This window comes from Robertmurraya beringensis (assembly GCF_042433785.1).
GTDB lineage: Bacteria > Bacillota > Bacilli > Bacillales > Cytobacillaceae > Robertmurraya_A > Robertmurraya_A beringensis.
This window is the reverse complement of record NZ_JBHLUU010000126.1, coordinates 56,078-113,748: the sequence shown is the minus strand read 5'-3', so window position 1 is coordinate 113,748 and position 57,671 is coordinate 56,078. Positions and strand designations below refer to the sequence as shown.

Sequence of the window (57,671 nt, the reverse complement as noted above, 5' to 3'; positions counted from 1 at the left end):
CTTAAAAACCCTTGCTAGAAGAGAACTCGAGCCATTTATGGATGATTTTCTAAAAATTCAAGGTGATAAGATAAGCAGGAAGACTTCAAAATGGGAAGAAGAGTTAAAAGTCATAAAAGATTTAGATCATACATGGTCAGAGTTAAAAACGATAACGGATAGTCAAGAAAAGTCCAAATATAAAATGGAACAAATTTTAACTGAAAATATCATGAGTGATGAAATAAAGGATCGTGAGATAGAAAAACTTCTTACTGTAAATGAAGAATTTGAGATCATGTCATCATCTACAGAAAAAGTAGCTGTAAAATCAACGAAAAAAGTAGAAAAGACTATAGAAACACCTATAGAAACACCAACACATGTAGGACTTCAAGTGAAGGATGTAGTAAAAAAGCTAAAGACAGCAGCGAACTTGTTAAACGCTGTACCGGGTTTTAAAACGTCTTCAGAAGAACTGACATTAACATCAGAAAGACTGAGTAATAGGGGGTTTACAATCGCACTATTCGGTGCTTTTAGTGCAGGCAAATCGTCCTTTGCAAATGCATTAATAGGGCAGAAGCTTCTACCGGTTTCTCCTAACCCAACTACGGCAGCGATAAATAAAATCATGCCTGTTACAGAAGAGAATAAGCATGGTTTAGTGAAAGTGAAATTTAAAAGTGAAGAGAATTTACTTGAGGAAGTAAAAAGATCCTTACATTTGTTCGAGCTTTCAGCGGAGTCATTAGACCATGCGGTTCATGTGATCGAATCAATAGATCCTAATGATTCGTTGTTTGATGTCCAAGGAAAAGTTCATTATTCTTTTTTAACGGCATTTTTACGGGGCTACGAGTTTGCGAAAAATCACTTCGGAGATATTCTTCAAACAAAGTTAGAAGAATTTGCTGATTACGTTGCGAAGGAAGAAAAATCGTGCTTTGTAGAGAGTATTGAGTTGTATTATGATTGTGAACTAACTCGTCATGGAATCACGCTTGTCGATACACCAGGGGCCGATTCTATTAATGCACGACATACAGGTGTTGCTTTTGACTATATTAAAAATTCTGATGCGATACTCTTTGTGACCTATTATAATCACGCCTTTTCTAAAGCGGACCGCGAGTTTTTAATACAGCTTGGTCGCGTAAAGGACACCTTTTCAATGGATAAGATGTTCTTTCTTGTAAATGCAATTGACTTGGCTCGTGATGAAGAAGAGGTACAAGAAGTTCTTGGTTATGTAACAGAGCAATTAATTCTGTATGGAATCCGTATGCCTCATGTTTATCCCGTTTCAAGCCTGTTAGGTTTAAAAGAAAAAGAAGAAGAGATAAAAGAAGGCTCTCGATTGGAACAATTCGAAGAAAGATTCTACTCGTTTATTGAAAACGACTTAACTGAGATTGCTCTAACCTCTGCTATGTCAGAACTAAACCGAGTGAATCATGTACTAAAAGCTTTTATCCACCATGCGAAGCAGAATCAAGAAAGAAAGGATTCATACTTACTAACTATACAGGATCAAGAGGAAGCTATTGGAAATCTGCTTCGTAAAGAGGATCAAGAAAAAAATCTTCAAAAAAGATTAAATTTAGAAACCGATGAGTTAGCCTTTTATATTAAGCAAAGAGTGTTTTATCGATTTAATGATTTCTTTAAAGAGGCCTTTAATCCGTCTCTATTAAAGGATGATGGAAGAAGTATGAAACAGGCGTTACAAAGAGGACTTGAAGAATTTTTAACAAGTATTGGATATGATTTTGCTCAAGAATTAAGAGCGACTTCACTTAGGATTGAGTCATTCATAGAAAAGTTACTGTTAGAAGTTGAACAGCTACTTGAAGGCTCAATTGCAGATATCAATAAAGATATATCCTTTCATTCGTATGAGAAACGTGCGTGGAAAAGTATAGAGTTTGCAAATGCCTTCGAGAATTTAGAGGCTCACTTATTTAAAAAAGCATTGGGCTATTTTAAAAATCCAAAATCGTTTTTTGAACGAAATGAAAAACGACTTATGATGGAGGAGCTAGAAGTCATTTTATCCCCACTAGCGAACAGTTATGTGGAGGAAGGAAGTCAACGATTAAAAGAGCATTATCAAGAAGTGATGAATGCTGAGATTCAGACATTGAAAGAACAAATGGCAAGAGAGTGCCTAGACTATTATGAAGGGTTACGGGCTGCTCTCAGTGATGAAACCTCTATCAGTAATCTTGAGGAAACAGAACTGAAGCTAGAGGAACTATTAAGTAAATAATTCTTTCTATAAATCCCTTTGAAAAGGGATTTATTTTTTTTTGCCGAATCGTTAACAGAATAATGAGTAGCGGAACACTGACACTTACTTTTTCAAACGATAAAAGCTATACCTTATTGTTAAATGAAAATGTAAGGAAAGCAAAAATGGCTATGTACTATGAATTAGAAAAGCAGGGAATTGAAGTTAAGAGAACGCAATAAAGAAAACAATACCATCTTTGATCATTAATTTTCATGTTATAATGGGAATTATGCTCTAAGAGGAGGACCATGAATGACAAACGAATCTAAAGATCGTTCCCTATTACTTGTTGATGGGATGGCACTGTTATTTCGTGCGTTTTTTGCAACAAGTGTATCGGGTCAATTTATGATAAATTCTAAAGGAATACCAACAAATGGTGTTCATGGTTTTGTGAAACATTTTTTAACGGCGATATCAACCTTTAAGCCAAGCCACGTAGCTGTTTGCTGGGATATGGGAAGCAAAACATTCCGAAATGAAATGTTTACAGAATATAAAGCTAATCGTTCAGATGCACCCGTTGAATTGATTCCACAGTTTGATTTAGTCAAGGAAGTAGTTAGTGCATTTGATATTCCTAATATTGGGTTAGAAGGGTATGAGGCAGACGATTGTATTGGTACGATAGCCAAGGCTTCTATGAACGATTTTGAGGTTAGCATATTAACGGGAGACCGTGATATTCTTCAATTGTTAGATGAACGAATTAAGGTCATATTACTTCAAAAAGGGTTTGGAAATTATGCTGTTCATACCCCTGATTCTTTCTATACAGACAAGGGGATTCTCCCAAGGCAAATTATTGATGTAAAAGCGTTAATGGGAGATCCTAGTGATAATTATCCAGGTGTAAAAGGAATTGGAGAAAAAACAGCTCTTAAATTGGTTCAACAATTTGAGCATGTGGAAGGCATTATTTCGAATTTACAATTGCTTACTAAAGCGCAAAAAACAAAAATAGAGCAAGATTTGGACATGCTTTATTTAAGCAGAAAGCTTGCTGAAATCAAATGTGATGTTCCGATATCCTTCTCACACGAAGAATCAGTATTCCAATTCAACCAGGAGAAAGTTCTCACAAAGTTTAAAGAGGTTGAGTTTAGAGGGCTGGATCGTTTATTGCCAGACCAGCAAATACTAGCGTAATCGAAAGCTGCCCCATAAATTAGGGCAGCTTCTTTCTAATTAAATTTTAGTATTGCTTTTCTTAGCTCTATCTTCTAATTTACTTTTCGGATTCGGTGTAAATTCAGCATCCTGTCCATATCCTTGAGGATTCACACCAGGAGCTTTTGTACCACGGTTTGTATGTGAGTTTTTTCCTCCCATTTTCATTCCTCCTAATATAAGGTTGTTACTGCCTTAACGATAATATTATTACCTAATTGCATAATCTCACTCTTCTTTCTTCACAATAAAAAGGAGGTGAGAGATTGTGAATAAAGGTGTCTATATAGCACTTTCAAGTATAGCTTTAGCACAGGGATTGAAAATCCCTATTCATTATTGGAAGAAAAAGGAGTTTAGACCAGATTTATTTTTTCAAACGGGTGGGATGCCTAGCTCTCATTCCGCTGGTGTCGCATCTTTAACCACATATATTGCCTTAAATCGTGGTTTACCGACCATAGATTTTGCTCTGTCTCTTGTTTATGGATTAATTGTTATGTATGATGCGCAGGGGATAAGAAGGCAAACGGGTGAGCTTACATTAAAAGTGAATGACTTGGATGATTTACTTGATAAAGTGAATCATGAAAAACCCGTACATTTTGAAGAAAAGGCCCCAGATAAATTGAAGGAAATGCTTGGTCATAAGCCAGAAGAAGTAGTGGGTGGAGCGCTTCTTGGGGTGTTAACTGGGACTTTAGGCTATTTAATGGATAGAAAAAGATAGAAAAATGTCGATTGATGAGATAAAATCAAGAAGATGTGAAGCGATCATAGGGAGTGTAGAGAACCTTGAGTACGGAAGAGTACGTAAGTCATTTATTAGACAAAGGATTCCTTCTAAAGGATGATGCGATTGGCTTTATTTATTTTGGGAAAAATTATACCGGTGCTTCTGATGAACTAGCAAATGTAGCAATTGAAGTCACACTAAAGGCTCAAAAAAGCTTTGATGGTAGCTTTTATGTGTCTCTTCTTGAATGGCTATTGTCTAATCAAATTAAAACGAAAAAAGAGGCTTATCAATTTATAAGAGAAGCCGAGCTGCTGACGATATAGAAAAAGCGTGTGAGGTTCACACGCTTTTTTTATATCGCTTGCTTTTTTTCGGTATATAAGGAATGCTTTTTTTTCACTGGCAGTTCAGCAAAGATCATCCCGGCAAATATACATATACAGCCAAGTAACGCATGGGATGTTAGTCTTTCATCGGCCCAAACATAAGCAGTAATCGCAGCGAACACAGGCTCCATGGCAAAAATTAAGGCAACTCTTGTTGGAGTCGTATATTTTTGAAAGCTTGTTTGAGCAAAAAAGGCTATAGCTGTTGCGAATATAGAAGTAATAAGTAATGCAATGAGTACATCTTGTTGTCCGAGAATATCTAGACGAAAGGCTAAAGAATATTCTTCAGTAAATAACGCTAGCAAACCTGACAAAACAGATACTGTTAAGATTTGAATAACTGTCAGCAACAAAGTCGGGAATTTTTCACTGTACCTACCTGTAAAGATAATATGCATGGCAAAACCAACGGCACAAGCGAGGACAAATGCATCTCCTCGATTTAAGGCTGTTATATCTGTTAAAGTTAGAAGATATAATCCGATCGTTGCAATTCCTACTCCGATCAAAGCATTTCTTGTGGGTCTTTGTTTTAGTAAAAATAGAGAAAATAGCGGAACGAGTACAACGCTTAGTCCGGTGATGAAACCAGCTTTAGAGGATGACGTATAAAGTAATCCGACAGTTTGAAAAGCATATCCAGCAAATAGCCATCCTCCGAGTAAAATGCCAGACGTAAGAATGGATCGATTGAGTTGTACTAGCTGTTTTCGTTCAAATATCAATAGCCAACCTCCAAGAATTAGTGCAGCGATAAAAAAACGAATGGAGTTAAACGCGTTTGGTGGCAAGGATGCAATTGCATTTTGAACGAGCACAAAAGTTGAACCCCACACAAGGGCAACCAGAAGTAAACTAATGTCTGCAAATAATGACTTTTTCATTTGTCCTCGTTCTCCTTGATCTCTTCATTTTTTCGAATAGCCGCTCGGGCAAGTTCATCTGCTGATTTATTTTCTGAGCCGGGTATCCATTTCATAAAGAATAAATCAAATTCTTTAGAAAGGGTTAAAGCTTCTTCAAGTAAAGGAGCAAATTGCTTGTTTTTCACAAATTCCTTTTCAACTGCTCGATTTACCAGTGCGGAATCGGTCCGAAAGGAGACTACTTGATATCCATTCTTTCTACATATTTTTAATGCTTCAATAAAAGCATAATATTCAGCTTCATGGTTGCTCATTACACCTAAGGGAATAGAATAGCGTTCAACTTTGCCATTCGCTTTAATAAAAATACCAGCTCCACTAGGTCCTGGATTGCCAGCACTAGCACCATCAATGTATACTTCAATCATTGATTTCCTCCAATAAAAGACATTTTTACATAGTATAAGCTAGTTTAACATATTTTTTGATTAAGCGTATGAATGGTCAGAAAAAAGCTCTTGATTCAAAATACCAATCTTTTGTAATTTTTTTATTAAAAAGGAAAAGATAAAAACATCGTAAAAAGCAGCTATTCATAATGAAAGGATGAAATGTATGAAATATAAATTAGAGTATAAATATAAAATAAAAAATATTGATCCGGTGGCTTTAACTTCTAATAATTTTTTGTCAGCTGAGGATGCAATAATTGCTGGTGAAGAGCTTGAGAAAACTGGAAAAGTACTGGATTTAGAATTTCATGATGAAATGGGCTCCACGTGGACCCTTAAGGAATTGAAAAAGCTATCGGAAGAAATTGAGGAGGAACCACATGATGTTCTTGTCTATTTTGACGGTGGACATGACATTAACAACAATCGGGCAGGTATAGGTGCGGTTATTTATTATAAACAAGGTAAAAAGAAATTTCGTCTTCGTGCAAATGAAGTAATTGATGAAATGGAGACAAACAATGAAGCGGAATATGCAGCTTTGTACTTTGCTCTTGATCTGCTAGAAGAGCTTGGGGTAACTAAGCTTCCTTGTGATATTAAGGGAGATTCACAGGTGGTTCTGAAACAATTAGAAGGAGAATGGCCGTGTTATGAGGAAAATTTAAATCGCTGGCTTGACCGGATAGAAGAAAAAATAAAAAAATTAGGCTTATTTCCTCGTTATGAAGCGATCTCTAGAAAAGATAATAAAGAAAGTGATAAGTTGGCGACGCAAGCTCTAGAAGGCAAGTCTATTCATAGTAAAATGCAGGTGATTTAATAAAAGGTGGGGATTATGCTGAGTAGGCAACAAATATTACGAGAAGTAGAAGAATTAATGGGACGTTATTGTAAGGAATGTTTCCTACATAAGCATCACAAAGATGAAAAGGGGAGAAGATACGCACATCGATTTTGTATTACTAATTGTACGGTTGGGGAGAAAATAAAAGAGATGGGAAAAAGACTTACATGAATAATAAAGGCTCTTTTCTTAAACTTTTTTGCTTTTTAGAACATGATTTTAATGATTGTGCTAAGTTTAAGCAGAAAATCGCTTTAATTTTAGAAAAGAGCTTGCAAACTAAATTATCAAGCGTAAAATAACTATTTCCACGTTAAAATCGGCTTTAAGATTTTAACAACATTCTTTACGAAAACAGCCATAATAAATAAAGGCTGGCAAGATGCCAGCCTACTAGTAATATATTGGATTATAGCTTAACTACGTTAGAAGCTTGTGGTCCACGGTTTCCTTCAACGATTTCAAAAGAAACTTCTTGACCTTCTTCTAATGACTTAAAGCCTTCACCTTGGATTGCTGAGAAGTGTACGAATACATCGTCTCCACCTTCAACTTCGATGAATCCAAAGCCTTTTTCATTGTTAAACCATTTTACTTTTCCATTTTGCATATAAACTTTTCCTCCTAAGCCTTTCAAGACACATAAGGTCCCCAAGTATATATTACCATCAAGCCGAACATATTTAACTGTATATAACAAGTAAGGAAATATATTCTGATTAATGATGCTTCTAATATACACGAAATATATGTGAATAGTCAATAAGTTATCGCTAGAATTTCACTCAATTTGAAAGACTTTCCACCTATGAAAATCATCTTTTGAAATGGAAAAAATACCTATTCTACTAAAAAGGAATTTGGTATGATTTAAATAGAATCATATCCTTAATAGAAGAAGAGGGATAGCAATGAAGAAAGAGCATTTAACAGTTCAAGAGATTGATGATATTCTTGAAAAATTAGGAAATGAAGATAGTGGTCAAATAAAATATGGCTATTCAAATAAAAAGGCAATAAAAAACATTACCGCAAAAATTAATCAAGCAGCAAGGCAAGTACAATTGATTTTTTCTGATTTAATGCTGGGTGAAGAACTCAATATCAATATGTTAGAGAAAGAAATCCTTCCTGTAATATTTCAAGCTTCAGAAATCCCTCATATCTATCACTTATTTTATGAATTAAACAAAACCGAAGAATATACATACAAGCATCCCATTGGTGTAGGAATAATCTCCTTGATGATTGGTAAGTGGTTAAAGCTCTCAGAAGGAGAACTGAGAGAATTAGCAATCGGAGCGACTTTGCATGATATTGGTAAAACAAGGATTAATCCATTTATTTTAAATAAAAAAGGAAAGCTTACAAAGGAAGAATACGAGGAAGTGCAGCTTCATACTAGCTATGGATATGAAATTCTTCGTAAGATTGATCAGTTAAGTGACCGAGTGGCTCTTGTGGCTCTTCATCATCATGAACGGGAGGACGGAAGGGGATATCCTAAGGGGCTTGAAGGCAATCAAATTGATGTGTATTCCAAAATTGTCGCGATAGCTGATATGTTTCATGCGATGTTATCTAGACGTGCTTATCAAGAGCCGCTGCCATATTATACGGCATTAAGACAGCTTCAAGATCATGCATTCGGAAAATTGGATGCTAATATTACACTGTTGTTTCTGTATAAATTAATGGACAGTATTATCGGTCGATCCGTTATGCTAAGTGACGGAAGGATTGGGAAAATCCTAATGGTTGACCAATACGATCCTCTCAGGATTCTTTTGCAAGTAAATGATCAAATCATCGACCTCAAAATGAATCGTGAGTTAAATATTGAGAAAGTCGTAAACGATGAATAAGGTGTAAGCTCTAGCATATATTTTTATAAGGAAAATTTGAAATGATAAGGGTGAGGACATGTACCGATTTTCCATTGACAAAGAGGATTGGATTTTACGATTCTCTCCCAATATCCAAGTTCCGAAAGACGTTCAGTTAACAATAGTGAATTGGATTATTCAGCTAGGAAATCTTCTCCCATCTTATGCGCATGGCCAGTCCTTTCTTATTAAAAGTGAAGAAGAAGGAATCATTGTTTTTAATGTTGAGAAAGTACCATCACTTATCCTTACCGTATCTAATATTATACCTAAAGAAAAATGTTTTCATCAAAAGGGAAAACTTATTAATCACTGGAAATGGTAAACGGCCACATATGGCCGTTTTTTTCATTTAATTAGATTCCTTAGTTAATTGGTTATTTTGACTAAAAGTGAGTTGAAATTTAGTTAAAGTGCCAATGACTTGTTAGAATAATCAAACTATAATAAAAGGAGATGTGATGAAAGCTGACATGGAAAGGTGCATTTTGAAGGGGGAAAGAGAAATGGATGACAAATGGAATGCTTTTATGAACGACCACCTAAATATCCAACAAACGGAGTCGGGACCATTAAAAGGGCTTTCCTTCGGTGTAAAGGATGTATTTGAGATAAAGGATTATCGAAGCAGTGCGGGAAATCCAGATTGGTTTCAGTCTCATCAAGCTTCTAAGCGACACGCACCTGTTATTAATCAACTGTTAGAGAGAGGCGCTTGTCTGAAAGGTACGACCCATACGGATGAATTAATGTATAGTTTGAATGGTGAAAACTTTCATTATGGGACACCGGTTAATCCTAGGGCATCAGACCGTATACCTGGTGGATCTTCAAGTGGGTCAGCTGTGGCGGTTTCTGCTGGGGTAGTGGATTTTGCACTTGGGACTGATACAGGAGGATCGATTCGTGTTCCTTCATCCTATTGTGGGATATATGGGTTTAGACCTACACATGGACTAGTTGATAGTACGGGTGTAATCCCACTTGCTAAAAGCTTTGATACGGTTGGTTGGATGACAAGAGATCCGAACTTATTGCTTGCAGTGGGCGAGGTTCTTATAGATAAAGGGCCGAATGATATGGAAGGGTTTTCCACGTTGTTTTTTGAAAATGAAGCTTGGTCATATTTAGATAACCAAACAAAAGGTAGTTATTTAAGAAAGATTGAAGTGTTAAAAGAAAACTATAGTGCTCAATATGTGAACATCGCAAAGGGTGGACTTTCAAAGTGGGCAGAATTATTCAGGAATAATCAAGGCATTGAGATTTGGGATGAACATGGAGATTGGATAAAACGTGTGAATCCTGCCTTTGGTCCAGGCATTGCTGAACGATTTCAATGGGCAAGTACGTTAAATAGAGAGCACTTAAGTGAATATGAGGAGGAAAGGGAGCTAATAAAGGATCAACTATCTGAATTATTAAATAAAAATGGTCTGTTAGTATTACCTACTACCCCAGGGGAAGCACCAAAGCGAAATTTATCAGTAGAAAAAATGGAACAATATCGTTCGAAGACGATGAAGCTGACTTGTATAGCGGGCCTTTCGGGGTTTCCGCAAGTGACAATTCCTTTAATAAAAGAGAATGGAATTCCGATTGGATTATCTTTCATCGCCAATCATCATTCCGATTTAAAATTATTGCAATGGGTACAGCGATTAACAAATCAATTAGTGAAAATAGGTGATACTCCATGAAATTAGCAACAATAAAATATAGGAATCAAGAAGAAGCTGCCATTATACATGGTGAAGACGCGATATTAATAAAAGAATTAAATAAAATTGACGGGGCGAACTGGGAAACTTCTATATTTGATTTGTTACAAACGAACCAGCTGGAAGAGTTGAAAACTTGGTATCAAAATAAAGATGCTAACGGGCTGTGTTTTTATCCGAAAATTAAAACACAAGACTTTATATATACGGCCCTATATACAAAACCAAAGAAAATACTTGGAGTGGGGATGAACTACCTTGAAAAGGCAAAAGAGATGTCTTTTACACCAATTGAAACAGAACCAGTAAGTTTTATGAAACCAGATTCCAGCCTCATTGGCCCGATGGAAATGATAAGATTACCTGCTTACTCTCATACAGTGACAGCGGAAGGGGAGCTAGGAATTATTATTGGTAAGATGTGTCGAAATATAGAGGAAGATGAGGTGCCAGGTGTTGTGGCAGGATTCGCGGCAACTTTAGATATGACTGCAAAAGATCTTCATGGACGTAATCCTCGATTTCTGCAAATTTCAAAAATATTTGATACTTTTTTTAGCTTAGGTCCACAACTGGTTACTATAGATGAGGTTACTAATATAAACGAAATAACCGTACAAACAGTTTTAAATGGAGAGATATATCACTCGGGTGAGGTCGCAAATATGCTAATTAGTCCCTGGTCTATCGTTTCTTTTTTTTCGAAAATTGTCACTTTATCTCCAGGAGATATTATCATGACGGGGACACCTGGATCTGTTGTTTTAAAAGAAAATGATATGGTTGAATGTCGAATAAATGAATTTGCACCATTGCGAAATCCTGTTAAATCAGAAGGGGCAACAAAAATTTATTAGTATTCTAGTAAATAATAATTTTATGGAGGGACTATCTAATGTATCGATCCTTACATTCTTCCTATCGACCTACCACTATGGCGACGAATGGTATGATTACCACTCCTCACTATTTAGCTTCACAAGCAGGTATGAAAGTACTGCAGGAAGGAGGAAATGCAGTAGAAGCTGCCATTGCAGCTGCTTCCACCATTGGTGTTGTATATCCGCATATGAATGGAACAGGTGGTGACAATTTTTGGTTAATATATAATTCCTATAACAAGGAACTGAGAGCGTTAAATAGCAGTGGTCGGTCTGGTGAACTTGCAACGATTGATTTTTACAAGAAGCAAGGATTAGAAAAAATTCCACCCAGGGGGGCTCTAGCTGCCAATACGATTCCGGGTGCAATTGCAGGCTGGGAAAAGGCTTTTCGATATTCCGCGGAAAATATGAGGGGCTATTTTCGATGGGAAGAGTTGCTTCAATCTGCTATTGGCTACGCAAAAGACGGGTATCCGGTTACTCCTAGTCAGGAATATTGGACCCGTGTGAATCTGGACGAAACCGACAATCAGTTTAGGTGTTTGCAGAAATACTCTGAGTTTAAAAAAATATTTACAACATCAAGTGGCCTTTCTTATTCCGTGGGTGAATTAATGAAACAACCTGATTTAGCAATTACATTAGAGGGAATAGCTGAAGAAGGCAGCGACTTGTTTTATAAAGGGATGTTGGCGAAGAGTATTACGGAAGATCTTAATGCATATGGGGGAATATTAACTGCCGAGGACTTTGCTTCTCATCATTCCGATTGGGTTGAACCAATTTCGGTGGATTATCGCGGACACACGGTGTATAATCTGCCTCCTAATACACAAGGTTTTGCTTCGTTGTCCATATTAAATATATTGAATCAATTTGACGTGCCATCTTTGACAGAAGGTTCCGCCGATTATTATCACTTGCTAATTGAAGCTACTAAACTAGCTTTTGAGGATCGTGATCGTTATCTAACAGATCCTGACTTTTCCTATATCCCGCTAGAGAAGCTTCTTTCCTCGAAACGAGGAGAAGAGTTGGCTCGTAAAATTAAATTTAATAAAAGTAACCAATTAGAGAAGAGGTTGGATCCAAAGGGAGATACAGTTTGGCTTGGTGTGGTTGACCGGTACGGAAATTCTGTGTCACTTATACAAAGCATTTATCATGAGTACGGTTCTGGTTTTATCCCTAAAAATACAGGGATAGTCCTACAAAATCGAGGCAGCTTCTTTTCTTTAAATGAGAATGATGTCAATTGCCTTCAACCAAAAAAGCGAACCTATCATACTCTCAATCCTGCGATGCTGTTTAAAGGAGGGGAGCCCTACTTGGTATATGGGACGATGGGAGGAGAAGGACAACCACAAACCCAAGCTGCCTTAGTAACAAGAATCATTGATTATCACTATTCCGTTCAAGCTGCGATTGAAGCACCAAGATGGTTATACGGACGTACGTGGGGAGCTGAATCCAACAGCGTAAAAGTAGAAGGAAGAATCTCTAGTGATATCTGTAGAGAGCTAAAAGAAATAGGTCATGAGATTGAGAGGGTATCAGATTTTAGTGATATTATGGGTCATGCAGGTGCGATATTAATTAACCCGGATAGCAAGATCAAGTATGGTGGAGCGGATCCGCGTGGAGACGGTGCGGCACTTGGTTACTAGCGTAAAAATATGGACCAAATATAGAAAGTGGGTGTTCTTTTAGATGAGACTGCAATGGGATATTTTTGTCGCATTTTTTAGGTCCGGAATGTTAGGGTTTGGTGGTGGTCCCTCGACGATTCCTCTTGTACATAAAGAAGTGGTAGGGACGTTTAAATGGATGAATGATCAGGAGTTTAGTGATGTGTTGGCATTAGGGAATACTCTCCCGGGGCCGATAGCGACGAAGATGGCGGGATATATTGGTTACCGAGTGGGAGGGATCAGGGGTATGCTCAATGCTGTAATTGCTACTGTCCTTCCAACTATTCTGTTAATGTTACTTTTGTTAACATCATTTAATAAAGTAAAGGATCATCCTAGGGTTGAAGGAATGACTAATGGAGTCGTCCCAATTGTTGGAGTCATGATGGCTACACTAACTTGGGATTTTATCAAAAAAACAAGACAAGGCTTTGGTTGGAAAAAGGGAGTCTTTCTTCTATTGGGCAGCTTTATTGTGATGGAAATTCTAAATGTGCATCCAGGGATTGTTATTGGAGGGTTGTTAGTTATAGCAGTTACCATGTCTGATAAGAAGGAAAAAATAGAAATACAAGTAAAAGGAAATAGTGAGAGCCTATGATCTATATACAGATTTTCATTGCATTTTTCATTCCTGGTATTATCGGATATGGAGGTGGACCAGCATCCATTCCTTTAATTGAACATGAAGTGGTTAGTCGTTATGGTTGGATGACTACGAGTGAATTTAGTGAAGTATTGGCGCTTGGGAATGCGTTACCGGGACCGATAGCTACCAAAATGGCTGGTTATATTGGCTTTGAGGTAGGTGGAGCACTTGGTGCGGTCACAGGTGTGCTCGCTACGGTTGCCCCTTCGTTATTTATCATGATTGTCTTACTAAGGCTGCTATTCAAATACAAAGAGTCGCCTAAAGTGAAAAGATTATCGATGATTGTCCTGCCTGCAGTAGCTGTTTTGATGGCCGGCCTTACTTTTGATTTTTTTCAAACCTCCTATTTTTCAAATGGTTTATGGTCAACTTTTGTGATCGCTATGGTGAGTCTATTGCTCATCGAAAGGTGGAAGGTGCATCCTGCCTTTGTCATATTTGGAGGGTTAGTAGTCGGTGCGATTTTCCTAAGTTAATAGATAAAAGCAAATAAGCCAAGCTCAGTGTGTTCACACTGGGCTTGGCTTATTGTCATTTAATCTCCCGTGGCTTTTAACTTTGAATGTAAGATTTGGTTAAAGTAACTAAAAAGAAATGATAAGTTTGTAAATGTTAGCTAATGTCAAATTAATCTGAAAATTATATAATAAGTTTATGTTACATTATATGTTATGTTTTGTGACATTTTAAGGTGCGAATGAGTGAATTATCAAAATATGTTAAATAGTGTTACATATTCAAATACGTTGAGTTTTGGAAAGTAAAAGGAGGAGTTGTGATGGGGGCCATACAAAAAGAGGTAGTATCTTTTAAAGGTGTGGATAAAATCTATAACACAGGTACGGTTGCGTTAAGTCAATTGGACTTGTCTATTCAAGAGGGAGAGTTTATTAGTTTCCTAGGCCCTTCAGGTTGCGGGAAGTCAACAGCTTTGAGAATGGTTGCAGGTTTAAGTGAAGCGACAAAAGGTAAGGTAGAGGTGTTCGGACAAAACCCGAAGGATTTGATTCGTAATTCAAATGATATTGCATACGTATTCCAGGATTCGAATTTATTACCGTGGAGAACAGTCCTTGATAACGTGGTGCTCCCTCTAGAGTTAAGAGGATCGAATAAAAATACAAGAAAAGAAATAGCTATGAGAGTTCTAGAAATGGTTGGTTTGAAAGATTATTTAAAGTCCTATCCAAGACAGCTTTCGGGTGGGATGAAAATGAGAGTTTCAATCGCGCGTGCTCTAGCTGCTAAACCGAAGTTGCTTTTAATGGATGAACCGTTTGCTGCATTGGATGAAATGACAAGGCAATCCCTGCAAATGGATTTATTAGACATATGGAAAAAAGAACATACGACTATATTATTTGTTACTCATAATGTATACGAAGCGGTATATCTATCTTCTAAAATTGCAGTTATGTCAGCGCGTCCTGGAAGATTGGCTTCCCTGATAGATGTTGATCTTTCTTATCCAAGAGACAGGGTAAATAGTGCGTTTACGGAATATGTGGATTTAGCTTCTCGAAGTCTTGAGCATAGCTTGAATCGAAAGGAGTTGGTGTAAGAATGACCAGTCAAACAGCAACAACGAATCGTAGTAAATTGGTAGTTGAGTCGAGCATAACGGATAAAAAGAAGGCACGGGGAAAGGTGAAAGGAACGATCATTGGGCCCGTTATTGCTTTGGTGATCTTTCTGTCTTTATGGCAGTCTATTCCAATTGTCTTTGATATCAAACCATTTATTCTCCCGAAACCGACAGATGTTTTACAAGCGGCTATGGATGACTGGCATCTTCTGTGGCCGGCTATTCAGATAACAGTTACAGAATCGATCATTGGGTTCGTCATTAGTGCGATCGTAGGAATTGGAATCTCGATTTTGTTAGCGAGTTCTAGAATATTAGAGGTAAGCCTTTATCCATATGCGGTTATATTACAGACAATCCCGGTTGTGGCGATTGCTCCGATTATTGTTATTTGGTTTGGATCTGGATTTAATTCAATCGTGATTATTTCATTTTTAATTGGATTTTTCCCAGTTGTATCGAACACATTGATGGGTTTGAATTCAGTTGATAAAAATATGGGTGATTTATTTACACTATATAATGCTTCAAAATGGCAAACCATGTGGAAACTTCGGATTCCGGCGGCGATGCCATATATGATGTCTGGATTGAAAATTTCGTGTACGTTGGCGATTGTTGGTGCGATAACAGGGGAGTTTATTGCTGGAATTGGTGGAGGTAGAGGAGGCTTAGGTTATGCCATCACTGTAGCTGCTGTTCAATTAAAAACACCTTATTTATTTGCATGTGCCATTGCTGGTGCGATATTTGGAATTGGTTTTTACCTTCTAGTAAGCTCGATTTCGAGGTTCATGCTTAAATCATGGCACGAGTCTGCGATGAAGGTTGAAAAATAAAGAAAAAGAGAAAAGGGGAGAAGTTGAATGGAAGTGTTAATGAGAGTGAAGTATCTTTTAGTGGGTATGGTCTTAGTTTTAGTATTAGCAGCTTGTGGTAGTACGGAATCTAGTAGCTCTACGACTGAGGGAAGTGAGTCTACTGAAGAGGAAGTAAAAGATGTTAAGGTGGTACTCAACTGGTTTGCGAAAGCTCAGCACGGAGGAGTGTACGCTGCTCGAGAGAATGGCTTGTTTGAAGAGAGTGGATTAAATGTAACGATTGAGCCTGGTGGACCTCAGGTTTCTTCTATTAATATGGTCGCTTCAGGAAAAGCTGAATTTGGTTTAGCTCATGCAGATCAAATAGTGAATGCAAGAAATGAGGGTATTGAACTAGTTGCTCTAGCATCTGCTATGCAAGGGAGTCCACAAGCGTTTATGTTTCACAAAGGAAAGGGAATTGAAGATTTTGATGAATTAAATGGAAGAAAGGTATTTGTGCAGCCTGGGATTGTTTACTGGGAGTATTTAAAGACGCAGTACGACTTGAGTAAGGTGGAAGAATTAGCGCATACAGGTCAACATGGTAATTTTATAGCTGACGAAAATTCTGTGACTCAAGCATTTGTGACATCTGAACCTTACTTTATGGAATTAGATGGTGTAGAAGTAGAAACAAAGCTAATTTCTGATGCTGGTTATGATCCTTACAATATTGTCTTATATGTAACTAAGGATTATCTGGAGGAAAATAAAGAAACGGTAAAAGCATTTACGACTGCGTTTGTTGAGGGGTGGAATCTTTACAAAGATTCTTATGAGGATATTAACAAAGTCATTCAAGAAGATAACCCAGATATTGAGTTGGAATCATTGAAGTTTGAAGCAGAGGCTCAAAGCGAGTTTGTTTATGGCGGGGACGCGGCAGAACATGGAGTAGGTTATATGACAGAAGAGCGTTGGGCGACATTGATTGATCAGTTAAACGAATTAAAAATTTTGGAAGAGACATTTGATGCGAAGGACATTTTTACAACTGAGTTTTTAACTGAGTAAAAATATAAGGGAGAGGGTATATGTGACTCTTGTTGTAGAAGGTAGATTACAAGATTCGGTGTTGGAAAATGAATGGCACCCTGTCTATATTTCTAGTGATTTAGTTGAAAAGCCTGTTGGTGTCATTGTCATGGGAGAAAGAGTGTCGATCTATCGGTCAAAGAAAGGTGTACACGCCTTTAGGGATTTGTGTATTCATAGAGGAGCGATGCTTTCTGAGGGATATGTTGTAGATGATTGTCTTGTTTGTCCCTATCATGGTTGGAAATATGATAACGCAGGTAAATGTGTAAGTATTCCTGCGCAAAGTAAGGATATGAAGATACCGGAAAGAGCTAAAGCGGAAGTTTATCATTGTCAAGAAAAATATGGGATCATCTGGGTTTGTTTAGGTGAACCTACAATAGAATTACCTTCCTTAGAAGAGTTTGAAGACCTTACCCGTAAGCCGTTAGTGTGTGGTCCATATGATGTTAAAGCAGCTGGGACACGGGTGGTTGAAAACTTTACGGATTTTGCTCATTTGATGTATGTTCATGGCGGATTATTGGGACATCCTGATTATGCGGAGCTTCCTGATTTTTCGATTACAAAAGAAAAAGATCGAATTTTCACTTCTGAAGTACCTATATATCAGCCGGTGGCGCATTCTGGATCAGAGGCTCGCGAGGGAACAACTTACGTGTATGTAAAAGAAGTGTTTCGACCAATGTCTGCTCGGTTATCTAAACGAGATGCTGACACGGGACAAACTCTTTGGATTTTGCTTACGGTACTACCGTTAAGTGAAAAAGAATGTAAGGTATTTATGGTGGTATCCAGAAACTATGGCTTTGAAGTATCAGATGAAGACTTTATTAAATTCCAGGACACTGTATTTCAACAGGATGCTTGGATCATTGAAACGCAAAAACCAGAATTACTACCATTAGATTTACAAGCAGAACTGAACCACAAAGTTGACATCCTTTCTGTAGCCTACCGGAGATGGTTAAAGGAACTGGGAGTTACAATAGGTACGGTATAAATAAAAATAAAGTCCCTGAGTAGTAAAACTACTCGGGGATATTTATTTGAGTGGAAATCTATTTTTTTTACAAAAAGAAATCACCTGCTATTTTAGCAGGTGATTAGTAGTAGTTAACTTCCTCTATAAACTTGGTAACCCCAGGGGGAGACTAGTAGTGGAACATGATAATGTGTTGTCGTGTCAACGATGTTGAAACGAACAGGAATCTTATCTAAGAATGGTGGATTGGGTAAATCAATGTTCATGTTGCTAAAATAACTACCAATGTGAAAAACTAACTCATAACAACCGTTTTTTAATTCTTCCTTAGATAAAAAGGGAGAATCAAGTCTCCCATCATCATTTGTTACAGCGGTTTTTAAAAGGCTCCATTCTGTTGAACTTTCTTTTTGAAAATAAAGTTTAATGGTTACGTTGCTGGCTGGTTGGCCGTGAGTTAAATCTAAAATATGTGTAGTTAGACCTGTCATTGTTTCTCCTTTTCTGTTTCTATGTGTTTTGTTGTTCCTACTAATTCTCCTTCTTTGTCCCATTCTCCAGTGAATTCTACTTCTTTATAGTTAAAGAACTGAGTAAGTATTTCTTCCTGATCGTCTAAAAAAAGTTGGTCTGCGACAGCCGAAACGAGTTTGGGTATCCCGAATTTCATTCCGGAAAGTGCAGAGGCGGAAATTCCGCAACTAATTAATGCGGAATAATTAAAAGCAAATATTCCATGTAGTAATTTTTTTCCCTTTTCGTCACGGCTTAAGAATGCGAAACCAGGACTTAAATAAGGGTGTGCGTCGAGTATTGGGTTCGCTTCTGCCTCTGTAGGTTGATAGCGATCTTCCCATCTGGCAATATGCTTTTCAACCAGCTGTAATTCTGGACGAAAAGCCGGGTCGGTTAGTAGACCTGTGCTGATAATTAGAAAATCAAAATGGAATATTCCTTTTGGTGTGGTAATTTTTGCTCCGCAATTGCTTGGCTCGACATGAAGCCATGGAGAGCCAAGGTGAAGATGAAAGCCAGGCCGGGATGATGCGCGAGCAAATGTATCGTTCGTTGGTGGTTGATTATGTTTAAAAAAATGAGAAATGATTTTATATTTATTTGAATCTGTTAAAGAGTGGAAGCGTTCAATCATACCTGATGTTTCCATTTGACGAATCGGGTTAATTCTTGGAAGTTCCTTTCTCCGAACGAAAACATGTGCTTCGGCTACTCCTTCTGTCAGAGCGAAGTTAGCATTATCAAAGGCTGAGGCGCCGCCGCCTAAAATGGCAACTTTCTTCCCTTTTAATTCTTCGAAATCGATAGGCTCTGATGTATGCGCGAAAAGATGCTTAGGTAGATTTTCAGAAATCATGGGTGGAACATGCCACTCTCCGCCGCCTTGTATCCCTGTGGCGAGTATCACTTTTCGAGTGAATATTTTGTTCGTAGACGCCCCTTTTCCTTCGATATGAAGCTGATGTATTCCTTTTTGTGAAGGTTCAATTAATGTAAGTTTAACTTCGTTGATGACAGGCAGTTGAAGTACTTGACGGTACCATCGTAAATAATTCATCCAATCTCTTCTAGGGATTTTGTCAATATTGTCCCAGCTTTTTGCTCCGAATTGTGCTTCCCACCAAGAGCGGAATGTGAGGGAGGGAATACCTAGGTCAACAGAAGTTAATTGTTTGGGAGTTCTTAGTGTTACCATGCGAGCATACGTTTCCCATGGACCTTCGAAGCCTTCGGGATTTTCGTCTAAAACAAGTATATTAGATATCCGCTCTTTTAATAATGCAAAGGCGGCGCCTAAACCGCTTTGGCCGCCGCCTACAATGACGACATCGTAAACGTGTCCATCGGGATGACAGTGAGGGCGAACCCAATTAGTGCCGCCGAAATTGAGATAAGAGAGATCTTTTTTTACCTGTAGATTTAAAGCTTCTAAACTCATAAAATATCATCCTTTCATTTAATGATTTCTTCTAAACGAAGAAGGGCAATTTTGTATATTTCAGTCAAAGCTGTTTCAAACTCAATCTCTTTGCTAGAAGAAATTCGTGTTTTCATCGATTCGTATATTTCGTGTTTGTTCTTTCCACGAACGGCTAAAATGAATGGGAATCCAAATTTATCCATATACTCTTGATTGGTTTTGATGAATTGTTCGTACTCATCATTGGAGAGATTCTGTAACCCAGCCCCTTTTTGTTCTTCGGTAGAATGATCTGTCATTGCGATCCGTTCTCCTAAATTCGGGTGGGCTTTGATTAGTGTTAATTGCTGCTCAGGGGAAGCGTGTTTGACTACGTCTACCATACATCGGTGTAAATGATGTAAGGAAGGAAAAGGTTTTTCGTTGAAAGCTATACGGGCAATCCAAGGGGAATGTTCAAAAATTCCATTCATTATGTTCATAAATTCATCCAGATTTGTATCGTTTATTTGGCTAATTGTGTACATTGGGTTCTCTTCCTCTCTTTATATACTTTTTATTTTTTGAGTTACTGTTGCTTTTGTTGTGGTCTTAATAGAGCTTAATGGGCGTGTGGTAAAGATAATATTTAAAAGAATGGCGGAGAGACTAACTGCAATAATTCCGTCGCCGACTAATATGCGGATTGCTTCTGGTAAAACAGCGAATAGTTCAGGTACAACAGTAGCCCCTAGTCCTAAGGAAATAGAACAGGCTACTATTAACTGATTGCTATGATCGGAAAAGTTTACGTTTGCTAATATCTTTATGCCAGATGATACGACCATTCCCAACATGATAACTGTTGCTCCTCCTAGAACTGAGGTAGGTATAATTGTGGCTAATGCTGCTATTTTAGGAATCAGCCCTAATGCCACTAAAATAAATCCTGCTGCAATTGTAATGGTGTTTTTCTTTATGCCAGATAATTGAACCAATCCTACATTTTGTGCGAATGTGCTATATGGAAAAGCGTTAAAAAGCCCTCCTAGAGTAAAAGCGATACCTTCTGTTCGATATCCGCGTATTAAATCGTTTTCGGATAATTCTTTATTAGTGATTTTACCTAAAGCGAGAAACGCACCGGTTGATTCAACGAGAATAACAGTACCTACTAAGATCATCGTTAAGATGGGGAGAACTTCGAAGGTTGGAACACCGAAGTACATGATTGTTGGGATGTGAAACCAGGAAGCTTCTTTTAGGGCGCCTATGTTCACCATTCCCATAAATGCTGCGACTATGGTTCCAATGATTATGCCTATTAAAACTGAGATAGCTCGTAAAAATCCGGTGAAGAAGCGATTCATTACTAAGATGATGGTTAGTACTAAGAATGAAAGAAGTAAATTTTCTGTAGAACCAAATTCAGGATTGGTAACTCCTCCTCCCATGTTTTTTATTCCGGTGGGAATTAGAGACAATCCGATTATAATAACAACCGTTCCGGTGACAACAGGAGGAAAAAGTTTAATTAGTTTTCCATATAAAGAAGCGAAAACTAAGATGAATAAGCCTGCTGCTATGATTGAACCGTAGATAGCTGAAATTCCATAATTCGTACCGATGGTAATCATAGGAGAAACAGCTACAAATGAGGTTCCTAAAACAACTGGTAGACCGATTCCGATATACTTGTTGTTCATGGATTGCAATACAGTTGCAATTCCGCAGGTGAGTAGGTCAATTGCGATTAGGAAGGAGAGTTGTTGGTGAGTAAATCCTAAAGCGCCTCCTACGATTAAGGGAACGAGTATAGCTCCAGCGTACATAGCAAGTACGTGCTGTAACCTTAAAGAAAACACTTTTGATATTCCGTTCATGGTTAATTCTTCCTTTCTTTTATGTATGTAATATAATATAACATGATTTGTTATGAATAGTTACATCATAATCAAAATTTTGCTAACTGTCATTGTTTAAAATGACTAAAAATTCAGTTAAACTCTATTCAATTTATATAAAAATAAAAACTCAAGCTTTTGCTTGAGTTTCTTTATGTAGAAGTTTTAGTTTTGTAACAAGGCTCTAATCCGCAAAGCAAGCCTTATTTGTAGGGTTGTTTCTGAATCCTTTAAGCTTTTTCCTAAAATTTCTTCGCATTTTTCAATACGGTAAACCACCGTATTTCTATGGATAAATAATCTTTTCGCGGTTTCAGAAATTTGGCAGTGTGTTTCTAAGTATACAGACAATGTATCTAGTAAAGTTTGTTCTTCTTCTATTTTAATATCTGTAAATTTACTTAAAGCGAAAGAATAAAAGTTTCTTAAATCTTCTTGTGGTACCATGCGTAACAATTCAGAGATGTCTTTTGCTTGAAACGTTTGGATATATCCAATTTGCTTTGAAAATTTTCCTTGTGATAGTGCGTCTAGGGCATCTTTGTGGGCGTTTTTGACATCCATAAAAGTGTGGCATAAATTGCTGATTCCGAATGAGATGGTATTTTCATAGTATTTAAATATTCTTTCCTGAAGTTGAACCAAAATAGACTCGCAGTACATACTAGGGTGCAACACATTTTCTTCTGATTCAAATAAGAGAATACAAGACTCGCCCTTTGTGAAAAAATGAATTTTTGGGGTCATTGCAGACACTTCTCCTTCTATAAAATCATAAATGACGTCTGCTTTTTCGTGACGCTCGGCATAGGAAGGTTGAAATTTATCTCCATCGATTTTACCTACTACACAGATATACTTTTGATCATTTCTTAATGAGAATTCAGCTGCTCTTCCGATAATCTCTTCCTGAGATGAAAAAGTTCCGTCAATAAAGTGAAGGAAAAAATCGTTACGAATGCTCCGACCTTGTTGTCTCAATGCACTTTCTTTCATAAGAGAAAATGAAATCACATTTGTTGCTTGTTCAATTGTTAATGAAGTTAACTGATCTGTTTTTTTTACCTCTCCGTTAATCAGCAGGTACCCTTTTTTTCTTTCGCTAATATGGATGGGGAATAAAGTATACGTCTCTCTTGTGTCAGAAATAGAAAAAGAAATCGGTGAGATTGGAGACTTTGGAAGTGTAATCTCTTCTGAAAATATAGGGTATGTGCCTTCTGGTGTTTGTTGGAAAATGGGTTTAAAATACTGATCAATCAATCGTACAGGTCGCTGGATCATCTGTGATAAATCTTGAAGTAACAGTCCAATTCCTTTGCCTTCCATAATGATTTTTGTGAACTGCTTATGTGTTTCGAGTGCAAATGTTAATTCAGATGCGCGTTGATCGAGAATGGCGCGTAAAGAATGGTTCACGATTTCACCTAAAGATAAATGTAAAGGAAGTTCAATAACAGGTAATGAAAGTTCGTTTGCTAGTTCAATTACTTCATCTGGAATTTTATTTAAAAATCGTTTGGTTTTAATTCCTAATCCGGCACATCCTTGTGTAGCCATGGCTTCAACTAAATTGGTCAGTGTTTGAGGATGATCTTTAAAATGGTAGGCGGTTGTGACAAGAAATTCATTTTTGTTTAAGTAATGGATGATATCAGGAGCATCCATCATGTTAACAGACTTTACTTCACGTTCCATTCCTGATTGTCCGGCAATCATATTCATTCCTTCTAAATCCGGTACATTTAAGAGTTGATTTACTTTCAATAGGAACATTCCTTTCGATTATTATGCAGAAAATTTAGTATTTTTTGTTTAATATTATCATGATTTAGTCAATTTGCATAAAAAACTATCGAATATTTTACATAAACGCTAATGAAGTTCACTGGGAAAATGGGTAAACTAATAATATAACGTGATGATGTTAAGAAAAATAACATGGATTTATTTATAGGGAGTGAAGGGGATGGCCATTCAAATTAATAAACAATTAATTGAAGAAGGACAAGTGGGAGCAGTGATTGAATGGCTTGCTTCTATAGGAGAAACAGAAAGTGGGGGTGTAACAAGACTTCTGTATTCACCAGCCTGGCTAGAGGCACAGGTAGCATTAAAAAAAATGATGGATCAAACGAATTTATATACGTATTTTGATAGCGTGGGAAATTTATTTGGTAGATTACCAGGTACAAATGAAAATGATAAAACGATTCTGACAGGCTCTCATATTGATACGGTAGTGGACGGTGGGAAGTACGATGGTGCATACGGTATTATTGCAAGCTTATTAGCTACGGTAAGGCTTTTTCATAGATATGGATACCCGAAAAAAACGATTGAAGTGGTTTCTTTATGTGAAGAAGAGGGAAGTCGTTTTCCATTAACCTTTTGGGGGTCTAGGAATATTAGTGGTGTTTACAACCTTTCTCGAGTGGAAAATGTAAGGGATGGAGCGGGTATTTCGTTTTTCGAAGCAATGAAGCAAGCGGGCTTTGATCCAAAGTCATATGGTTCACCGGTTCGTACAGATATAGAGAGATTTGTAGAAATTCATATTGAACAAGGAATGATACTTGAAAGAAATAAAAACCAAATCGGTATTGTTACTCATATCGTAGGCCAGCGCCGTTATACCATTCGTATCAAGGGTGAAAGTAATCATGCAGGAACAACCCCAATGCAGTTTCGAAAAGATGCTGTAAGCACTGCTTCCCATCTAATCTCTTTCTTAACTGATAAAGCAAAGAATACAGATCCTATGTTAGTTGCCACAGTTGGAAGATTAAACGTAAAGCCGAATGTACCCAATGTAGTAGCTGGCGAGGTGGAATTTTCTTTAGATATTCGGCATCATCAGGAAGAAATTATTGAAGAATATTGTCAAAATATTTTTAAAGAGTTTAAGCGTTTTTCTGATGTATCAAATATAGAAGTGGAGATCGTGCAATGGATGGACGTAAAGCCTGTGAAGATGGATGAAGAAATGTGTGAGTGGGCAGGTGAAATTGCAGAAAGAAACCGATACCGCTATCAAAAAATGATTAGTGGAGCTGGGCATGATGCTCAAGTATTTGGTGGGATTTGTCCGACTTCCTTGTTGTTTGTCCCTAGCCGTGGTGGAATTAGTCATTCACCACAGGAATTTACGAATTTAGAAGAATTAGAGACAGGTATTGAGTTATTAACAGAAGTTTTATATAAATTAGCTTATTAAAGGAGTGAAACATGGTGGTTTTTTCAGAATTGCATACACCATTGCGTACAATAATGACACCAGGACCGGTTGAAGTTGATCCTCGTGTGTTACGTGCGATGAGCACACCTATTTTAGGGCAGTTTGATCCCGCTTTTACAACTATTATGAATGAAGTTATGACAATGCTTCGTCAAGTTTTTCAAACAAAGAACACATGGGCATTTCCTATTGATGGTACCTCAAGATCGGGAAATGAGGCCATTCTTTGTAGCATCATTGAACCTGGTGATCGCGTATTAGTTCCGATATACGGGAGATTCGGACATTTGTTAGTAGAAATTTGTGAACGGTATGGCGCAGATGTGTACTCCATAGAGTGCCCATGGGGTGATGTATTTGATCCTAAGGTGGTCATTGAAGAAATTGAAAAGGTGTCACCTAAAATTGTAGCTATAGTACATGGAGAAACATCGACCGGTAGATTGCAACCGCTTGAAGAAATTGGAAGAGCTTGTCGAGAAAGAGATGTGCTTCTCGTGGTGGATGCTGTTGCATCTATCGGAGGGGTTGAGGTAAAAACCGATGAATGGTTTATTGATGGAATGATAGGTGGTACTCAAAAATGCTTATCAGTTCCATCTGGGCTGGCGCCCATTACGTATAACGAACGGATTGAAAATATATTATACGCTCGAAAAAAGGTGGAGCGAGGAATTGCAACTGAGCAGGATTTGAATTATAAGAGAAGTAATCATTTCATTGCCAGTAATTATTTTGATTTAAGTATGCTCCAGGATTATTGGGGTCCGCGAAGACTCAATCATCATACAGAGGCAACCTCAATGATCTATGCTTTGCACGAAGGTTTAAGACTTGTTTTATTAGAAGGTCTAGAGGAGCGCTTTAATCGACATCAGTACCATGAAAGGGCGTTAATAGCAGGGATTGAAGCGATGGGATTAAAGCTTTTTGGTGATTCAAGTAATAAGCTGCCTTGTGTAACTTGTATAGAAATTCCAAAGGGGATAGACGGGGAATCAGTTAGGAAAATGTTACTTGAAGCATTTAGTATTGAAATTGCTTCTTCTTTCGGTCCTTTACATGGGAAGATTTGGAGAATTGGTACGATGGGCTACAGCTGTCGAAAAGAAAATGTTCTAGCCGTACTTGGAGCATTAGAAGCCGTTTTAATTCGACATGGAGTGAATGTTCATCGAGGAGATGCGATTCAGGCGAGTCTAGATGTTTATATGAGTGAGAATCAAAGTTTGCTAAAGTTATAGTAGAGGTGAAGCTGGTATGGCTAATTATGATCTTTTAATACGTAATGGTTTGGTCGTATTTTCAGATGAAGTGATTCAAACAGATATAGCAGTAAAGAAAGGTGTCATTGTAAAACTGGAGGCTGAAATCGACGGAACTGCACTAGAGGAACGCGATGCAACCGGTTTGTATATTTTTCCTGGTGTGATTGATGTACATGTTCATTTTAGTGAACCTGGACGAGAACAGTGGGAAGGGTTTGAGACAGGCTCTAAAATGATGGCTGCAGGAGGGTGTACCACCTTTTTTGACATGCCTTTAAATGGAATACCGTCAACCATTAATGACAGAGCGTTACTTGGAAAAGCGGAAATTGGAAAAAAGAAGTCTGTTGTTGATTTTGCCTTGTGGGGTGGGTTAGTCCCTAATCATGAAAAAGATATAAAAGGACTAGCGGAAAATGGAGCTGTAGGCTTTAAAGCCTTTCTATCAGAAACGGGAAATGATGAATTTGAGCGGGCCGATGATGATACGTTATTAAATGGGATGAAAGAAATTGCTTCACTTGGTAAGATTTTGGCGTTACATGCTGAAAGTGCTCCGATTACTAACTGGCTGCAGAAGGAAAAACAGCAAAAAGGTTTAGTAAGCGCAGACGATTACCTGGAATCACGTCCAATCATTGCAGAAGCAGAGGCAGTTGATAGGGCCCTAACCTATGCAAAGCTGACTGGATGTGCCTTGCATTTTGTTCATATTAGTAGTGAAGCTGCGATCAAAAAGATTGAAGCAGCTAAACTAGAGGGGATGGATGTAACGGTAGAGACATGTCCCCACTATTTACTATTTTCACACCAGGATCTTGTGGAGAAGGGCCCAATTGCTAAATGTGCTCCACCATTAAGGGAGAAAAAAGAACAAGAAAGACTTCTTCAATTATTAATAGATGGAAAGTTTGATATGATCTCTTCTGACCATTCCCCTTGTCCTTATTCTATGAAAGACCCATCTGTGTATAATTTGTTTGAAGCATGGGGTGGCATTAGCGGTGGGCAATTTACATTATTATCAATGATTGAGTTAGCACTCAATCATAATATTCCTTTTACACGGGTCGCAGAATGGACATCAGAAGCACCTGCCAAACGATTTCACCTTCAATCAAAAGGGAGTATCCAAGTAGGAATGGATGCCGACTTTGCAATTGTATCAATGAAAGAATTTAGAGTAACAGAGGATAATTTCTTCGCCAAGCATAAACAAAGTGTGTACTTAGATCATACCTTTCCATGTCAGGTAACATCAACATACAATAGAGGGAAGTTAATTTATGATAATGGGGATATTATTGAGTCTGTCAGCTTTGGAAAGTGGCTGCATGAAAGAGATATTAGTTAGTAAAATTATTTTACAAAAAAGCAAAGGAGAATATCCTTTGCTTTTTTTGTTCAACAAATCTTAAACCTTACAATCAAATATTGTGGTAAAATAGTATACTGTTCTAGTTTTAGAAAAGTGAAATCACATATATGTTAGGTTGATTTCTTCTTATTAAAGTAGGTGAAATAGTGAGTAAAGTAATTATCGCTGAAAAGCCATCTGTTGCTAAAAATATTGCAGATGCATTAAAAATTAAAGGCAGACAAGATGGATATTACGAAGGTAATGGATATATTATTACATGGGCATTTGGACACCTTATGCAACTTTACGATGCAAAAGATTACGATGAGAAGATGGCTAGATGGAATATGGAGAACTTCCCTTTTATTCCTCCTAACTTTCGGTACAAAGTAAAAAGTGATCCAAGGAATAAAGAGAAGGAAGATTTGGGTGCAAGAAAGCAACTAAAAATAATCTACAATTTAATCAAACGAAATGACGTGGAAATGGTCATATCTGCTTGCGACTATGACCGAGAAGGTCAAATTATCGGGGATACGATCATATATAACCTAAAAACCCAAAAGCAAGTGTACAGATTGTTACTAAATGAATGGACACCTGATGAGGTGTTAAAAGGACTTCAACAAATGAAGCCTAATACGGAGATGAGACCTCTTCAAGATGCTGGAATTGGTCGTCAATGGGCTGATTGGGTGATCGGAATTAATCTGACTTCCGTTGCGACATTAAAGTACCAAAAGGGGAAGGGAAAGGCACTTAATATAGGTAGAGTTCTTTTGCCAACCTTAAAAATTATTTATGATCGGGATCGAGAAATAGAAAACTTTAAACCGGAAGAATACTTCAAATTGGCTGCTACTTTCAAAACACAAGATGGTGAGGCGTATGAAGGTACTTATGTTGAAAACGAGGAAGACAAGTTTTCTAATAAGGAGCACTTAGAAAAAATTCAAGAAGCTATGAAGGATCCCTCAGCAATCATTGCAGATAAACAAGTGGAACGGAAGAAAGAGTATCCTCCCTATTTATTCAATCTGTCAAATTTACAGGGATTTATTACTAGTAAATTTAAAGGCTGGACTTCAGATAAGGTTTTAAAAGTAGCTCAATCACTGTATGAGAAGAAGTATATTACGTATCCAAGAACGGCTAGCGTTGTGTTAGAGGAAAGTCTTGTTGGAAAAACAGCAAAGGTTTTAGAAAATATAACTCGAGGACTTCCATATGAAAATGAAGTGAAATTTTCGAAGCTAAAGAGAGTCTTCGATAATTCAAAGGTTGAAAGCCACAGTGCAATTATTCCAACCTATTTACTACCCAAATCGTTAACTAAAGATGAAGAAATTGTGTACCATGCAATAAAAAATCGATTGATCATGCAGTTTATGCCGATTGCTGAACATGAAGAAACCAAGATTATGACAAAAATGAGTAACCTCGACACCAAAGGTGTATTTGTATCAAAGGGACGGGTACAGCTTGTTGAAGGGTGGAGAAAGGTGGAAAAAATTGAATCAAAAGATAATGTTTTGCCACTTGTAAAAGTTCATGATCTGGTAGAGATGGTTGATCACAAGCTTACTTCACATGCTACGAAACCACCAAAGCATCATACGGAAAAGACATTGCTTAGAGTAATGGAGACTTGTGGAAAAGGTCAGGGCGATGAAGAAAGTGAAGAAATGATGGCTGCAATCTTAAGTGGTTATAGCATTGGTACTCCAGCTACAAGGGCAGAAACCATTAAAAAGTTAAAAGATATTGGATATATTGAAACTAAAAATAAGAGTTTGATTTGTACCGAACTTGGTAAAAATCTAGTTGAGACTTTTCCTGTGAAAGAATTGTTTGACCTAGAATTTACAGGCCGTTTAGAAAAAACTTTATCAGATATAGAAAAACAAAAGTTTACGAAAGAAAGCTTTCTGAATTTAATATTTGATTTTACCGCAAGTGCTGTAAACACCATAAAACATGAAAAAGATATTATTATTAATGAAGTAACTTATGAAAAGAAATCAATTGACGCATTAGGAAAATGCCCTGCCTGTAGTCAGGGGAGTATTATTGAGGGGCAAAAAGGTTATGGCTGTAACAACTGGAAAAATGGCTGTAAATTTGTAATTTGGAAAAATGATAAATTTTTGGCTGCCTTAAAGAAAAAGCCTTCAAAAACAATGGTGAAAATGCTTTTGAAGAATGGGACAGCCACTGTAAAAGGTTTAACGAGTAAAAAAGGAAATAAATTTGATGCAAATCTACGATATGAAAAAAATCCTGACAATGAGTATTATAGCTGGAAGATGGAATTTTTGAATTAAGAGTGGTTGATTGGAAGCGAATTCCCTTGTCTCCAATTTTTAACTATAGTAAACTTTTATTATTGATGATGCACGCAGGAGGGTCAACGGATGCCAACACCGAGTATGGAAGATTATATTGAACAGATATACAATCTAATTGAAGAAAAAGGCTATGCAAGAGTTTCGGACATTGCGGAAGGTTTATCTGTTCATCCCTCTTCGGTTACGAAAATGGTTCAAAAGCTAGATCGAGATGAGTATTTAGTGTACGAAAAATATAGAGGGCTTGTACTAACTCCAAAGGGAAAAAAAATTGGTAAAAGGCTCGTTTATCGTCATGAGCTACTGGAACAGCTTCTTCGAACGATTGGTGTAAAAGAAGAAAATATATATGATGACGTGGAAGGAATTGAGCATCATTTAAGCTGGGATGCAATTGATCGGATAGGTGACCTCGTCCAATTTTTCGAAGAGGACGAAAATCGAATAGAAGCGTTAAGAGAAATTCAAAAGAAAAATGAAGAGAATTAAAAAGAGAGCGATATCGCTCTCTTTTTTTATTCCCATACATACGGAGTTTGTTGATACACAAAGTAGTTAAGCCAGTTTGAAAATAATAAATGTGCGTGGGAACGCCAACGATTTGCTGGATTTTGATTGGGATCATTGTTAGGAAAATAATTTTCCGGAACATGGATATCCAAGCCCTTTTTTTGATCTCTTGAGTACTCTTCAGATAGGGTTGTCGATTCATATTCTAAATGTCCCGTAATCATGATTTGTTTGCCCTCATCGGCACTAATGATAAATGGGCCTGCTACCTCTGAACTTGATAACAATCTTAGAGAAGGGTGGTTCATGATTTCCTCGACTGCCACATCTGTGTATCTGGAGTGAGGGGCGAGATACTCATCATCAAATCCTCTTAATAATAGATCGACAGGATCATGTACGCGGTGAGTAAAGATGCCGGAACATTTTCTTGATAGTTCATACTTTCCAATACCAAAATGGTGATACAATGCCGCTTGTGCTCCCCAACAAATATGTAAAGTTGAAGTGACATTCGTTTTTGACCAGTCCATGATCATTTTTAACTCTTCCCAATAATCAACTTCTTCAAAGGATAATAGTTCTACTGGTGCTCCTGTGATAATAAGTCCATCATACTTGCGGTGCTTTATTTCAGAGAATGACGTGTAGAACTGGTCAAGATGCAATTGGCTTGTATTTTTTGCTTGATGAGTAATGGTTTGTAAGAATGAAATATTAACTTGTAGAGGGGTATTCCCTAACAGTCTAAGTAACTGAGCCTCTGTTTTTTGCTTTTCTGGCATTAGATTCAGGATGAGAATATTTAACGGACGAATGTCCTGGTGGTTCGCTCTCTCGTCGTCCATAATAAAGATATTTTCAGATTCCAGTATTTCTCGAGCTGGCAAGAGCTTCGGAATTTTGATTGGCAATGAATTTCAACCCCTTTATTCAATATTCAGGCTATTTATATTATATACTGGATTTTTTTAGGATCAAGAATAATGATCAAATAACTTAAAAAAAGAATGGATACAGGAACATTCGCAAATGGTACAATATACATTGAAAAATACGGGCATGGAGGTAACATCATTGAACATCAAGGTTAGCGTAAAAAGTGATATTGAAATTGCACAATCTGCAGAAATGAAACCGATCATTCAAATTGCTGAAAAAATTGGATTAACAGATGATGACCTCGAGTTATATGGAAAGTATAAAGCTAAAATTTCATCTGACACTTTAAGTAAAATCCAAGGAAATCCAAATGGCAAAATCATTCTTGTAACAGCAATTAACCCGACTCCAGCAGGAGAAGGGAAGTCTACTGTAACAGTTGGATTAGGCGATGCTTTTTCTCAACTTGGAAAAAAGGTAATGATTGCAATGAGAGAACCATCTTTAGGGCCAACGATGGGAGTTAAAGGTGGAGCTGCAGGTGGTGGATATTCTCAAGTACTACCGATGGACGAAATCAACTTACATTTTACAGGCGACCTACACGCGATTACGACAGCAAATAATGCATTGGCCGCATTAATTGATAATCATATCCAACAAGGAAACGAACTTCAGATCGACCAACGTAGAATTGTTTGGAAGAGAGCACTTGATTTAAATGATCGTGCTTTAAGAAATGTAATTATTGGGTTAGGCGGTCCGATGCAGGGTGTTCCTCGTGAGGATGGGTTTGATATTACCGTTGCATCCGAAATTATGGCTGTACTATGCTTAGCGAAAGATTTAAAGGATTTAAAGAGAAGGCTGTCTGAGATGGTAGTAGCTTACAATATGGAGAAACAGCCGGTAACTGTTTCACAACTTGGTGTAGAGGGTGCTCTAGCGCTCATTTTAAAAGATGCGGTCAAACCAAATCTTGTACAAACGATTGAGCATACTCCAGCGCTAGTTCATGGTGGACCGTTCGCTAATATTGCACATGGCTGTAACTCTGTTATTGCTACAACAGCCGCATCTAAGCTTGCTGATTTCGTAATTACAGAAGCTGGGTTTGGTGCAGACTTAGGAGCAGAAAAGTTTTTACATATTAAGGCTAGAAACGGGGATGTATTACCGGAGGCGGTTGTTGTCGTTGCAACGATTAGAGCTCTGAAGATGCATGGCGGTGTTGGAAAGCAGGATCTTAATAACGAAAATGTTGAAGCGCTAATTGCTGGCTTCGATAACTTGAAAAAACATGTACAAACGATCAGAAGCTTCGGATTACCTGTCGTTGTAGCCATAAATAAGTTTATATCAGATACCAATCTTGAAGTGGACACCTTATTGGAATTGTGTGAAAAGGAAGGTGTACAAGTTGCCTTAACCGAAGTATGGGAAAAGGGTGGAAAGGGTGGTATTGCCCTAGCAGAAAAACTGTTAAAAGCCATTGAAAGTCATACTGAGGAATATGCACCTTTATACAATGTAAGTGATTCAATTGAAGAAAAGATCCGTTCTATTGTTCAAAAGGTTTATGGAGGGAAGGATGTTGAGTTCTCAACAAAGGCCAAAAAACAAATGAAGGACTTTGAGCAATATGGATGGGACGGCCTTCCGATTTGTATGGCTAAAACACAATATTCCCTTTCAGATGACCCAAGTAAACTTGGTAGACCAACCGATTTTACGGTTTCGGTAAGAGAATTAAAGCCTTCGATCGGTGCTGGGTTCCTCGTTGCTTTAACTGGCGACGTGATGACAATGCCAGGTTTACCAAAGCAACCTGCCGCGCTTAAAATGGATGTTGATGAAAAAGGCAATGCAGTAGGCTTATTCTAATTGATGATTATGGATGAGGTATGCTTGTATGTTTGATCCTACAGCTTTTGATAATATAAAAGTAGTCTTTGAGGGTGCCGTTTATGACCTAGATTTAGCGGGTCAACTATGCGTCATTGATCGGAACGACATATTAAACGTAGCAAAACTTTCGCGACAGTTAGAAATGACCGTAAAGAAGAATAGGGATAGTAAGATTAGCTGTACCGTCGTTTTATGTGCAGATATTTCGAATTTAGCTGCAGAGTTACACCCAAAGTTTCAATCACCAAAGGATGCTGGCTGCCATTTTAAAATGGTTTTCTCTAGCCTAGAGCAACGTTCTTTTGATATAAGAATTTTGGAGGTCCTCCAATCCATTTGGGGGAAGGATAGAGAGTATCATTGTAAGATCATCTCTGACCCTCTCCAAAGTCAGTCTGGTAATAAAATAGAGATAGAAGTGAATTTTAAAAGGCTCATTTATGAAGAGCAAATGGAAGACTTAACGGAGCTTGCCGATTTTATATTACAATCCTTAGATAAACTTGAACTAGATGTAAAACATTAGGAGGAGTTAAGGGATGACGGTGTATCAGTTTGAAGCAAAGAAAATTAATGGTGAAATTATATCTCTTTCGGAATATAAGGGCGAGGTTCTGTTAATTGTAAACACAGCTAGTAATTGTGGATTTACTCCTCAATATAAAGAGCTTCAAGAGCTCTATGAACAATATAAAGAAAAAGGATTCACTGTATTAGGCTTTCCGTGTAATCAATTTATGAATCAAGAACCAGGTACCGAGTCTGATATCCAGTCATTTTGCGAAATGAATTTTGGAGTAACTTTTCCATTGTTTTCAAAGGTGGATGTAAATGGAAAAAATGCTCACCCACTTTTTCAGTATCTAACAGAAGAGGCACCTGGAGTACTAGGGATGAAAGCTGTTAAATGGAATTTCACTAAGTTTTTAGTGAATCGTTCCGGTGAAGTAGTGGAAAGGTATGCACCCAATACAAACCCAAAAGAAATATCACAAGATATTGAAAAGTTGATTTAAGCCGAAACCCTTGCTGATAGCAAGGGTTCTTAATTAGCTGTAATTTTCTGAATTATCTTTACATAGTTAATAATTATTAATACTATAAAATAAAAGGGGGGAATTAGAATGAAAAAAATTGCCTGGGTTACAGACAGTACCGCTTGCTTAGATGAAGTACTAACCAATCATCCAGACGTTTTCACTGTCCCAATGACAATCGTATTAGACGAAAAGGAATATAAGGATGGAATAGACTTAACAGCAGAAGAGCTTTATGCAAAATTAAAGCATCTTCAAGTTCCGCCAAAAACGTCTCAACCATCTGTAGGTGAGTTTGTATCATTGTTTGAGAAGTTAGAAGGACAATATGATCACGTATTCTCCGTTCTCGTTTCAGCTAAGTTAAGCGGTACGGTCTCTTCGAGTGTTCAGGCTGCCAGCATGGTGAATGTATCGGTCACTACAATCGATTCAAAGATCCTCTCTTATCCCCTTTCTCGGATGATTAAGAAAGGAATGGAATGGGTTGAGGCTGGTGAGTCCATTGAGGAAGTGGAACAAAAGTTAAGTGATCTCGCAAACACGAACCAGACATTAGTTTTAATCGGGAGTTTGGAACAATTACACAGAAGTGGGCGGATGAACGGATTATCCTTTTTCCTAGGCAGCATGTTAAATATTAAGCCGATCATTTCCATTGAGGACGGCGTATTACAGGCAAAAGAGAAAATTAGAAGTGAAAGTAAAGGAATGGAGAAAATCATAACTTATCTTCGAAATGCAATTGAAGAGTATGATATAAAAGAAGCCTATATTTTATACGGTCTTCATGATACGGAAGCGAGAAAATGGCATAATGAATTGTGTAAACGGTTCCCTGATGTTTCATTCGATATTTACCCTTTAGGCGCAACGATCGGAGTGCACGCAGGAGAAAACACAATCGGAATCAGCTGGTTTAATAGCCTGTAGAGGGAGTGCGCTAATGGTGCACTTCCTTTTCTTTTTCGAAAAAAAGCAGTTCATGGTAGAATATGAGTGGAAAGAATGAGGTGGTATAATGGAGCAAGTTATAGCCAAGACAGAAGAGTTTGTCAAACGTGAAATGTCGGCAGATTCAACTGGTCATGATTGGTTTCATATTGATAGAGTACGGAATATTGCATTGAAAATTCATGAAAAGGAAAAGATAGGAGATCCTTTCCTTATTGAGTTAGCTGCTCTACTACATGATATTTCTGACGAAAAATTACATAGCTCGAAGGAAGAAGGAGAAAAGAAGCTTACTTCCTTTCTAAGTCTGTTACCATTAGATGAATTGAAGAAAAATCAGATTAAAGAAATCATTGAAACCATATCATTTAAAGGTGGAAATAATCGAAACATCACAACAGCTGAAGCAGCCATCGTCCAAGATGCCGACCGCTTAGATGCGATAGGAGCGATTGGGATAGCAAGGGCATTTGCGTATGGAGGGAAAAAAGGTCAACCGATCTATGACCCTAACATAAATGTCCGAACAAGCATGACAAACGAAGAGTATCGAAAAGGCCATTCGTCCTCTATTAATCATTTTTATGAAAAGCTACTAAAGCTAAAAGAGAAAATGAATACAAAAACGGGTAGAGAAATAGCTGAAAGACGGCATCTGTATATGGAAGAGTTCTTACATGAATTTTACAATGATTGGAATGGAAAACATCAATGATTAGTATCGATAACGTGACAAAAACATATGGAGAAAAGGAATTATTTAATGAAATCTCATTCACAATAAGCGCGAAAGAAAGAGTTGGACTTATTGGAGTAAATGGGACCGGAAAGTCCTCATTATTAAAAATTGTAGCAGGTGTTGATTTTCCAGATTCAGGAGAAGTAACGGCTCCGAAAGATTATCGAATTGCGTATTCTGAGCAAAATCCGGACCTTAATCCAGAATTAACAATCCTTGATCAGGTTTTTGCCGGTGAGGCACCTGTTTTAAAGCTTCTAAAAGAGTACGAAGAAACTCTTTTAGAGCTTAATAGAGTCCCGGATGATACTAAAATTCAGGAAAAGCTTTTTGATTTACAAAAGAAAATGGATGCTTTAGATGGATGGGATGCAAGTACGAACGCAAAAACAATTTTAAATAAGCTTGGAATTGAAGAGTATGAAAAAAAGATTGGAGAATTATCTGGTGGCCAGAAAAAGCGAGTAGTTCTTGCTCAAGTGTTAATTCAATCCCCAGATTTATTGATTCTAGATGAGCCTACCAATCATTTAGATTTCGAGTCAGTGAAATGGCTTGAAGATTATTTAAGTCGTTATACAGGTGCCTTATTGCTTGTGACGCATGATCGATATTTCTTAGACCGTGTCACAAACCGAGTGTTTGAACTAGAAGGTGGAAAACTCTACAGCTACAAAGGAAACTATGCGGATTTTTTGGAAGCTAAGGCCATTCGTGAAGAAAATGAAGCAGCTACTCTTGAAAAGCAAAAAAATCTATTCAGACGAGAGCTTGAGTGGATTAGACGAGGGGCAAAGGCACGAACAACAAAGCAGAAAGCAAGAATTCAACGTTTTGAAAAGCTTGATGAGAATTTAAGCTCCGTAAAAACTACGGAAAAGCTAGATTTATCTTTATCCGGCAGCCGCTTAGGTAAGCAAGTATTCGAATTAAAAGACGCAACAAAAACATATGATTCGAAAGTGATCCTTAAGTCTTACGATCTACTAGTGAAACCTCATGACAGAATCGGAATTATAGGGAAAAATGGTACTGGTAAATCAACCTTATTAAATATTCTAGCTGGAAACATTCCTCTGGATTCAGGTGAACGAATCATCGGCCAAACAGTGAAGGTTGCTTTTTATACTCAAGAAAATGAAGACATGGACCTTTCAAAACGGATGATTGAATACATCAAAGAAACGGCGCAGGCGATTCATACGTCTGATGGTAAAACCATTTCAGCAACTCAAATGCTAGAAAGATTTCTTTTTCCATCATACACTCACGGCACCCCGATCAGAAAGTTATCAGGTGGAGAAAGACGTCGATTATATTTACTAAAGCTATTAATGACTGAACCGAATGTTTTGTTATTAGACGAACCAACGAATGATCTAGATACTCAAACTCTGACTGTCTTAGAGGACTATTTAGAAGAGTTTCCTGGAGTGGTCATTACTGTTTCCCACGACCGCTATTTCTTAGATAAAGTGGCGGAACAATTGCTCGTGCTTGAAGGGAATGGAGTGATTGAATCTTATTATGGAAATTACAGTGAATTCCTTGAAAAACAAGTAGAAAAGCCGGTTGTTCGAGTAAGTGCATCAGCAGAGAAACCTGTGGAAGAGGAAAAACCGAAGAAGAAAAGAATGAGCTATAAGGAAAAGCTTGAATGGGAATCCATCGATTCTGACATTGAACATGCGGAAAAAAGACTTGAAGAAATAGCTGTAGAGATGGGGAAAACAGGCAGTGATTTTGAAAAGGCTCAAGCTTTAATGGAAGAGGAAAATTCTTTAAACGAAAAACTTGAGTACTTGATTGAGCGTTGGAGCTATTTATCAGAAATTGCAGAGAATTAATTAAATCTAAGAACAAGGGAAGGATGAAGAGAATTGAAGATACGATCCATTGAACCCACTCCTAGTCCGAATACGATGAAGGTTATTTTAAATGAAGAGCTTCCAATGGGAAAAAGTAATAACTATAAAAAAGATACAAGTGCTGGTGCTCCAAAGGTCATTCAGGATATTTTGACCATAGAAGGTGTGAAAGGGGTATATCACGTAGCTGATTTTCTAGCAGTGGAAAGAAATGCGAAATACGATTGGAAAGAAATCTTACCGAAAGTAAGGCTTGCATTTGGCGAAGAAGCGGAATTAGTGGAGCCAGAAGAAACAATTAATGAGCATTACGGAGAAATACAGGTGCTTGTTCAGATGTATAAAGGAATTCCGATGCAAATAAAGCTAACGGATGGAACAGAAGAAAGACGATATGGATTACCAGAACAGTATAAAGAGGCTGTTTCAAAGGCGCAGGATCCAGAAGATAACGTTGTAATGGTTCGAAGGTGGAAAGAGTTTGGTGTAAGGTATGGAGATTTCGATCAAATCGGCCAGGATATATTAGAAGAATTAATGGCTGCTTATACAACAGACCGACTAGATGAACTCATTCAAGATGCAACGAATAAGGAGACCACGAAGATTGTTAGGCGCCAGAAACAAAAGCTTGATGTCCACTCATTAAATGATCCCGATTGGCGAAAAAGATATCAGCTTCTTGAACAAATGGACGATCCAGAAGTTGAAGATCTTCCAGTGTTAGAAAAAGCGTTAAACGACGAAAAGGCATCTATTCGGAGATTAGCTACTGTCTATTTAGGGATGATTGAAGACAAAAAAGTATTACCTCTCCTATATAAAGCATTAAAGGATAAAACAGTAACCGTCAGACGTACGGCTGGAGACTGCTTATCTGACTTAGGGTTTGAAGAGGCAATAGAAGAAATGATGAAGGCATTAAGTGATGAAAGTAAATTAGTGCGCTGGAGAGCGGCAATGTTTTTATATGAATTGGGTGATGACCGTGCACTTCCTGCCCTGAAGGCAGCAGAAGAAGATCCTGAATTTGAAGTGAGTTTACAAATTAAACTTGCTATCGAAAGAATTGAATTAGGTGAGGATGCAAAAGGATCAGTTTGGAAACAAATGACAGAAGCAAGAAAACAAAACTAATAAAATTGCATCATTTGAAATAAATATAGTATGCTAACAATGGATATAGTTAGTAGGAGGGATTTTTATGTCAATGGCATATGAGGAATATATGAGACAAATGGTAAAGCCAATGCGTGAAGAACTAGTTCATGCGGGCTTTGAAGAGTTACAAACAGAAGAAGAAGTAGAAAATTTTATGGATCAAAATGAAGACACTGCGTTAATCTTTGTTAACTCTGTATGTGGTTGCGCGGCAGGTTTAGCACGTCCTGCAGCAACTCAAGCAGTTGTTAGAACGGACAAAAAACCTGCCAAGCTTGTTACTGTTTTTGCAGGTCAAGATAAAGAGGCAACGGCAAAAATGCGTGAGTATTTCGAAGGGTTCCCACCGTCATCACCTTCTATGGTTCTTGTAAAAGGGAAGCAAGTGGTTCACTTTATCCATCGCCACGATATCGAAGACCACACAATGGAAGAAATCATGGAGAACCTCCAATCAGCATTTGAACAAAATTGTTAAAGAAAAAAGGAATGTCAGCTGACATTCCTTTTTTTCTGAAAGGAAAGAATCTATATGTTTGTCACAACAGCAGGACGAACCAATCCAGACATGATTGAAGAAGCAAAACAGATAGCGTTGGCCCTCGAATGTCCCTATCAGGAAAGAAGGAAAAAATCGGTTCAGACACTTCAATCTTTGTATAAGGATGACTGTATTGTCGTTGGAAAAGAGAGACTAGAGTTATTTTTAATGAACGGAGAAGAGCCGTTTTTCTTCCATCCCAATTCCTCCATGTTCAGAATCAAAAGGCTGCTAAAAAACGAACACGATCCTTTTATTGATGCAACGGGTCTGGCGAAAGGAATGAGTCTACTTGATTGTACATTAGGACTAGCCTCTGACAGTATTGTTGCAAGCTTTGTCGTTGGAGCTTCTGGAAAAGTGGTCGGGACAGAAGAAAATAAATATCTCTCTTATCTTGTCGGTAGAGGATTAAAAAGCTGGCAGTCCGGTTTGGCAGGAATGGATGAAGCTATGCGCACAATTTCGGTACAACATTCAGATGCACTATCATTTTTAAAGGAAGTCCCAAGCAATGAGTTTGATTGCGTATATATTGACCCAATGTTTGAAGAAACCATCTTAGAATCAGACGGAATTCGTGCGCTAGCTGAATTAGCAGCATATTCAGAAGTGAGGGAAGAGTTCATTTCGGAGGCAAAAAGAGTAGCGAGGAACCGACTCGTACTTAAGGATCATTTTCGTAGCAAGCGCTTCGAGCAGTTTGGATTCTCAGTTATGAAAAGACCGTCTGCTAAATTCCATTTCGGGATTATTACAAAATGATGATATTTGCTATTTAATCTCCCACTTTAAACTATAAAAAGAGTATAATATGAGAAAAGAGCCATTATTTTCTAAATACTCTTAAAGACTAGTAGAAAGGATTGGAGATCATGCCAAAATGGTTGCAAAAATCCTTCGTCGTGTTGGTTACAATTTTAACATTTGGTTTGGTAACACCATCTCAAACCTTTCTATATAATCAAGCATCAGCGGAGAAACCAACACGGGAAGATGCAGTTAAAGCGGAAACGACATATTCTAAAATTGAAGAGATTACTGAAGAAGAGTTAGATAGTAGCGACCAGATCATACAAAGCTGGTTAAATGAAGCAGAAGAGTTATCGTACCTAAAATTTGGAAGTAGAATCAAGCCTGTGATAGAAGACGAATTCAAACAAGTCATTCTACCAAATATTCATAAAGCAATTGAAGAAGTAGCCGTGCAGTACCCGGAAGAAAAACTAGCATACCTAGAGTTAAGCGAAGTCCCAACTGGAGGCAACGCTGAAAAAATATTTCACCTGTATAGCAAAGAAAGCAACAAAGACATCATCCGCTTCCACGTAAGAAAAGACCACCCACCCCAAAGTGGCTATTGGTTTAACTTTCATTACCACACAAGTGAAGACAACTTCGAAGCCCACCACGAACTAGGATCGATCTATTGGGACACGAACACACCACCTAAGTGGATGAGCTGATAAGAAACCCCCTTCGACTAGATTGGTCGGAGGGGGTTTTTGTGTGTCTGATAAGGAGGGAATAGAGGTTTGTGCGAATTAGGGAATGAGCTTTGAACTTAAGACATGTGATTTCCAGTAATTAGTAGAATAAGTGAACTAAGATGGGTTTTAGGACATGTGATTTCCAGAAAATGGTGGAATGAGTGAACTAAGTTGGGATATAGGACATATGATTTCCATAATTAAGTAGAATAGGTGAACTAAGTTGATCATTAGGACATGGAATTTACAAAAAACTAGTAGAATTAATGAACGAAAACCAACTTTAGGATACTTGTATTTCTATTTTTATGGGAATTCATAATATGTTGACCTCCCATTTCCCCTAGCGTTCAAATATCGATTTAATAATAAACGTACCAACCTTATTGATGGAATAATTCTGCACCAATCATAAATTTCATTTGTTGTTATCTTCCTCTCAGCAAAGAGTATTTTAAACTCTTTTACAGTGCGAACAAAAGCAGCTTCCACCGATTCAAAATCACCGCAATTTTTACAATGTAATAGAACCTCCCCCCATTGCTTATAAAACTCACCACACCCCCTACACTCTAACCCTTTCCTCAAGGATTCATAATTATACCTAGGTACTCTCAGGAATGGAGTAGTAACCATATGATCATCGTACAATTGTTTCGCTAGTTTGGTATGTTGGGTTGTAAGTGTTCCTCTTTTAGATTTGAGTGTACTTTGAAGATGTTGAAGTTGCGTAGGGAAGACAACAGGTAAATCGATAGGTGCTTGGTAAAGGGTGAAGGTGGGATTTACAAATACAATTTTAGATTCAATGGGGATAGAAAAGCGGTGGGCCTGAAAGTATTTACGGAGCAAAGTCTCACTTCTATCAAGTTGGAGAATAGGGTTATTAATCTCTTTCCGACTAGGCAATGTATACCACTTGTTTGATTGAAAATAAAAATTATCTTCATAGTTTTTGACTTCAAAGACACATAACATATCCTTAAAAATAAGCAAGCTATCAATTTGGAAAATATTATTAGTTATCTCTAGTGTGAGATCCTTTATTATTAAACAATCATCCACTAAATTTTTAGTCAACTCATCAAATTTTAGTTCTCCTAAATATCCTTTTTCTAAATTGATGTAGTACGTTTTTTCTTTTTCAGTGAACACCATTCGATTTTTCAAACATCTAAACACCTGCAACTCCATAGAAATTCCGCGCTCTTTTACAATCAAAATTAGACATCCTCTCTTAAAAACAATAAATATGAATAGCAACGACTATCGCTTGTACCAAAACTCAAATAACAACAAAATTTTCACCTCCTAATTGACCTAGCCTCCAAAACATTATACCCTTGTAAAAGACTAGTATTTCGTAAAATTTGTGACAGTAGGTGGAAGAATGAAACAATATTTAGAGCTATGTAAGCATGTGTTAGAAAATGGAGTAAAAAAACAAGATCGTACAGGAACGGGGACCATTAGTACATTTGGTTATCAAATGCGTTTTGATTTACAAGAAGGATTTCCTCTTATTACAACCAAAAAGTTACATTTGAAATCAATCATTCATGAATTGCTTTGGTTCCTTCAAGGCGATACAAATATAAAGTATCTTCAAGAAAATGGTGTTCGGATTTGGAATGAATGGGCAGATGAAAATGGGAATTTGGGTCCTGTGTATGGCCATCAGTGGAGATCATGGACAACTTCGACAGGAGAAACAGTGGATCAAATTTCTGACCTGGTTAATCAAATTAAAACAAACCCTGATTCCAGGCGTTTAATTGTAAATGCATGGAATGTTGGAGATATTGATAAAATGGCATTGCCACCTTGTCACTGTCTGTTTCAATTTCATGTGGCTGATGGAAAGCTAAGCTGTCAGTTATATCAACGTTCGGCTGATGTGTTTTTAGGTGTACCATTTAATATAGCATCTTATGCGCTATTAACATTGATGGTTGCGCAGGTATGTGACCTTGAACCTGGTGAATTTATTCATACGTTTGGGGATGCGCATATTTACTTAAATCATGTAGAGCAAGTGGAATTACAGCTTACTAGACAGCCACATCCATTACCTACATTAAAAATAAACCCAGAGAAAAGAGACTTGTTTGGCTTTACCTTTGATGATTTTGAGTTAGTTAACTACGAGGCACATCCTCATATTAAAGGGGCTGTAAGTGTATGATTTCCCTTCTTTGGGCAATGGATGAGAAGCGGGCAATAGGTCGTAACAATCAACTTCCTTGGCATCTTCCTGAGGATTTGAAGTATTTTAAAAGAGTAACAATGGGAAAGCCCATTGCGATGGGCAGAAAAACATATGATTCCATTGGACGGCCACTACCTGGTCGAGAAAATATCGTTATTACACGTAGTCAAGGAATAACTATTGAAGGCTGTACAGTTATTCATGATGTAAAAGGTTTATTAAAGCGTAACGACGAGGAGCTATTTGTAATTGGTGGAGCTGAAATTTTTAAAGAGATTCTTCCTTTCGCAGATCGCCTTTATGTCACGGAAATTCGTGAAGAGTTCGAGGCAGATACGTTTTTCCCGGAATACAATTTATCCGACTGGGAGCTTATCGAATCCATTCCAGGTGTGAAAGACGAAAAAAATCCTTACGACTATGAATTTCTTGTGTACCAACGTAAGCAGTGAAATAATCACTGCTTATTTTTTATGTTTAAAAAGAATACAATCAAGTATAATTAGTGTGGTTACATAATGGAGGGTGAACAAGATGATCAGGTTAATGGCAGTTTTTTTGTACATGAGTGGTTATTTGGTTTATAGCATACCTAAATTGAAAAGAATGAAAAAATTAGACAAACGTTTATCGGTTTCAGAGAGTGATCAGCTAATTCATGCGATTCCAAACAAATGGTCAAAAACAATTATGAAACTGACTGGATCTAAGGTGAAGGTAGAGGGGATGGAGAATCTTCCTGAAGGTGCGGTTGTCATGATTAGCAATCATGAAGGAGACTTTGATATTCCTACATTGCTAGCTAGTATTGAAAAGCCGTTTGGGTTTATATCCAAAGTAGAAGTGAAAAAAGTTCCAATCCTTTCCACTTGGATGGAAATCATGAATTGCGTGTTTATAGATCGAAGCGATCGTAGGAAATCTGTTCAGTCGATACGGGAAGCGGTTAAGTTATTAAAAGAGGGTCACTCGATTGCTATTTTCCCTGAAGGAACGAGAAGTAAAGGTGGACCGGTCGGGGAGTTTAAATCTGGTGGATTCCGACTGGCAAAGGATGCGATGGTACCGATTGTGCCAATTAGTATTTCTGGTACATCTGATGTATTTGAAAAAAATGGACGATTAGTGAAACCAGCTTCCATCCAGGTGAAGATATTACCTTGTATTCCTTCTTCAATTTTCGATCAAAAGGATATGAAGGAAGTTTCAAATTATGTTCGAGAGGTAATTGTTCATTCTCTAAAGGATGAAAAAATCGCATCATGACAAGCTAGGCTTATTGAGTCTAGCCTTTTTCTTTTTCTGAGAAAATCCTGAGCGAAGAATACCCAGTTCTATAAATTGAAAAATACAAAATTTTTTGATAATACGCTTGAAATGGTGGGTGAGAGTGGTATAATGTACTGATTATAACGGGAAAATGGAGGATGGATATGGAACAGAAAGTGATGAAAAAAAGATGGGTGCAGGTTGAAGATATTTTAATAGCGCACCACCAACTCAAAGACATCGTTGCCCATACACCGTTACAGAAAAACGAGCGTTTATCAGAAAAATATGATTGTAATGTGTATTTAAAAAGGGAAGATTTGCAGCACGTTCGCTCTTTTAAATTAAGAGGTGCTTTTTATAAGATGAAAGCGCTTGGTAAGGACAATCTTTCTAATGGGGTTGTTTGTGCAAGTGCAGGGAATCATGCTCAAGGTGTAGCATATGCGTGTCGTCATCTTGGTGTACAAGGGAAAATTTATATGCCAACGACAACACCTAAGCAAAAAGTTGGGCAAGTAGAGTTATTTGGTAGAGGATTTATCGAAATTATTCTTGTTGGGGATACGTTCGATGATTCTTATGCTAAAGCAGTTGAGTGTGCGGAAAAAGAAGGAAGGACCTTCATTCATCCATTTGATGACGAGCTTGTAATCGCAGGTCAAGGAACGGTAGCTGTAGAAATACTGCAGGATTGTGAAGAAACCGTAGATTTTGTGTTTGCCAGTATTGGTGGTGGAGGACTTATGGCTGGTGTGAGCACGTATGTGAAAAGCGTCTCTCCCCAAACCAAGCTAATTGGTGTGGAGCCTTATGGGGCCCCAGCTATGAAGACTTCTTTCCATAACCAAATTGTGACTCCTCTAGATGACATTGATAAGTTCGTTGACGGGGCTGCTGTGAAAAGTGTGGGTAGTAAAACATTTGACACTTGCTACGAGCTGTTGGATGACATCCTATTGGTTCCAGAAGGGAAAGTTTGCACTAGTATTTTAGAATTATACAATGAGCATGCCATTGTTGCTGAGCCTGCCGGTGCTTTACCAATTGCGGCTCTTGATCTTTATAAGGATGAAATTAAAGGGAAAAATATTGTCGTTATTATAAGTGGTGGAAATAACGATATCGGTCGTATGCAGGAAATTAAAGAGCGTTCATTGTTGTATGAGGGATTGCTTTATTATTTCATCGTTAACTTCCCACAACGTGCGGGTGCACTTCGTGAGTTTTTAGATGAAGTATTGTCACCAACGGATGATATTACACAATTTGAATATACTAAGAAAAATAATAAAGAAAATGGACCAGCATTAGTAGGGATCGAAATACAGAAAAAGGAAGACTACAAAGGATTAATTGAAAGATTAAACAAAAAAGGTTTTGCTTTTACAGAAGTAAATAAAGATAGTAACTTATTTAATTTGCTCATTTAATGTATAATGATAAGAGAAAAATGACATCTATTTAATTTATGAACTTCTTATGACAATGTGCTCATTTTGACTCATTACGTTATAAAAAGTACTATAATGATAGTAGATTAGTTATTCTAATTAACCAAAGGGGATGTTCTACAGTGTTTTCAAACATCGGAGTTCCTGGATTGATCCTTATCCTTGTACTTGCTTTAATTATTTTCGGACCTAAAAAGCTCCCTGAGATTGGTCGTGCATTTGGTCAAACTCTTCGTGAATTTAAAAAATCTACCCGCGAGCTAACAAGTGATGTAATGGAAGAGCTCGATGAGGATAAAAAGAAGAATGCTACGAAATAAGGTGTAAGATATTTCTTACACTTTTTTTCTCGATTACATTTTGTTTATGGTAGGGGACTTACATGGAGGATAAAGAATTACAGCTTGTTGATCATCTAGACGAATTAAGAAAAAGACTTATTGTCTCTATTGTAGCTTTTTTTGGCTTCTTTATAGTTGGTTTTATTTACGTTGAGGAGATCTATCAATGGTTTGTTCGGGACTTAGAAGTTAAGTTGATTGCGTTAGGACCGAGTGATATCGTGTGGGTTTATTTCATGTTAGCAGGTTTAATTGCGATTGCAGGTACCATTCCTGTTCTTGCGTTGCAGATTTGGTTGTTTGTCAGACCAGCATTAAAACCTATCGAAAGAAAAATTACTTTGAGTTATATCCCTGCTTTGTTCATCTTATTTATTGTCGGCTTATGCTTTGGATATTTTGTGATTTTTCCGACCGTTATGGGTTTTTTGATCGATTTAAGTGGCGATATGCTTGTTGCTAACTTTACAGCGGACAAGTACTTTCGTTTTATCATGAATATGTCGCTTCCATTTGGATTTTTGTTTGAACTACCTGTTGTCGTAATGTTTTTAACATCTTTAGGTATTGTAAATCCATATGTACTTCAAAAAATACGGAAATATGCATATTTTGTCCTGGTTGTAATTTCTGTAATCATCTCACCCCCGGATTTTATGAGTGATATTTTAGTGACCATTCCACTTCTATTTTTATACGAGATCAGTATCAATCTTTCGAAAATTGTTTATAAAAGAAAGTTGAAAAAGGCGAAAGAGTGGGGTTTAGATGAGGATGAAAGAATAGACTTAGGATAGAAGATCAAACTCACTTTTTAAAAGTGAGTTTTTTGTTTTTCATAGACCATCTTTTGTATTATAATAACCTTAAATCGTTCTTAATTAAGAACAGTAAGTGAAAATATAAATGAGGGTTAGTATGAATCGGAAATTAATTGGTTTTTTATTTATTTATCTCGCTCTTCTTAACGTATTTGACGCGTTTGCTACTGCACATGGATTATCACTCAATAAGATAAGGGAAATGAACCCCTACATGAATGGGATTTATCACATTCATCCACTTTTGTTTATAACGTTAAAAATTTCCTTATCCATACTTCTCATATGTATGGGTTTTATTTGGGGGAGTATGATACGAAAAAAAAGATTCATATCGTCCCTTATTATTCTAGCCTCTATCATATATACTCCAGTTTGTTTGACGCATATTTATTGGCTGACACAGCACTACTTTTCATATTGAAAAAAATTTAAATTTTTTCACAACAAGTGTATATTCAGACACACTTCGACAAATAAATATTGTATAATATATACAAACGGGTGAAAAAGAGGATTGATATTTTGCTATTCAAAAGCCTAGAGTTCAGAAATGTTGTTGGACAGAAGGTAAAAGTCATGGAAATTCCAGTATTGGAGGAAGATAGCCCTTATTATTTTTTAATCCAAGTCCGTTTGCAATCATTTATTACGTCTCTATACCGGGACAAACAGCCGAAGAAATGCTATTCTTTTAGAGACTATTTGAAAAAAGCGTTGAAGTGGCCAGTGTACCAGGATGTATTCCAAGTGCCAGAGCTAAAGAATAACGCGTAATTGATGTTTTTGTTTTATTTTGACAGGATTGTCTTTACATGAAGAGTATCGGTACATGCCGATACTCTTTCTTTTTTCGACATTAAGCTAGAATTCTGTATAATAGGTAGTGAGATTTTAGCATTAGGATGTGAAGGAATTTGAATAAAATTAAAATAGTGACTGATTCAACGGTAGACATATCCGATGAATTAGTAAGGAAGTATGATATTGAGGTTGTTCCATTATCTATTCAAATTGGAGGAGAGACGTACCTTGATCGGGTTGATTTAACCCCAAAGGATTTTTTGAATAAGATGAAGGCAGCTGAGGAGCTACCTAAAAGTTCACAACCACCTGTTGGTGTATTTGCTGAACTGTATGATCGATTAGGTTCGGAAGGGTATGATGTTCTTTCAATACATATGACTGGAGGAATGAGTGGTACAGTTCAGTCAGCCGAGACGGCAGCATCTATGTCAAAGGCAAATGTAAAGGTAGTTGATTCTCGTTTTATATCGAAAGCCCTTTCATTTCAAGTGATAGAAGCTTCTCTAATGGCCAAAGAAGGAAGAAGTATGGATGAGATATTAACTAGACTTGATCAAATTCGATCAAATACAAGATTGTTTGTCGTTGTAGATACTCTTGAAAATCTCGTGAAGGGTGGCAGAATTGGCAAAGGAAAGGCAATGATTGGTTCACTTTTGAATATCAAACCAATTGCCTCTCTAGAAGGTGGAGTATATACACCTGTTTCGAAAGCTCGAAGCTATAGTCAAGTAGCTAACTACCTTGCAAAACAATTCGCGGAAGACACAGCTGGTCATCAGATCAAAGGTGTGGGGCTCGTTCATGCAGAGGCTCCAGAGTTAAATCAAAAGCTAATCTCTGCCTTAAAGAATATAGCTGGTTTTGATTTAACAGATATTGAATATACCACTCCTATCGTTAGTACACATACTGGGCCAGGTGCCATTGGTTTTATGTACTATTTTGAGTAAATTGCCTGAACAACACCTGTTCAGGTTTTTTTTGCTCGACAAACTTCAAACACTGTTTAAAGAATTTATAAAAATATGGAGGAAAGACAAGGATTTTGGGTAGTGATGTCGAATAAAAAGGGAGTGAGACCCATTAAAAAGGGAACGGTGTATGCATGAAAAAATGGATCAGGCAACTTTCTTTATATAGGCAAGTTTTATTTTTTTCATTTTTTATTACGTTTGTTGTGATTTTCATGATTTCGAGTTTCAGTTATGCTCTACAGACTAAGAAGGAAATAGAGCAGTTAACAGATCGTGTTGAGGGCCTATCAACGCTGTGGACAGCCGTTGTGTCTCCTGAGGATGTAGAGAAAGTGATCATGACAAAGGACCCCAATGATCCCGCGGCAAAGAGACTACAACAACAGGTGAATTTAATAAATGAGAGAAACTCTTCTTATTTTCATAGTGGTATTGTAGCTACTTCTATAAATGAGGATAAAGAAGTATATGCCACAGTTGTATCGAATAGTTACGAGGGACTGAAGCCTTTTTCTTTTTATAAGTCGGTTGATATTCATAACATAGCTCTTTTGGAAGCTATTGAAGAAAAAAAAGTGGTTAGTACAAAGGTTTATACAGATGATCTAGGTACGTGGTTATCTTCGTTTGCTCCGATACAGAATGAAGAAGGAAAAGTAGTGGGCGTATTAGTCATCGATGCAGAAGCATCATTTATTAAGCATTCGCAGTTAGAAACGATCTTGTATTTAACCGTTGTTTTTGTCGTCACGATTGTTATCGTGTTTTTCACACTAAAATATGTATTAAACAATGTGATGGAGCCCGTTGATGAAATCTTATATGGGTTACACGAGGTAAGCGTCGGAAACTTCAATATACATCTAAGTGGTAAGAAAAATTCAAATCTTGACCCCTTATATGAACGGTTCAACTTTATGACGCAACAGTTAGCCATATTGTTTGATAGATTATCCATTTCAAGTCCATTAAATGGCAAGCAAGCCGTATCGGATGAACAATTACATACCTTTGAAGTGGCAATTGGGAAAATGGATACAATCATTAAAGAAACAAAATTACTTAAAGAGCTTCAGCGAGCAGAGAAAATGAATGCGATAGGTCAGTTAGCTGCTTCTGTAGCTCACGAAATTCGGAATCCAATGACGGTAGTAAAAGGATTTTTACAAATCTTTTTAGCAAAAGATGGTTTGAGTGAAGAAGAGCATATGTACGTAAAACTAATGCTTGAAGAAATGAATCGTGCCGAGAAGATTATTAATGAATATTTATCTTTAGCGAAGCCAGACCTGGAGTTCTCAGAAAAGGTAAATGCCGGGGATCTTGCACACAAAGTGATGGATTTAATGAACTCGTATGCACTTATGTCAAAAAGCATTGGGATGCAAACGAAGGTGTCAGGCGATGTTTTTATTAAAGGAAATGTTAGTGAGTTAAAGCAGGTACTAATTAATATATTGAAAAATGGGATAGAAGCGATGAAGGACGGTGGCACTCTCCGTTTGTCTGTACGAGAAGAAGGACACTTTGGTATTTTTGAAATCTTTGATACAGGCATTGGGATGAGTGAGGAAGAACTTCAAAGATTAGGGACGGCTTTTTATTCCTTGAAGGAAAAGGGCACTGGTATGGGGCTAATGGTTTGTTATCAAATCATTGAAAGAATGCGAGGGTCTATTGAAGTAGAAAGTCAAAAAGGTGTAGGAACAACTTTTCGAATTATTCTTCCGTTACATAGAGAATAGAGGAAGTTTAGTTCTTTTCCCTTTCATCTTATGATCTGGTTTGCTAGAATAAACTAGAATAGAATGATGAATGCAGGTGGATACATGAAGGTTAAGATGTTTAAATTGGTTAGTATTCTGATGGTATTTGTCCTGGCAGCATGTGGGAATAATGGAATACCAGATGCGAAAAATTGGCCAGTTGCTGATTTCTCGTATACAAATCAGGAAGGCAAGCCATTTAGTTTAAAGGATTTAGAAGGGAAAATTTGGGTAGCAGACTTTATTTTTACGAACTGTGAGGACGTGTGTCTTCCGATGACGTATAATATGGAAAAGCTTCAACAGATGGTAAAAGATGAAGGAATTGAAAATATAGAGTTTGTTTCCTTCTCCGTAGATCCTAATGTAGACACACCAGAAGTGTTAAAAGAATTTGGCGAGTATTTCAAGGTCGATTTTTCTAACTGGAATTTCCTAACTGGTTATGAGCAAACACATATAGAAGAGTTTGCAATGGATTCATTTAAGACAATAGTTAAAAAACCAACAAATCAGGACCAAGTTATTCACGGAACTGACTTTTATCTAGTTAATCAAGATGGTAAAATTATGAAATATTATACTGGTCTTAATGAAATTCCTTATGAGGAAATTATTAATGATATGAAAGCCCTTCAATAGACCTTTTAAAAGGTCTATTTTAGTTTATTTGACAAGCAGTTGACCATAGACTATACAAAAAACTATAAAGGCAGGTGTTTTTCGTGAGGTGGGCCTTTATTCTTGTTTTTACTGTTGTACTTTCTTCTTGCGGTCAAACACAAAATCAAAAGTCAAATCAAATACAGCTTAGGGAAACAACGGTAGAAAGAAAAGCACCTATTCCTATCGATTTTATTTCCCAACCTTTTCAAATGGTTTCCGTAGGAGATTCTTTAACACAGGGTGTAGGGGATAGTACAAATCGTGGAGGCTATGTGCCTTATCTTAAGGAGTATCTAGAAAAAGAGAAGGGGATAACTGAAGCGGAAATTGTGAACTACGGTGTAAAAGGGAATCGAACATCCCAACTTATTAGTAAGTTAAAGACAGATGAAGTGAATGATTCATTAACAACAGCTGATTTGGTCCTTATCACCATTGGTGGAAATGATGTAATGAAAATAGTAAGAGAAAATTTTTCAACTCTAGACTTGGAGTTGTTTGAAACAGAAAAAAAGCAATTCGAAAAAAATCTTCGAACCATAATTGAATTAATTCGTGAAATAAATCCTTCAGGTACGGTTGTCTTGATAGGATTGTATAATCCTTTTTATGAGTGGTTTCCTGATGTAGAAGAGATGGATCTCATAATGCAGGATTGGAATATGACGAGTCGGACGATATTAACCGACTATGAACGGGCTTATTTTGTAGATATAGCTGATATTTTTCATGAAAGTGAGGAGAATCTGTTATATACAGATTACTTTCATCCTAATGATTTAGGTTACGAAAAAATTGCTGTGCGAATTTACGAAACTCTTTCATTAGGAATACTGACGGAACGATATGAGTTGAAATCGACTGCCAGAAATGAGGCAAGCACTGATGAATAGTTGGAAAAAACTTTTTATAGCATTGATTATTCTTAATATCATTGTTGTAGTTGGTGTGGTTTTCTTGATCTTCCTTCCTACAAAGGATGAAGAGATAGTTCTAAAGGATATCAATCAGGATGATTATGTTCAATTTCATGTTCAATCAAACAAAGCCGATTTAAACCGATTGATCAATCATTATATTGAAGAGCAAGGGCTTAATGAGAGAATCAAATACAACGTCACACTTACTGACCAGGTAGAATTGTATGGGACAATGAAGGTATTTACTCAAGACGTGGAGTTAAAACTTACCTTTGAACCAGCTTCTTTAGATAATGGTGATTTGATTCTCAGACAGAAGACCATATCGATCGGGCATCTACAATTGCCCGTTCCAGTCGTATTGAAATTTATTCGAGATAGTTATGATCTTCCTTCTTGGATTACGATTCGGCCGAATGATGAAGAGGTGTACGTAAACCTTCATGATCTAAAGCTAAAGAGCGATACAAAGGTAAGAGTAAATACATTTGATTTAAAACGAGATAATATTGTGTTTACTCTTCTTGTTCCAATAAAATAGGCGGCGTAATGGCCACCTATTTTATTCTCTTTCCGTTAAAACGATGGGTTCAATGGATGGTTCCCCTTTACTTAGCCCTACGGCTACAAGTGTGTACACTTGATTTTTTTGGAATGAAAGAGCTGGTAACGGAAGAAGGACATCCTTTGTACCTGTAGCTCTTACCTCAAGATCGACGGTTAATGGAGATAAGGCTAAATAATCGCTTGAGTGTCTGAACCCAATATTACGGAAAACAACATCGCCATTTTTTACGGCTATATCAACAGGTTGAGTATCAGGTGAGAGATGTACAAATCGAACTTTCGTTTCACCGGACGGGATACTCGGATTATCCTCTAGCTCTACAAGCTTTAACTTTTCAACCATATCAGTAGCAGCAAGGGTATATTGCTTCCCTGCCTCCACGGTTACCTTTCTACTTAGAACCGTTGATACCATGTCACCTGCAGGATAAATATCTACTTGATATTTTCCAGCTGGTAATGATAAATAATTGCTCGTTTCTTTAAATGGAAAATCGCGTAAAATTCGATTTCCATTAATATATACATCAACTTTCGGTGCGTCAGGTGAAGCATGTAGTACACGAATTCTAGCTGGTGAATTGCTCTGATAGTAGTTTGCAACTGATTGAGCTCTTAAGGAACTCATTGCTTTGTTCATGTACCTAATGTGTTTTTGGTAATAGTGAATATGCATGGATGGATCTAAGTATTTATAATATTGTGCTAATAAATCGTACCTAGCTGCTTTATGCAAATAGTCATCATGGTTTCTATAATCAGACAAACCCCTCACTCCTTAAAGGATATTCAGTGTAACATATGCTTTGTAGGGAGGAGAGGTGCCTATGTTTTTTACTGTATGGAAGCTCCTTGTTTGCATTGAAAGTCTGAATGAAATACTCTATATATGTAGGAGTCATTTGAAAAGAGGTGCCTTATGGAGAAACTTGCGACATTTGCTGGTGGATGCTTTTGGTGTATGGTAAAACCGTTTGATGAACAGCCTGGAATTATTTCTGTCATCAGTGGCTATACAGGGGGACATAAGGAAAACCCTACTTATGAAGAGGTATGCCGAGAAACAACTGGGCATTACGAGGCTGTACAAATTACGTATGATCCTGAAATATTTTCTTATGAAAAACTGTTAAGCGTATACTGGCAACAAATTGATCCAACCGATCCTGGTGGACAGTTCTATGATCGGGGCCAATCGTATGAAACGGCAATCTTTTATCATGACGAAGAACAACGGGTACTAGCTGAACAATCTAAGCTAGAATTAGCGCAAAGTGGTCGTTTTTCAAAGCCTATTGCCACAAAAATTTTACCGGCAAAAGAATTTTATGCCGCTGAAGATTATCATCAGCAATTTTATAAGAAGAATCCTGTACGATATGGAAGATATTCTGAGGGGTCTGGGCGCACCGCCTTTATTAAGAAAGCTTGGGGGAATGACCAATGAAAAAAGAAGGAGATTTGAAAGAAAGTTTAACTCCTATGCAATATGAAGTGACCCAAAGAAATGGGACGGAGCCTCCGTTTCGAAATGAATATTGGGATCAGTTTGGTGACGGTATTTATGTAGATATTGTTTCAGGTAAACCGCTTTTTAGCTCTAAAGATAAATATGATGCGGGATGTGGGTGGCCAAGCTTTACAAAGCCAATTGACAAGGAAGAGATTATTGAAAAGATAGATCGCAGTCACTTTATGGTTCGTACAGAAGTCCGTAGTAAATCTGCTGATTCTCATCTTGGTCATGTGTTTGATGATGGACCAGGGCCGACAAAGCTAAGGTATTGTATCAACTCTGCAGCACTTCAATTTATTCCCGTCGATGAGCTGGATGAAAAAGGGTACGGTAAGTATAAAATCTTATTTTCATAAATCAAAAGGTAAAAGCCATATGCGGCTTTTACCTTTCTTTTTGAGCTTCTATCAAGGTTGTTTTTTTCGAAGTCATGCCCCCAGAAAGGATAAATTTCATTGCATCCTCTGGTTTAACATCGATAAATTCAACATCCTCTTTTCTGATTAAAAAAGTGAATCCAGCCACTTGAAAGGTTTGAGGAACATACACAGCGATATAATCACTTAACGGTTCGTAAAAAACTTCAAGATCCTCTGATGTAACAAATCCGAGGCTTTTCATATTTGTGCCAGGAACGGTTACAAGTGCAACTTTTGAGAAGGATTTTTTTTCACCTAAGAAGGAATGGACGGTATCTTTGATAACCGAATAAACAGTTTTAACGAAAGGAATTTTCTCTAATAACCTGTCAATGATTCGGAAGATGGTACCTGTCACAAACTTCGTAGATAAAAAACCTAAAATGGTAATTAACACTAACGTTGCCAAAATTCCGATACCTGGAACATACGACTCTTTAAAGTACTGCTTTAAGAACCCACCTAGAAGTCCGTCTAAAAACATGAAGGTTTTATATGTTACGTAAATCACGAGTATGATTGGTACAATCGTTAAAATACCATTTACAAAGCTCTTTAAAATACTTTTCATTTTATATAACTCCTAACCTCTTAATATAAAAACATTACAATGTTTATCCGCTTTTGACAAGGAAAACACGGGCCGCCTAAACTTTTTCGGAAAAAATGGGCATATACACATGCGGGACAAGGACCTACTACATATTGTAAATATTGTAAAAGGAAAGCTTAATTAGGAGGTATAAACATATGCATTACGGACATGGATGTGACCCTTGTTACCCTGGTTACGGGTACCCTACAGCAGTTTCGCCAGTTGGATGTGGATATGGTGGCGGTTTTGCATTAATCGTTGTCCTTTTCATTCTACTCATCATCATCGGTGCTAGTTTCTACGGAAAAGGATGCTAATATAAACAAAAGCTCGAGCATAGTGCTCGAGTTTTTGTTTGTTTATTTTTTAAAAAATACGAACGTTATTTTATTAGCTATAAAAAATGTTCGTATTTTTATTGACTGAATAATCTATATTTGGTATATTTACACATGGTTAAAGGAAATGCGAATATAGATAGTAGCCTCGGAGGGAATACCTTGAAAACAAATTATGATGTTATCGTTGTTGGAGCAGGTCCAGCTGGAATTTTTATATGTTATGAACTTACATTAAAAATGCCAGAAGCATCCATATTATTGATTGATAAAGGTCACGACATATATAAAAGAAACTGTCCTATTTTACAAAAAAAAATCGATAAATGCCCACCAGCAGCTGGTAGGAAGGAATTTGCAGGGTGTTTGCCTGCGTGTTCAATTACCAATGGATTTGGAGGAGCAGGTGCATACTCGGATGGAAAGTTTAATATCACAAGTGAGTTTGGAGGCTGGATGACGGATTATTTACCAGATTCACAGGTTGTTGATTTAATAAATTATGTGGACCGAATCAACCTTGACCACGGAGCGACTGAAAGCATCACTGACCCTTTAACTGATAAAGTTAGAGATATCGAGAGACGTGGATATGCTGCTGGCTTAAAGCTTCTGCGTGCTCAAGTAAGACACTTAGGAACAGAACAAAATCTGCAAATCCTTCAAAGCATTTATGAATACTTAAAAACAAAGATTGATATGGTCTACAAGGCAGAAGTTGAAGACTTAATCACAGAAAAAACGCCAAATGGTCATAAGGTAACCGGAATTAAATTAAAGGCTGGGGAAAGCTTATCTGCTGAAAAAGTGGTGGTTGCACCAGGGCGTGACGGTTCGGTATGGTTGGCCAAGCTATTAAAATCAAGACGTTTAAAAATGATTAATAATCAAGTCGATATTGGTGTTCGTGTAGAAACATCGAATATTGTTATGGATGAAATTAACGAGCATCTGTATGAAGGGAAATTTACGTTTAATACATCGGTTGGTACCCGCGTAAGAACCTTCTGTAGTAATCCTTCAGGACATGTCGTTGTAGAGAATCACTCTGGAATCATGCTAGCCAACGGTCATGCTTACAAGGATCCTAAATTAGGTAGCCCAAATACGAACTTTGCCTTATTAGTATCTCACACTTTCTCAGATCCTTTTGATAAGCCAAATGAGTACGCACATGAAATTTCTAGGCTAGCCAATAGTTTATCTAACGGTGGACTAATTGTTCAAAAGTACGGAGATATTTTAAAAGGACGCCGTTCCACTGAAAAGCGTATTAAAGAGGGCTTTTTAGAGCCGACACTTAAAGAAGCAGTACCGGGAGATTTGGGGTTAGTGCTTCCATATAATACACTGAAGAGCTTAGTTGAAATGACAGAAGAGTTAAATCATGTATCGCCAGGTCTTGCTTCTGAGCACACATTATTCTACGGTGTGGAAGCGAAGTTTTACTCCGCACGACCAAAGCTAAATGATCGTTTTGAAACAGAAATTAGCGGGCTTTATGTTGGTGGAGATGGAGCAGGGATCACTCGAGGACTTGCTCAAGCTAGTGCATGCGGCGTTTGGATCGCTAGAGATATCGTTGAGAAATCAACTAAAAGAACAAACACTGAACCCGTTTTGGTATAATAAGATGGACCTGTCAAAAGATGGCAGGTCCTATTTATCTATTATTTATAAAGGGGATGGATTGTGGTGGGAATGGTTCCAAGGCGTTTACAACCGGGTGATGAGGTTAGGGTCATATCACCTTCAAGAAGTATGGCCATATTAAAAGAAAAACAGGTGGATATAGCAAGAAACCGATTAGAAGCATTAGGCTTTCATGTAACGTTTGGAA

63 protein-coding genes (2 of these 63 running past the window's edge) are annotated in these 57,671 nt (G+C 37.4%); 50 read left to right on the top strand and 13 right to left on the bottom strand.

Annotated features, from left to right (window positions below):
* Window positions 1–2,251, top strand: partial view of a dynamin family protein gene (locus tag ACFFHF_RS22810; protein ID WP_377059137.1) — the 3' portion only. 1,406 nt of this gene lie to the left of the window's left edge; the window shows 2,251 of its 3,657 coding nt (coding positions 1,407–3,657); the start codon falls outside the window, past its left edge; it ends in the stop codon at window positions 2,249–2,251.
* Between the two features lie 276 nt (window positions 2,252–2,527).
* Window positions 2,528–3,424, top strand: a complete 897-nt coding sequence (locus ACFFHF_RS22805; protein ID WP_160547196.1) for a 5'-3' exonuclease — start codon at window positions 2,528–2,530, stop codon at window positions 3,422–3,424.
* Between the two features lie 39 nt (window positions 3,425–3,463).
* Here ACFFHF_RS22805 and sspL read toward each other — a convergent pair whose 3' ends face one another.
* Window positions 3,464–3,607: a small, acid-soluble spore protein L gene (gene sspL, locus ACFFHF_RS22800; RefSeq protein ID WP_377059136.1), complete on the bottom strand. Its 144-nt coding sequence runs from the start codon at window positions 3,605–3,607 to the stop codon at window positions 3,464–3,466.
* Window positions 3,608–3,713: 106 nt separating this feature from the next.
* Here sspL and ACFFHF_RS22795 point away from each other — a divergent pair, with 106 nt between their 5' ends.
* Window positions 3,714–4,175 carry a divergent PAP2 family protein gene (locus tag ACFFHF_RS22795; protein WP_340904428.1) on the top strand — a complete coding sequence of 154 codons (462 nt, stop codon included), beginning with the start codon at window positions 3,714–3,716 and terminating at the stop codon, window positions 4,173–4,175.
* A 65-nt stretch (window positions 4,176–4,240) separates the two neighbouring features.
* On the top strand, window positions 4,241–4,507 hold the full coding sequence (locus ACFFHF_RS22790) for a DUF6123 family protein (protein WP_160547198.1): 267 nt from the start codon (window positions 4,241–4,243) through the stop codon (window positions 4,505–4,507).
* A gap of 29 nt (window positions 4,508–4,536) precedes the next feature.
* Here ACFFHF_RS22790 and ACFFHF_RS22785 read toward each other — a convergent pair whose 3' ends face one another.
* On the bottom strand, window positions 4,537–5,457 hold the full coding sequence (locus ACFFHF_RS22785; RefSeq protein WP_160547199.1) for a DMT family transporter: 921 nt from the start codon (window positions 5,455–5,457) through the stop codon (window positions 4,537–4,539).
* Window positions 5,454–5,867 carry a reverse transcriptase-like protein gene (locus ACFFHF_RS22780; RefSeq protein ID WP_160547200.1) on the bottom strand — a complete coding sequence of 138 codons (414 nt, stop codon included), beginning with the start codon at window positions 5,865–5,867 and terminating at the stop codon, window positions 5,454–5,456. Before ACFFHF_RS22780 ends, ACFFHF_RS22785 begins: the two co-directional genes overlap by 4 nt.
* A 187-nt stretch (window positions 5,868–6,054) precedes the next feature.
* Between ACFFHF_RS22780 and ACFFHF_RS22775 the strand changes: the two genes are divergently transcribed.
* Window positions 6,055–6,714, top strand: a complete 660-nt coding sequence (locus tag ACFFHF_RS22775; protein WP_160547201.1) for a reverse transcriptase-like protein — start codon at window positions 6,055–6,057, stop codon at window positions 6,712–6,714.
* Window positions 6,715–6,729: 15 nt separating this feature from the next.
* On the top strand, window positions 6,730–6,909 hold the full coding sequence (locus tag ACFFHF_RS22770; protein ID WP_377059135.1) for a zinc-finger domain-containing protein: 180 nt from the start codon (window positions 6,730–6,732) through the stop codon (window positions 6,907–6,909).
* Between the two features lie 238 nt (window positions 6,910–7,147).
* Here the strand turns inward: ACFFHF_RS22770 and cspD are convergent, their stop codons facing one another.
* Window positions 7,148–7,348 (bottom strand): cold-shock protein CspD, encoded by a 201-nt coding sequence (cspD, locus tag ACFFHF_RS22765; RefSeq protein ID WP_066047720.1) that lies wholly within the window; start codon window positions 7,346–7,348, stop codon window positions 7,148–7,150.
* 301 nt (window positions 7,349–7,649) lie between these two features.
* Here cspD and ACFFHF_RS22760 point away from each other — a divergent pair, with 301 nt between their 5' ends.
* The 11 genes from ACFFHF_RS22760 (at window position 7,650) to ACFFHF_RS22710 (ending at window position 18,061) form a co-directional block, all read left to right on the top strand.
* The gene (locus tag ACFFHF_RS22760; protein ID WP_160547202.1) at window positions 7,650–8,603 is read left to right on the top strand and encodes an HD-GYP domain-containing protein; all 954 of its coding nucleotides are present in this window, start codon (window positions 7,650–7,652) and stop codon (window positions 8,601–8,603) included.
* A gap of 58 nt (window positions 8,604–8,661) precedes the next feature.
* Window positions 8,662–8,949, top strand: a complete 288-nt coding sequence (locus ACFFHF_RS22755) for a hypothetical protein (RefSeq protein WP_119708881.1) — start codon at window positions 8,662–8,664, stop codon at window positions 8,947–8,949.
* A gap of 181 nt (window positions 8,950–9,130) precedes the next feature.
* Window positions 9,131–10,324: an amidase gene (locus ACFFHF_RS22750; protein ID WP_160547203.1), complete on the top strand. Its 1,194-nt coding sequence runs from the start codon at window positions 9,131–9,133 to the stop codon at window positions 10,322–10,324.
* A complete protein-coding gene (locus ACFFHF_RS22745) occupies window positions 10,321–11,202 on the top strand; it encodes a fumarylacetoacetate hydrolase family protein (protein WP_377059134.1) in 882 nt (293 codons plus the stop codon). Before ACFFHF_RS22750 ends, ACFFHF_RS22745 begins: the two co-directional genes overlap by 4 nt.
* Before the next feature lie 38 nt (window positions 11,203–11,240).
* Window positions 11,241–12,896 carry a gamma-glutamyltransferase gene (gene ggt, locus ACFFHF_RS22740; RefSeq protein WP_160548821.1) on the top strand — a complete coding sequence of 552 codons (1,656 nt, stop codon included), beginning with the start codon at window positions 11,241–11,243 and terminating at the stop codon, window positions 12,894–12,896.
* Between the two features lie 43 nt (window positions 12,897–12,939).
* A complete protein-coding gene (locus ACFFHF_RS22735) occupies window positions 12,940–13,521 on the top strand; it encodes a chromate transporter (protein WP_160548820.1) in 582 nt (193 codons plus the stop codon).
* Window positions 13,518–14,048: a chromate transporter gene (locus ACFFHF_RS22730; protein WP_160548819.1), complete on the top strand. Its 531-nt coding sequence runs from the start codon at window positions 13,518–13,520 to the stop codon at window positions 14,046–14,048. The genes ACFFHF_RS22735 and ACFFHF_RS22730 overlap by 4 nt, the downstream gene beginning before the upstream one ends.
* A 302-nt stretch (window positions 14,049–14,350) precedes the next feature.
* Window positions 14,351–15,133, top strand: coding sequence for an ABC transporter ATP-binding protein (locus tag ACFFHF_RS22725; protein ID WP_160548818.1), 783 nt, complete (start codon window positions 14,351–14,353; stop codon window positions 15,131–15,133).
* Between the two features lie 2 nt (window positions 15,134–15,135).
* Window positions 15,136–15,996, top strand: coding sequence for an ABC transporter permease (locus tag ACFFHF_RS22720; RefSeq protein ID WP_377059133.1), 861 nt, complete (start codon window positions 15,136–15,138; stop codon window positions 15,994–15,996).
* Window positions 15,997–16,023: 27 nt separating this feature from the next.
* Complete coding sequence (locus tag ACFFHF_RS22715) at window positions 16,024–17,034, top strand: ABC transporter substrate-binding protein (RefSeq protein WP_160548816.1); 1,011 nt, start codon at window positions 16,024–16,026, stop codon at window positions 17,032–17,034.
* A 22-nt stretch (window positions 17,035–17,056) separates the two neighbouring features.
* Entirely contained in the window at window positions 17,057–18,061 is a 1,005-nt protein-coding gene (locus tag ACFFHF_RS22710) for an aromatic ring-hydroxylating dioxygenase subunit alpha (RefSeq protein WP_377059131.1), read from the top strand.
* Window positions 18,062–18,174: 113 nt separating this feature from the next.
* Here ACFFHF_RS22710 and uraH read toward each other — a convergent pair whose 3' ends face one another.
* From uraH to ACFFHF_RS22685, 5 genes are all read right to left on the bottom strand, one after another.
* Window positions 18,175–18,534, bottom strand: coding sequence for a hydroxyisourate hydrolase (gene uraH, locus ACFFHF_RS22705; RefSeq protein WP_160548815.1), 360 nt, complete (start codon window positions 18,532–18,534; stop codon window positions 18,175–18,177).
* A complete protein-coding gene (locus ACFFHF_RS22700; RefSeq protein WP_160548814.1) occupies window positions 18,531–19,997 on the bottom strand; it encodes an NAD(P)-binding domain-containing protein in 1,467 nt (488 codons plus the stop codon). Before ACFFHF_RS22700 ends, uraH begins: the two co-directional genes overlap by 4 nt.
* A 14-nt stretch (window positions 19,998–20,011) precedes the next feature.
* On the bottom strand, window positions 20,012–20,506 hold the full coding sequence (uraD, locus tag ACFFHF_RS22695) for a 2-oxo-4-hydroxy-4-carboxy-5-ureidoimidazoline decarboxylase (protein ID WP_377059130.1): 495 nt from the start codon (window positions 20,504–20,506) through the stop codon (window positions 20,012–20,014).
* A gap of 18 nt (window positions 20,507–20,524) precedes the next feature.
* Window positions 20,525–21,841 carry a nucleobase:cation symporter-2 family protein gene (locus ACFFHF_RS22690; RefSeq protein WP_377059129.1) on the bottom strand — a complete coding sequence of 439 codons (1,317 nt, stop codon included), beginning with the start codon at window positions 21,839–21,841 and terminating at the stop codon, window positions 20,525–20,527.
* A 186-nt stretch (window positions 21,842–22,027) separates the two neighbouring features.
* Entirely contained in the window at window positions 22,028–23,629 is a 1,602-nt protein-coding gene (locus ACFFHF_RS22685; RefSeq protein ID WP_160548812.1) for a PucR family transcriptional regulator, read from the bottom strand.
* A 202-nt stretch (window positions 23,630–23,831) separates the two neighbouring features.
* On the opposite strand from ACFFHF_RS22685, the gene allC reads away from it, so the two are divergent.
* From allC to mntR, 5 genes are all read left to right on the top strand, one after another.
* Complete coding sequence (allC, locus tag ACFFHF_RS22680) at window positions 23,832–25,079, top strand: allantoate deiminase (protein ID WP_160548811.1); 1,248 nt, start codon at window positions 23,832–23,834, stop codon at window positions 25,077–25,079.
* A gap of 11 nt (window positions 25,080–25,090) precedes the next feature.
* On the top strand, window positions 25,091–26,344 hold the full coding sequence (locus ACFFHF_RS22675; RefSeq protein ID WP_160548810.1) for a (S)-ureidoglycine--glyoxylate transaminase: 1,254 nt from the start codon (window positions 25,091–25,093) through the stop codon (window positions 26,342–26,344).
* A 16-nt stretch (window positions 26,345–26,360) separates the two neighbouring features.
* Window positions 26,361–27,722 carry an allantoinase gene (locus ACFFHF_RS22670; protein WP_160548809.1) on the top strand — a complete coding sequence of 454 codons (1,362 nt, stop codon included), beginning with the start codon at window positions 26,361–26,363 and terminating at the stop codon, window positions 27,720–27,722.
* A 170-nt stretch (window positions 27,723–27,892) separates the two neighbouring features.
* Window positions 27,893–30,052, top strand: a complete 2,160-nt coding sequence (locus ACFFHF_RS22665; RefSeq protein ID WP_340904387.1) for a type IA DNA topoisomerase — start codon at window positions 27,893–27,895, stop codon at window positions 30,050–30,052.
* A 90-nt stretch (window positions 30,053–30,142) separates the two neighbouring features.
* Window positions 30,143–30,565 (top strand): transcriptional regulator MntR, encoded by a 423-nt coding sequence (gene mntR / locus ACFFHF_RS22660; protein WP_160548808.1) that lies wholly within the window; start codon window positions 30,143–30,145, stop codon window positions 30,563–30,565.
* A gap of 26 nt (window positions 30,566–30,591) precedes the next feature.
* Here the strand turns inward: mntR and metA are convergent, their stop codons facing one another.
* Entirely contained in the window at window positions 30,592–31,500 is a 909-nt protein-coding gene (gene metA, locus ACFFHF_RS22655) for a homoserine O-acetyltransferase MetA (RefSeq protein ID WP_160548807.1), read from the bottom strand.
* 163 nt (window positions 31,501–31,663) lie between these two features.
* Here metA and ACFFHF_RS22650 point away from each other — a divergent pair, with 163 nt between their 5' ends.
* The 10 genes from ACFFHF_RS22650 (at window position 31,664) to ACFFHF_RS22605 (ending at window position 41,142) form a co-directional block, all read left to right on the top strand.
* On the top strand, window positions 31,664–33,352 hold the full coding sequence (locus ACFFHF_RS22650) for a formate--tetrahydrofolate ligase (RefSeq protein ID WP_160548806.1): 1,689 nt from the start codon (window positions 31,664–31,666) through the stop codon (window positions 33,350–33,352).
* 28 nt (window positions 33,353–33,380) lie between these two features.
* Window positions 33,381–33,902, top strand: a complete 522-nt coding sequence (locus ACFFHF_RS22645) for a hypothetical protein (RefSeq protein WP_160548805.1) — start codon at window positions 33,381–33,383, stop codon at window positions 33,900–33,902.
* Between the two features lie 13 nt (window positions 33,903–33,915).
* Window positions 33,916–34,392 carry a glutathione peroxidase gene (locus ACFFHF_RS22640; RefSeq protein WP_160548804.1) on the top strand — a complete coding sequence of 159 codons (477 nt, stop codon included), beginning with the start codon at window positions 33,916–33,918 and terminating at the stop codon, window positions 34,390–34,392.
* 108 nt (window positions 34,393–34,500) lie between these two features.
* Window positions 34,501–35,346, top strand: a complete 846-nt coding sequence (locus ACFFHF_RS22635; protein WP_160548803.1) for a fatty acid kinase binding subunit FakB — start codon at window positions 34,501–34,503, stop codon at window positions 35,344–35,346.
* Window positions 35,347–35,434: 88 nt separating this feature from the next.
* Window positions 35,435–36,082, top strand: coding sequence for an HD domain-containing protein (locus tag ACFFHF_RS22630; protein ID WP_160548802.1), 648 nt, complete (start codon window positions 35,435–35,437; stop codon window positions 36,080–36,082).
* Window positions 36,079–37,953 carry an ABC-F family ATP-binding cassette domain-containing protein gene (locus tag ACFFHF_RS22625; protein WP_160548801.1) on the top strand — a complete coding sequence of 625 codons (1,875 nt, stop codon included), beginning with the start codon at window positions 36,079–36,081 and terminating at the stop codon, window positions 37,951–37,953. Before ACFFHF_RS22630 ends, ACFFHF_RS22625 begins: the two co-directional genes overlap by 4 nt.
* A gap of 33 nt (window positions 37,954–37,986) precedes the next feature.
* The gene (locus tag ACFFHF_RS22620) at window positions 37,987–39,111 is read left to right on the top strand and encodes a conserved virulence factor C family protein (protein WP_160548800.1); all 1,125 of its coding nucleotides are present in this window, start codon (window positions 37,987–37,989) and stop codon (window positions 39,109–39,111) included.
* Between the two features lie 67 nt (window positions 39,112–39,178).
* Window positions 39,179–39,613, top strand: a complete 435-nt coding sequence (locus tag ACFFHF_RS22615) for a BrxA/BrxB family bacilliredoxin (protein ID WP_160548799.1) — start codon at window positions 39,179–39,181, stop codon at window positions 39,611–39,613.
* A gap of 54 nt (window positions 39,614–39,667) precedes the next feature.
* A complete protein-coding gene (locus tag ACFFHF_RS22610) occupies window positions 39,668–40,441 on the top strand; it encodes a class I SAM-dependent methyltransferase (protein WP_160548798.1) in 774 nt (257 codons plus the stop codon).
* A gap of 110 nt (window positions 40,442–40,551) precedes the next feature.
* Complete coding sequence (locus tag ACFFHF_RS22605) at window positions 40,552–41,142, top strand: YpjP family protein (RefSeq protein WP_160548797.1); 591 nt, start codon at window positions 40,552–40,554, stop codon at window positions 41,140–41,142.
* 330 nt (window positions 41,143–41,472) lie between these two features.
* On the opposite strand, the gene ACFFHF_RS22600 is transcribed toward ACFFHF_RS22605, so the two are convergent.
* Entirely contained in the window at window positions 41,473–42,387 is a 915-nt protein-coding gene (locus tag ACFFHF_RS22600) for a nuclease-related domain-containing protein (protein ID WP_377059128.1), read from the bottom strand.
* Window positions 42,388–42,556: 169 nt separating this feature from the next.
* Between ACFFHF_RS22600 and ACFFHF_RS22595 the strand changes: the two genes are divergently transcribed.
* The 13 genes from ACFFHF_RS22595 (at window position 42,557) to ACFFHF_RS22535 (ending at window position 52,937) form a co-directional block, all read left to right on the top strand.
* Window positions 42,557–43,351 (top strand): thymidylate synthase, encoded by a 795-nt coding sequence (locus ACFFHF_RS22595; RefSeq protein ID WP_340904361.1) that lies wholly within the window; start codon window positions 42,557–42,559, stop codon window positions 43,349–43,351.
* Complete coding sequence (locus ACFFHF_RS22590) at window positions 43,348–43,827, top strand: dihydrofolate reductase (RefSeq protein ID WP_340904359.1); 480 nt, start codon at window positions 43,348–43,350, stop codon at window positions 43,825–43,827. The genes ACFFHF_RS22595 and ACFFHF_RS22590 overlap by 4 nt, the downstream gene beginning before the upstream one ends.
* 82 nt (window positions 43,828–43,909) lie before the next feature.
* Entirely contained in the window at window positions 43,910–44,641 is a 732-nt protein-coding gene (locus ACFFHF_RS22585; RefSeq protein WP_377059127.1) for a lysophospholipid acyltransferase family protein, read from the top strand.
* A gap of 167 nt (window positions 44,642–44,808) precedes the next feature.
* On the top strand, window positions 44,809–46,077 hold the full coding sequence (ilvA, locus tag ACFFHF_RS22580) for a threonine ammonia-lyase IlvA (RefSeq protein WP_377059126.1): 1,269 nt from the start codon (window positions 44,809–44,811) through the stop codon (window positions 46,075–46,077).
* A gap of 143 nt (window positions 46,078–46,220) precedes the next feature.
* On the top strand, window positions 46,221–46,418 hold the full coding sequence (locus tag ACFFHF_RS22575; RefSeq protein ID WP_119708849.1) for a twin-arginine translocase TatA/TatE family subunit: 198 nt from the start codon (window positions 46,221–46,223) through the stop codon (window positions 46,416–46,418).
* Between the two features lie 62 nt (window positions 46,419–46,480).
* Window positions 46,481–47,236: a twin-arginine translocase subunit TatC gene (tatC, locus tag ACFFHF_RS22570; protein WP_160548791.1), complete on the top strand. Its 756-nt coding sequence runs from the start codon at window positions 46,481–46,483 to the stop codon at window positions 47,234–47,236.
* Window positions 47,237–47,345: 109 nt separating this feature from the next.
* Complete coding sequence (locus tag ACFFHF_RS22565) at window positions 47,346–47,684, top strand: DUF5658 family protein (RefSeq protein WP_377059125.1); 339 nt, start codon at window positions 47,346–47,348, stop codon at window positions 47,682–47,684.
* A 101-nt stretch (window positions 47,685–47,785) separates the two neighbouring features.
* Window positions 47,786–48,037 (top strand): DUF2535 family protein, encoded by a 252-nt coding sequence (locus tag ACFFHF_RS22560; RefSeq protein WP_160548790.1) that lies wholly within the window; start codon window positions 47,786–47,788, stop codon window positions 48,035–48,037.
* 140 nt (window positions 48,038–48,177) lie between these two features.
* Entirely contained in the window at window positions 48,178–49,020 is an 843-nt protein-coding gene (locus tag ACFFHF_RS22555; protein WP_377059124.1) for a fatty acid kinase binding subunit FakB, read from the top strand.
* A 155-nt stretch (window positions 49,021–49,175) separates the two neighbouring features.
* Window positions 49,176–50,789 (top strand): ATP-binding protein, encoded by a 1,614-nt coding sequence (locus ACFFHF_RS22550; RefSeq protein WP_377059123.1) that lies wholly within the window; start codon window positions 49,176–49,178, stop codon window positions 50,787–50,789.
* A gap of 84 nt (window positions 50,790–50,873) precedes the next feature.
* Window positions 50,874–51,452 (top strand): SCO family protein, encoded by a 579-nt coding sequence (locus ACFFHF_RS22545; protein ID WP_160549749.1) that lies wholly within the window; start codon window positions 50,874–50,876, stop codon window positions 51,450–51,452.
* A gap of 83 nt (window positions 51,453–51,535) precedes the next feature.
* Window positions 51,536–52,369 carry an SGNH/GDSL hydrolase family protein gene (locus ACFFHF_RS22540; RefSeq protein ID WP_377059122.1) on the top strand — a complete coding sequence of 278 codons (834 nt, stop codon included), beginning with the start codon at window positions 51,536–51,538 and terminating at the stop codon, window positions 52,367–52,369.
* A complete protein-coding gene (locus ACFFHF_RS22535) occupies window positions 52,362–52,937 on the top strand; it encodes a YpmS family protein (RefSeq protein WP_160549748.1) in 576 nt (191 codons plus the stop codon). The genes ACFFHF_RS22540 and ACFFHF_RS22535 overlap by 8 nt, the downstream gene beginning before the upstream one ends.
* A 21-nt stretch (window positions 52,938–52,958) precedes the next feature.
* Here the strand turns inward: ACFFHF_RS22535 and ACFFHF_RS22530 are convergent, their stop codons facing one another.
* On the bottom strand, window positions 52,959–53,729 hold the full coding sequence (locus ACFFHF_RS22530) for a DUF4397 domain-containing protein (protein ID WP_377059121.1): 771 nt from the start codon (window positions 53,727–53,729) through the stop codon (window positions 52,959–52,961).
* 153 nt (window positions 53,730–53,882) lie between these two features.
* On the opposite strand from ACFFHF_RS22530, the gene msrA reads away from it, so the two are divergent.
* Window positions 53,883–54,410, top strand: coding sequence for a peptide-methionine (S)-S-oxide reductase MsrA (msrA, locus tag ACFFHF_RS22525; protein ID WP_160549747.1), 528 nt, complete (start codon window positions 53,883–53,885; stop codon window positions 54,408–54,410).
* Window positions 54,407–54,835, top strand: a complete 429-nt coding sequence (msrB, locus tag ACFFHF_RS22520; RefSeq protein ID WP_377059120.1) for a peptide-methionine (R)-S-oxide reductase MsrB — start codon at window positions 54,407–54,409, stop codon at window positions 54,833–54,835. The genes msrA and msrB overlap by 4 nt, the downstream gene beginning before the upstream one ends.
* Window positions 54,836–54,863: 28 nt before the next feature.
* On the opposite strand, the gene ACFFHF_RS22515 is transcribed toward msrB, so the two are convergent.
* On the bottom strand, window positions 54,864–55,469 hold the full coding sequence (locus ACFFHF_RS22515; RefSeq protein WP_160549745.1) for a DUF502 domain-containing protein: 606 nt from the start codon (window positions 55,467–55,469) through the stop codon (window positions 54,864–54,866).
* 179 nt (window positions 55,470–55,648) lie between these two features.
* Between ACFFHF_RS22515 and ACFFHF_RS22510 the strand changes: the two genes are divergently transcribed.
* The 3 genes from ACFFHF_RS22510 to ACFFHF_RS22500 form a co-directional block, all read left to right on the top strand.
* Window positions 55,649–55,810 (top strand): YjcZ family sporulation protein, encoded by a 162-nt coding sequence (locus ACFFHF_RS22510; protein ID WP_119708838.1) that lies wholly within the window; start codon window positions 55,649–55,651, stop codon window positions 55,808–55,810.
* A 183-nt stretch (window positions 55,811–55,993) separates the two neighbouring features.
* Window positions 55,994–57,460, top strand: coding sequence for an NAD(P)/FAD-dependent oxidoreductase (locus tag ACFFHF_RS22505; protein ID WP_377059119.1), 1,467 nt, complete (start codon window positions 55,994–55,996; stop codon window positions 57,458–57,460).
* A gap of 72 nt (window positions 57,461–57,532) precedes the next feature.
* Window positions 57,533–57,671 carry the 5' portion of an LD-carboxypeptidase gene (locus tag ACFFHF_RS22500; protein WP_160549751.1) on the top strand. It continues 116 nt past the right edge of the window, so only the first 139 of its 255 coding nucleotides appear in the window; its start codon is at window positions 57,533–57,535; its stop codon lies beyond the right edge, outside the window.

Bases quoted from the DNA above. Each gene is read 5' to 3' on its own strand.
- ACFFHF_RS22805 (WP_160547196.1), top strand. From the start codon at position 2,528: ATGACAAACGAATCTAAAGATCGTTCCCTATTACTTGTTGATGGGATG.
- sspL (WP_377059136.1), bottom strand. From the start codon at position 3,607: ATGGGAGGAAAAAACTCACATACAAACCGTGGTACAAAAGCTCCTGGT.
- ACFFHF_RS22785 (WP_160547199.1), bottom strand. From the start codon at position 5,457: ATGAAAAAGTCATTATTTGCAGACATTAGTTTACTTCTGGTTGCCCTT.
- ACFFHF_RS22780 (WP_160547200.1), bottom strand. From the start codon at position 5,867: ATGATTGAAGTATACATTGATGGTGCTAGTGCTGGCAATCCAGGACCT.
- ACFFHF_RS22775 (WP_160547201.1), top strand. From the start codon at position 6,055: ATGAAATATAAATTAGAGTATAAATATAAAATAAAAAATATTGATCCG.
- ACFFHF_RS22770 (WP_377059135.1), top strand. From the start codon at position 6,730: ATGCTGAGTAGGCAACAAATATTACGAGAAGTAGAAGAATTAATGGGA.
- cspD (WP_066047720.1), bottom strand. From the start codon at position 7,348: ATGCAAAATGGAAAAGTAAAATGGTTTAACAATGAAAAAGGCTTTGGA.
- ACFFHF_RS22760 (WP_160547202.1), top strand. From the start codon at position 7,650: ATGAAGAAAGAGCATTTAACAGTTCAAGAGATTGATGATATTCTTGAA.
- ACFFHF_RS22755 (WP_119708881.1), top strand. From the start codon at position 8,662: ATGTACCGATTTTCCATTGACAAAGAGGATTGGATTTTACGATTCTCT.
- ACFFHF_RS22750 (WP_160547203.1), top strand. From the start codon at position 9,131: ATGGATGACAAATGGAATGCTTTTATGAACGACCACCTAAATATCCAA.
- ACFFHF_RS22745 (WP_377059134.1), top strand. From the start codon at position 10,321: ATGAAATTAGCAACAATAAAATATAGGAATCAAGAAGAAGCTGCCATT.
- ggt (WP_160548821.1), top strand. From the start codon at position 11,241: ATGTATCGATCCTTACATTCTTCCTATCGACCTACCACTATGGCGACG.
- ACFFHF_RS22735 (WP_160548820.1), top strand. From the start codon at position 12,940: ATGAGACTGCAATGGGATATTTTTGTCGCATTTTTTAGGTCCGGAATG.
- ACFFHF_RS22730 (WP_160548819.1), top strand. From the start codon at position 13,518: ATGATCTATATACAGATTTTCATTGCATTTTTCATTCCTGGTATTATC.
- ACFFHF_RS22725 (WP_160548818.1), top strand. From the start codon at position 14,351: ATGGGGGCCATACAAAAAGAGGTAGTATCTTTTAAAGGTGTGGATAAA.
- ACFFHF_RS22720 (WP_377059133.1), top strand. From the start codon at position 15,136: ATGACCAGTCAAACAGCAACAACGAATCGTAGTAAATTGGTAGTTGAG.
- ACFFHF_RS22715 (WP_160548816.1), top strand. From the start codon at position 16,024: ATGGAAGTGTTAATGAGAGTGAAGTATCTTTTAGTGGGTATGGTCTTA.
- uraH (WP_160548815.1), bottom strand. From the start codon at position 18,534: ATGACAGGTCTAACTACACATATTTTAGATTTAACTCACGGCCAACCA.
- ACFFHF_RS22700 (WP_160548814.1), bottom strand. From the start codon at position 19,997: ATGAGTTTAGAAGCTTTAAATCTACAGGTAAAAAAAGATCTCTCTTAT.
- uraD (WP_377059130.1), bottom strand. From the start codon at position 20,506: ATGTACACAATTAGCCAAATAAACGATACAAATCTGGATGAATTTATG.
- ACFFHF_RS22690 (WP_377059129.1), bottom strand. From the start codon at position 21,841: ATGAACGGAATATCAAAAGTGTTTTCTTTAAGGTTACAGCACGTACTT.
- allC (WP_160548811.1), top strand. From the start codon at position 23,832: ATGGCCATTCAAATTAATAAACAATTAATTGAAGAAGGACAAGTGGGA.
- ACFFHF_RS22675 (WP_160548810.1), top strand. From the start codon at position 25,091: ATGGTGGTTTTTTCAGAATTGCATACACCATTGCGTACAATAATGACA.
- ACFFHF_RS22670 (WP_160548809.1), top strand. From the start codon at position 26,361: ATGGCTAATTATGATCTTTTAATACGTAATGGTTTGGTCGTATTTTCA.
- mntR (WP_160548808.1), top strand. From the start codon at position 30,143: ATGCCAACACCGAGTATGGAAGATTATATTGAACAGATATACAATCTA.
- ACFFHF_RS22645 (WP_160548805.1), top strand. From the start codon at position 33,381: ATGTTTGATCCTACAGCTTTTGATAATATAAAAGTAGTCTTTGAGGGT.
- ACFFHF_RS22640 (WP_160548804.1), top strand. From the start codon at position 33,916: ATGACGGTGTATCAGTTTGAAGCAAAGAAAATTAATGGTGAAATTATA.
- ACFFHF_RS22635 (WP_160548803.1), top strand. From the start codon at position 34,501: ATGAAAAAAATTGCCTGGGTTACAGACAGTACCGCTTGCTTAGATGAA.
- ACFFHF_RS22630 (WP_160548802.1), top strand. From the start codon at position 35,435: ATGGAGCAAGTTATAGCCAAGACAGAAGAGTTTGTCAAACGTGAAATG.
- ACFFHF_RS22625 (WP_160548801.1), top strand. From the start codon at position 36,079: ATGATTAGTATCGATAACGTGACAAAAACATATGGAGAAAAGGAATTA.
- ACFFHF_RS22615 (WP_160548799.1), top strand. From the start codon at position 39,179: ATGTCAATGGCATATGAGGAATATATGAGACAAATGGTAAAGCCAATG.
- ACFFHF_RS22610 (WP_160548798.1), top strand. From the start codon at position 39,668: ATGTTTGTCACAACAGCAGGACGAACCAATCCAGACATGATTGAAGAA.
- ACFFHF_RS22605 (WP_160548797.1), top strand. From the start codon at position 40,552: ATGCCAAAATGGTTGCAAAAATCCTTCGTCGTGTTGGTTACAATTTTA.
- ACFFHF_RS22595 (WP_340904361.1), top strand. From the start codon at position 42,557: ATGAAACAATATTTAGAGCTATGTAAGCATGTGTTAGAAAATGGAGTA.
- ACFFHF_RS22590 (WP_340904359.1), top strand. From the start codon at position 43,348: ATGATTTCCCTTCTTTGGGCAATGGATGAGAAGCGGGCAATAGGTCGT.
- ACFFHF_RS22585 (WP_377059127.1), top strand. From the start codon at position 43,910: ATGATCAGGTTAATGGCAGTTTTTTTGTACATGAGTGGTTATTTGGTT.
- ilvA (WP_377059126.1), top strand. From the start codon at position 44,809: ATGGAACAGAAAGTGATGAAAAAAAGATGGGTGCAGGTTGAAGATATT.
- tatC (WP_160548791.1), top strand. From the start codon at position 46,481: ATGGAGGATAAAGAATTACAGCTTGTTGATCATCTAGACGAATTAAGA.
- ACFFHF_RS22565 (WP_377059125.1), top strand. From the start codon at position 47,346: ATGAGGGTTAGTATGAATCGGAAATTAATTGGTTTTTTATTTATTTAT.
- ACFFHF_RS22550 (WP_377059123.1), top strand. From the start codon at position 49,176: ATGAAAAAATGGATCAGGCAACTTTCTTTATATAGGCAAGTTTTATTT.
- ACFFHF_RS22545 (WP_160549749.1), top strand. From the start codon at position 50,874: ATGAAGGTTAAGATGTTTAAATTGGTTAGTATTCTGATGGTATTTGTC.
- ACFFHF_RS22535 (WP_160549748.1), top strand. From the start codon at position 52,362: ATGAATAGTTGGAAAAAACTTTTTATAGCATTGATTATTCTTAATATC.
- msrA (WP_160549747.1), top strand. From the start codon at position 53,883: ATGGAGAAACTTGCGACATTTGCTGGTGGATGCTTTTGGTGTATGGTA.
- msrB (WP_377059120.1), top strand. From the start codon at position 54,407: ATGAAAAAAGAAGGAGATTTGAAAGAAAGTTTAACTCCTATGCAATAT.
- ACFFHF_RS22515 (WP_160549745.1), bottom strand. From the start codon at position 55,469: ATGAAAAGTATTTTAAAGAGCTTTGTAAATGGTATTTTAACGATTGTA.
- ACFFHF_RS22510 (WP_119708838.1), top strand. From the start codon at position 55,649: ATGCATTACGGACATGGATGTGACCCTTGTTACCCTGGTTACGGGTAC.